The sequence below is a fragment of the Kribbella hippodromi genome, from assembly GCF_039531045.1.
GTDB classification, from domain to species: domain Bacteria; phylum Actinomycetota; class Actinomycetes; order Propionibacteriales; family Kribbellaceae; genus Kribbella; species Kribbella hippodromi.
On the sequence record NZ_BAAAPH010000012.1, the window covers coordinates 1 to 42,889 of the forward strand.

The 42,889-nt window shown below is 67.8% G+C and carries 35 protein-coding genes; 20 read left to right on the forward strand and 15 right to left on the reverse strand.

Going from position 1 to position 42,889, the window contains the following annotated elements:
• The first annotated feature begins 166 nt into the window (after nt 1-166).
• Nucleotides 167-1,150 carry a DNA polymerase III subunit delta gene (gene holA, locus ABD260_RS19165; RefSeq protein ID WP_344234961.1) on the forward strand — a complete coding sequence of 328 codons (984 nt, stop codon included), beginning with the start codon at nt 167-169 and terminating at the stop codon, nt 1,148-1,150.
• 374 nt (nt 1,151-1,524) lie between these two features.
• On the opposite strand, the gene rpsT is transcribed toward holA, so the two are convergent.
• Both rpsT and ABD260_RS19175 read right to left on the reverse strand, forming a co-directional pair.
• Complete coding sequence (gene rpsT, locus ABD260_RS19170; RefSeq protein WP_344234962.1) at nt 1,525-1,785, reverse strand: 30S ribosomal protein S20; 261 nt, start codon at nt 1,783-1,785, stop codon at nt 1,525-1,527.
• A gap of 156 nt (nt 1,786-1,941) precedes the next feature.
• Nucleotides 1,942-2,499, reverse strand: a complete 558-nt coding sequence (locus tag ABD260_RS19175; protein ID WP_344234963.1) for an SRPBCC family protein — start codon at nt 2,497-2,499, stop codon at nt 1,942-1,944.
• A 182-nt stretch (nt 2,500-2,681) separates the two neighbouring features.
• On the opposite strand from ABD260_RS19175, the gene ABD260_RS19180 reads away from it, so the two are divergent.
• A complete protein-coding gene (locus ABD260_RS19180) occupies nt 2,682-5,678 on the forward strand; it encodes a S8 family serine peptidase (RefSeq protein WP_344234964.1) in 2,997 nt (998 codons plus the stop codon).
• 64 nt (nt 5,679-5,742) lie between these two features.
• Here ABD260_RS19180 and ABD260_RS19185 read toward each other — a convergent pair whose 3' ends face one another.
• Genes ABD260_RS19185 through ABD260_RS19195 form a run of 3 tightly spaced genes read right to left on the reverse strand, consistent with a single transcriptional unit; the run spans nt 5,743 to nt 8,392 of the window.
• Nucleotides 5,743-6,915 carry a hypothetical protein gene (locus ABD260_RS19185; protein ID WP_344234965.1) on the reverse strand — a complete coding sequence of 391 codons (1,173 nt, stop codon included), beginning with the start codon at nt 6,913-6,915 and terminating at the stop codon, nt 5,743-5,745.
• Complete coding sequence (locus ABD260_RS19190; RefSeq protein WP_344234966.1) at nt 6,912-7,451, reverse strand: sigma-70 family RNA polymerase sigma factor; 540 nt, start codon at nt 7,449-7,451, stop codon at nt 6,912-6,914. Before ABD260_RS19190 ends, ABD260_RS19185 begins: the two co-directional genes overlap by 4 nt.
• A gap of 41 nt (nt 7,452-7,492) precedes the next feature.
• Nucleotides 7,493-8,392 carry a phosphotransferase family protein gene (locus tag ABD260_RS19195; RefSeq protein WP_344234967.1) on the reverse strand — a complete coding sequence of 300 codons (900 nt, stop codon included), beginning with the start codon at nt 8,390-8,392 and terminating at the stop codon, nt 7,493-7,495.
• Between the two features lie 101 nt (nt 8,393-8,493).
• Here ABD260_RS19195 and lepA point away from each other — a divergent pair, with 101 nt between their 5' ends.
• From lepA to ABD260_RS19210, 3 genes are all read left to right on the forward strand, one after another.
• Nucleotides 8,494-10,383, forward strand: a complete 1,890-nt coding sequence (gene lepA / locus ABD260_RS19200) for a translation elongation factor 4 (protein ID WP_344234968.1) — start codon at nt 8,494-8,496, stop codon at nt 10,381-10,383.
• On the forward strand, nt 10,383-11,294 hold the full coding sequence (locus ABD260_RS19205; protein ID WP_344234969.1) for an aminoglycoside phosphotransferase family protein: 912 nt from the start codon (nt 10,383-10,385) through the stop codon (nt 11,292-11,294). Before lepA ends, ABD260_RS19205 begins: the two co-directional genes overlap by 1 nt.
• Nucleotides 11,295-11,479: 185 nt before the next feature.
• Nucleotides 11,480-12,094 carry a TetR/AcrR family transcriptional regulator gene (locus ABD260_RS19210; protein ID WP_344234970.1) on the forward strand — a complete coding sequence of 205 codons (615 nt, stop codon included), beginning with the start codon at nt 11,480-11,482 and terminating at the stop codon, nt 12,092-12,094.
• 36 nt (nt 12,095-12,130) lie between these two features.
• Here the strand turns inward: ABD260_RS19210 and ABD260_RS19215 are convergent, their stop codons facing one another.
• On the reverse strand, nt 12,131-13,054 hold the full coding sequence (locus ABD260_RS19215) for an SDR family NAD(P)-dependent oxidoreductase (protein ID WP_344234971.1): 924 nt from the start codon (nt 13,052-13,054) through the stop codon (nt 12,131-12,133).
• Between the two features lie 126 nt (nt 13,055-13,180).
• On the opposite strand from ABD260_RS19215, the gene ABD260_RS19220 reads away from it, so the two are divergent.
• The 4 genes from ABD260_RS19220 to ABD260_RS19235 all read left to right on the forward strand — a co-directional run bounded on the left by ABD260_RS19220 (nt 13,181) and on the right by ABD260_RS19235 (nt 17,381).
• The gene (locus ABD260_RS19220) at nt 13,181-13,762 is read left to right on the forward strand and encodes a TetR/AcrR family transcriptional regulator (protein ID WP_344234972.1); all 582 of its coding nucleotides are present in this window, start codon (nt 13,181-13,183) and stop codon (nt 13,760-13,762) included.
• A 76-nt stretch (nt 13,763-13,838) separates the two neighbouring features.
• Nucleotides 13,839-15,284: an MFS transporter gene (locus ABD260_RS19225; RefSeq protein ID WP_344234973.1), complete on the forward strand. Its 1,446-nt coding sequence runs from the start codon at nt 13,839-13,841 to the stop codon at nt 15,282-15,284.
• A gap of 215 nt (nt 15,285-15,499) precedes the next feature.
• Complete coding sequence (locus tag ABD260_RS19230) at nt 15,500-16,126, forward strand: MOSC domain-containing protein (RefSeq protein WP_344234974.1); 627 nt, start codon at nt 15,500-15,502, stop codon at nt 16,124-16,126.
• 49 nt (nt 16,127-16,175) lie between these two features.
• Nucleotides 16,176-17,381 carry an MFS transporter gene (locus ABD260_RS19235; protein WP_344234975.1) on the forward strand — a complete coding sequence of 402 codons (1,206 nt, stop codon included), beginning with the start codon at nt 16,176-16,178 and terminating at the stop codon, nt 17,379-17,381.
• A 10-nt stretch (nt 17,382-17,391) separates the two neighbouring features.
• Here the strand turns inward: ABD260_RS19235 and ABD260_RS19240 are convergent, their stop codons facing one another.
• The 3 genes from ABD260_RS19240 to kduI form a co-directional block, all read right to left on the reverse strand.
• A complete protein-coding gene (locus ABD260_RS19240) occupies nt 17,392-18,147 on the reverse strand; it encodes an IclR family transcriptional regulator (RefSeq protein WP_344234976.1) in 756 nt (251 codons plus the stop codon).
• An 80-nt stretch (nt 18,148-18,227) separates the two neighbouring features.
• Entirely contained in the window at nt 18,228-19,016 is a 789-nt protein-coding gene (locus tag ABD260_RS19245) for an SDR family oxidoreductase (RefSeq protein WP_344234977.1), read from the reverse strand.
• On the reverse strand, nt 19,013-19,837 hold the full coding sequence (kduI, locus tag ABD260_RS19250; protein ID WP_344234978.1) for a 5-dehydro-4-deoxy-D-glucuronate isomerase: 825 nt from the start codon (nt 19,835-19,837) through the stop codon (nt 19,013-19,015). The genes ABD260_RS19245 and kduI overlap by 4 nt, the downstream gene beginning before the upstream one ends.
• 149 nt (nt 19,838-19,986) lie before the next feature.
• Between kduI and ABD260_RS19255 the strand changes: the two genes are divergently transcribed.
• The 4 genes from ABD260_RS19255 to ABD260_RS19270 all read left to right on the forward strand — a co-directional run bounded on the left by ABD260_RS19255 (nt 19,987) and on the right by ABD260_RS19270 (nt 25,021).
• Nucleotides 19,987-21,495, forward strand: a complete 1,509-nt coding sequence (locus tag ABD260_RS19255) for a sodium:solute symporter family protein (RefSeq protein WP_344234979.1) — start codon at nt 19,987-19,989, stop codon at nt 21,493-21,495.
• A gap of 79 nt (nt 21,496-21,574) precedes the next feature.
• Nucleotides 21,575-21,760, forward strand: a complete 186-nt coding sequence (locus ABD260_RS19260) for a tautomerase family protein (protein WP_344234980.1) — start codon at nt 21,575-21,577, stop codon at nt 21,758-21,760.
• Between the two features lie 216 nt (nt 21,761-21,976).
• Complete coding sequence (locus ABD260_RS19265; protein ID WP_425553356.1) at nt 21,977-23,002, forward strand: aspartate-semialdehyde dehydrogenase; 1,026 nt, start codon at nt 21,977-21,979, stop codon at nt 23,000-23,002.
• A gap of 183 nt (nt 23,003-23,185) precedes the next feature.
• Nucleotides 23,186-25,021 carry an AMP-dependent synthetase/ligase gene (locus ABD260_RS19270; protein ID WP_344234982.1) on the forward strand — a complete coding sequence of 612 codons (1,836 nt, stop codon included), beginning with the start codon at nt 23,186-23,188 and terminating at the stop codon, nt 25,019-25,021.
• 9 nt (nt 25,022-25,030) lie between these two features.
• Here ABD260_RS19270 and ABD260_RS19275 read toward each other — a convergent pair whose 3' ends face one another.
• From ABD260_RS19275 to ABD260_RS19285, 3 genes are all read right to left on the reverse strand, one after another.
• Nucleotides 25,031-25,432, reverse strand: a complete 402-nt coding sequence (locus ABD260_RS19275; protein ID WP_344234983.1) for a hypothetical protein — start codon at nt 25,430-25,432, stop codon at nt 25,031-25,033.
• Nucleotides 25,433-25,529: 97 nt separating this feature from the next.
• Entirely contained in the window at nt 25,530-26,405 is an 876-nt protein-coding gene (locus ABD260_RS19280) for an alpha/beta fold hydrolase (protein ID WP_344234984.1), read from the reverse strand.
• A 42-nt stretch (nt 26,406-26,447) separates the two neighbouring features.
• Nucleotides 26,448-28,874 (reverse strand): hypothetical protein, encoded by a 2,427-nt coding sequence (locus ABD260_RS19285; protein ID WP_344234985.1) that lies wholly within the window; start codon nt 28,872-28,874, stop codon nt 26,448-26,450.
• Between the two features lie 169 nt (nt 28,875-29,043).
• Between ABD260_RS19285 and ABD260_RS19290 the strand changes: the two genes are divergently transcribed.
• The 5 genes from ABD260_RS19290 to ABD260_RS19310 all read left to right on the forward strand — a co-directional run bounded on the left by ABD260_RS19290 (nt 29,044) and on the right by ABD260_RS19310 (nt 34,771).
• On the forward strand, nt 29,044-30,111 hold the full coding sequence (locus ABD260_RS19290) for a LacI family DNA-binding transcriptional regulator (protein WP_344234986.1): 1,068 nt from the start codon (nt 29,044-29,046) through the stop codon (nt 30,109-30,111).
• Entirely contained in the window at nt 30,111-31,706 is a 1,596-nt protein-coding gene (locus ABD260_RS19295; RefSeq protein ID WP_344234987.1) for an FAD-dependent oxidoreductase, read from the forward strand. The genes ABD260_RS19290 and ABD260_RS19295 overlap by 1 nt, the downstream gene beginning before the upstream one ends.
• 71 nt (nt 31,707-31,777) lie before the next feature.
• Nucleotides 31,778-33,055, forward strand: coding sequence for an ABC transporter substrate-binding protein (locus ABD260_RS19300; RefSeq protein WP_344234988.1), 1,278 nt, complete (start codon nt 31,778-31,780; stop codon nt 33,053-33,055).
• Nucleotides 33,055-33,942 carry a carbohydrate ABC transporter permease gene (locus ABD260_RS19305; protein ID WP_344235178.1) on the forward strand — a complete coding sequence of 296 codons (888 nt, stop codon included), beginning with the start codon at nt 33,055-33,057 and terminating at the stop codon, nt 33,940-33,942. Before ABD260_RS19300 ends, ABD260_RS19305 begins: the two co-directional genes overlap by 1 nt.
• Nucleotides 33,932-34,771 (forward strand): carbohydrate ABC transporter permease, encoded by an 840-nt coding sequence (locus tag ABD260_RS19310; protein ID WP_344234989.1) that lies wholly within the window; start codon nt 33,932-33,934, stop codon nt 34,769-34,771. The genes ABD260_RS19305 and ABD260_RS19310 overlap by 11 nt, the downstream gene beginning before the upstream one ends.
• A 141-nt stretch (nt 34,772-34,912) precedes the next feature.
• On the opposite strand, the gene ABD260_RS19315 is transcribed toward ABD260_RS19310, so the two are convergent.
• From ABD260_RS19315 to ABD260_RS19325, 3 genes are read right to left on the reverse strand one after another with little or no spacing between them, the layout of a single operon-like run.
• Complete coding sequence (locus ABD260_RS19315) at nt 34,913-35,800, reverse strand: HpcH/HpaI aldolase family protein (protein ID WP_344234990.1); 888 nt, start codon at nt 35,798-35,800, stop codon at nt 34,913-34,915.
• A gap of 11 nt (nt 35,801-35,811) precedes the next feature.
• Complete coding sequence (locus ABD260_RS19320; RefSeq protein WP_344234991.1) at nt 35,812-36,759, reverse strand: aldo/keto reductase; 948 nt, start codon at nt 36,757-36,759, stop codon at nt 35,812-35,814.
• Complete coding sequence (locus ABD260_RS19325) at nt 36,756-38,036, reverse strand: sialidase family protein (RefSeq protein WP_344234992.1); 1,281 nt, start codon at nt 38,034-38,036, stop codon at nt 36,756-36,758. Before ABD260_RS19325 ends, ABD260_RS19320 begins: the two co-directional genes overlap by 4 nt.
• A gap of 115 nt (nt 38,037-38,151) precedes the next feature.
• On the opposite strand from ABD260_RS19325, the gene ABD260_RS19330 reads away from it, so the two are divergent.
• On the forward strand, nt 38,152-39,069 hold the full coding sequence (locus tag ABD260_RS19330; protein WP_344234993.1) for a DeoR/GlpR family DNA-binding transcription regulator: 918 nt from the start codon (nt 38,152-38,154) through the stop codon (nt 39,067-39,069).
• Nucleotides 39,066-42,101 (forward strand): 4-hydroxythreonine-4-phosphate dehydrogenase PdxA, encoded by a 3,036-nt coding sequence (pdxA, locus tag ABD260_RS19335; protein WP_344234994.1) that lies wholly within the window; start codon nt 39,066-39,068, stop codon nt 42,099-42,101. The genes ABD260_RS19330 and pdxA overlap by 4 nt, the downstream gene beginning before the upstream one ends.
• Nucleotides 42,102-42,889: the final 788 nt, after the last annotated feature.

A 42,889-nucleotide genomic window follows, 5' to 3' on the forward strand; every position in this document is an offset into this window, starting at 1 on the left:
TACTGTCCAACCAAGCAAATCCACCCGGTGTTGCAACCACCGCGTGAATCCGCCCAGGGAAAGGCTCCCCCAACACCCCACGCTGCGGCGGGCGGCGGGCGGCGGGCGGCGGGCGGCGGGCGGCGGGGGTGCGGGGAATGTCGGGGTGGCGTGGGATGCTGGGTGGGTGGCTGCTCGTAGGGGTTCTGCGCCGAAGCTTGGTGACGTGTTGCTGGTGACCGGGGCCGAGTCGTTTCTGGCGGATCGGGCCGTCCGGTCGGCGATCGCGGCGGTGTCCAAGGGGACCGACGAGGTCGAGGTGACCGATCTCGACGCGGCGGCGCTGGACGTGGGTGTGTTCGCCGAGCTGACCGGGCCGTCGTTGTTCGCCACCGAGCGCGTACTGGTGGTGCGGGCGCTGGAGAACCTTCCGGCTGAGATGGCGCCGCACCTGATCGAGTACGCGGGCGCGTCGTCGGACGACGTACTGGTCGTGCTCGTGCACTCCGGTGGGCAGAAGGGCAAGGGCGTACTCGACAAGTTGCGGAAGGCATCGGTCAACGAGGTCGTCGCGACCGCGCCGAAGACGTGGGAGCTGCCGCAGTTCGTGGCGGGGGAGATCCGGTTGCACGGCGGTACGGTCGATGAAGGGGCGGCGTCGGCGCTGGTCGACGCGGTCGGGCACGATCTGCGGGCGTTGGCGGGTGCTTGTTCGCAGTTGGTGTCGGATTCGGGCGGTCAGGCTGTGACGACCGCGCTGATCGGGCAGTACTTCGGCGGTCGGGCGGAGGTCACGAGTTTCGCGGTCGCGGACGCGGCGATCGCGGGGCGTACGGAGCCTGCGCTGGAGCAACTGCGCTGGGCGTTGGACTGTGGGGTCGCGCCGGTGCTGGTGACGAGTGCGATGGCGGGTGGATTGCGCGGGTTGGCGAAGTACTCGAGCGCGCCGAGTGGGATGCGGGAGGCGGACCTGGCGCGTGAGGTCGGGGTGCCGCCGTGGAAACTCAAGCAGCTGAAGCAGCAGTCGCGTGGGTGGACGCCCGGTGGGTTGGCTGCCGCCATCAAGGCCGTTGCTCAGGCCGATGCCGACGTCAAAGGCGCCTCCGGCGACGCCGGGTACGCCCTCGAACGCATGCTCCTCAAAGTAACCGCCTCCCACGGCCGCCGCTGACCCACCGCCGCCCACGGGGCACCCCCAACCTCCTCCCCGCCACCGCCCGCGCTCCCGCCACCGTCCGCGCTCCCGTCACCGTCCGCGCTCCGGGCCACCGTCTGCGCTCCGGGCCACCGGCCGCGCTCCCGCCACCGCCCGCGCTCCCGCCACCGTCTGCGCTCCGGGCCACCGGCCGTGTCATTTCAGAGGTGAACCTCTCGGTTTGCCCCTTTGCGGGTCGCATGCGGCGGGTGAACGGGCAACCCGTGAGGTTCACCTCTCAAATGCACCCGGGGGAGCTGAGGGGGTTGGGCAGGCATGCGAAAACGATCGGTCGGTCCTGGGGACCGGCCGATCGTGGGGTTCGCCTGCGGGGCGTGAGCCCCGGTAGGTCAGAGCGAGGCGACCTTCTTGAAGATGGCCGACTTGCGGTTGGCTGCCTGGTTGGCGTGGATTACGCCCTTGCTGACGGCCTTGTCGAGCAGGCGGCCGGCCTTACGGGCGGTGTCCTGGGCCTTGTCGGCCTCGCCGGCCTCGACGGCCTCGTGAAAGCGGCGAACAGCCGTCTTGAGGGTCGACTTCACCGACTTGTTGCGAAGTCGCGCAGCCTCGTTCTGGCGGTTGCGCTTGATCTGGGACTTGATGTTCGCCACGGAGCAGAGCCTCGATCAGGAGTATGCGGTCAATACGGAAGGTGTTGCGGCGCACGGCAAAGCACCATCCGTGGGCGCGCGAAGGACCAGATTACCAACAAGGCGGCCCGAGCTCCAAACTCACTCCAGCTGGGGCGTACGGGCGGTGGGGGCGGGTCAGCGGGTGGCGGGTGTTTCGGCGGTGGATTTGAGCCGGACGAGGGTGGTGTGGATGCCGTCGGCGTTGCGCGGGGTGCGGTTGCCGAAGATCGGGCGGAAGAGCAGCCGGAGTACGCGGGGGCGGTGGTCGGTCCAGGATTCGGTGAGGTGGCAACCGGATTCGGTGTCGGTGAACTCGTAGTCCCAGCGCGAGATCGGGACCGGCCCGAAGGTGATGTCGAACGTGAAGCGCCGCCCCGGCTCCGCGATCACCACCTTGCCGAAGGTGAACCACCGGACCATCCCAACCCGGTTGTGCCCCACGAACCGCATCCCCGGCACCGGACCCGCCCCGGAAGCACCGGCGCCCGCGGACGCCCCGGCCGACCCGGACGCGCCGGCGCCCGCGGACGTGCCGGCCGACCCGGATGCACCGGGCAACCCGGCTGATCCGGATGACCAGGTGACCCTGGTGCATTCGGGGCTCCATTCGTGCATCCGGGGTAGATCGCTGACCAATCGATACAGTGCGTCAGCGGTCGACTGCACTGTGATGGACTCGGTCAGGTCGGGCATCGGGTTTTCCCTTGCTGTCGGCAGTTGCCTGGTCTGCTGAGCGTGACAGCACTGTCGCCCGGACGGCATACTCGGGGCCCCGTGACGCCGGTCACCCGCCGGCGCACTCGAGCGAACCCGAAGCGACCCCAAAAGCGAACCCCAGCTCCACCATCGCTCCGTCCAAGCCCTGGAGGAACTCCGTGTCCCGCAAACGTCAGGCGATCGTCGTCGCCTCCGCGCTGATCGCCGCCATGGCCGGCGTACCGGTGCTGGTGAACGCCGCCAGTGCCAGCCAGACCGCCCCGCCACCGGCGGCCGACCCCGAGGTGAAGCGCTCGGAGACCGGCTCGTACATCGTGCAGCTCGACGACTCCCCGGTGGCGGAGTACGACGGCGACATCGCCGGTCTGGCCGCCACGAAGGTGCTGCCGGGCGGCAAGCTGCTGAAGACCGCCGCGCCGGTCGTCGACTATGTGAAGCACCTCGCCGGTGAGCGCGACCAGGTGCTGACCAAGGTCCCCGGCGTGAAGAAGCTGTACGACTACAGCTACACGTACGCCGGTTTCTCCGCCGAGATGTCGTACGACGACGCGGTGAAGCTGGCGAAGTCCTCCGGGGTGAAGAGCGTCGAGCCGAACGAGATCGAGCACGCCGACACCGTCGACACCCCGCGCTTCCTCGGCCTGTCCGGCAAGGGCGGCGCCTGGCAGCAGGCGGGCGGGACCGACAAGGCCGGTGACGGCGTGATCATCGGCATGATCGATTCCGGGTACGTGCCGGAGCGGCCGAGCTTCGCGCCGATCAAGACCAGTAAGCAGTCCGACGCGCTGGTGGCGAAGAAGTGGAAGGGCACCTGCCAGGCCGGCGAGGAAGCGCCCGTGACCTGCAACAACAAGGTGATCGGCGCGCGGTACTTCGACAAGGGCATCGGCAACCGCCCGATCCCCGAGGAGTTCAAGTCGCCGCGTGACTACGGCGGCCACGGTACGCACACCGCGAGTACGGCGGCCGGCAACTACGGCGTCGACATGACCGTGATGGGTCGCGACTACGGCAAGGGCTCCGGCATGGCGCCGCAGGCCCGGCTGGCGATCTACAAGGCGCTGTGGGCGGTCGACGCGACCGGCGGCGGCAGCGGTACGGACGCAGACATCGTCGCCGCGATCGACGCCGCGGTGTCGGATGGCGTCGACGTCATCAACTACTCGATCTCCGGCAGCGGCTCGACGTACGTGAACGCGACTGGTCTCGCTTTCCTGCGCGCGGCGAAGGCGGGTGTGTTCGTGGCGACCAGCGCCGGTAACACCGGTCCCGGTGACGCGACGGTCGGCAAGACGTACCCGTGGGTGATGTCGGTTGCCAACGGCACCCATGACCGCGACGTGCAGACCACGGTGACGCTGGGCAACGGCAAGTCGTACGTCGGCGCGGGTATCGGTTCCGGTACGCCGCAGACGCCGGTGATCCTCGCGAAGGACGCCGGGCTTTCCGGTGCCGACCCGGCCAACCTGCTGCTCTGCCAGGCGGGCATGCTCGACCCGGCGAAGGTCAAGGGCAAGATCGTGGTCTGCGACCGCGGTGGGAACGCCCGCGTCGACAAGAGCCTGCAGGTGAAGAACGCGGGCGGTGTCGGCATGATCCTGCTGAACATCACGCCCGGCACGCTGGACAGCGACCTGCACTCGGTCCCGACCGTCCACCTCGACGACACCAAGGCGGCGGAGGTCAAGGCGTACGTGGGTGGTACCGCGAACGCGACGGCCACGATCAGCCCGGGTACGCCGGTCCGCGTGACCGCTCCGAAGGTGGCGAGCTCCTCCAGCCGCGGACCGTCCCCGGCCGGCAACGGTGACCTGCTCAAGCCGGACATCATGGCGCCGGGTACGAACGTACTGGCCGCGACGACCGCGTTCAGTGCGGCCGGTGGCGAGTACGCGTTCATGAGCGGTACGTCGATGTCGACGCCGCACATCGCCGGTATCGCGGCCGTACTGAAGAGCAAGCACCCGACCTGGTCACCGATGGCGATCAAGTCCGCGCTGATGACGACCGCGACCGACAAGGACACCAGCGGCAAGCCGATCCAGAACGACTCCGGTTCGCCGGCCACCCCGTTCGGGTACGGCGCGGGTCAGGTCCAGCCGAAGTACGGGATGGACCCGGGCCTCGTGTACGACTCCACGTACACCGACTGGACCAAGTTCGTCTGCGGTTCGGGGCAGGTGCCGAGTACGCATGAGCTGTGCGCCAACGGGAAGATCGACCTGAGTGACCTGAACTACCCGACGATCGCGATCGGGGACCTGGCCGGCAAGCAGACCGTGACCCGGACCGTGACGAACGTCGGCAAGACCCCGGAGGTGTACTTCCCGAAGGTGGAAGGGCTGAAGGGCCTGAAGGTCACCGTGACGCCGAAGCTGATGATCACGATGCCGGGCCACAGCACGACGTACAAGGTGACGTTCGAGAACAACGGCGCTCCGCTGGAGCAGTACTCGTTCGGCCGGCTGGTGTGGAAGTCGGCGAAGCACACCGTGGCCAGCACGCTGGCGATCAAGCCGCTGACGGTGAAGGCGCCGGTCCAGGTCAACGGAACCGGTACGAGTGGCTCGGTGCAGGTACCGGTCACCGCCGGGTACGCCGGTACGCTCAACACCACCGCACTGGGGCTGAACCCGGCAACGGTCGGCGAAGCCGCACTGAAGAACCCGGGCGGCGTCGCGTTCCCGACGGCGAGCCCGAAGGCCAATGACCACGTCGCCAAGTTCACCGTGAACGTCCCGGCCGGTACGACGTACGCGCGGTTCTCCACCTTCGATGCGGACTACCCGGCCGGTACTGACCTGGATGTGTTCGTCTACAAGGCCGGTACGACCACTCTGCTCGGTAGCAGCACCGGCGGCTCCGCTGAGGAAGAGGTGAACCTGCCGCAGCCCGCAGGTGGTCAGGTGGACGTGTACGTCGACCTGTACGCCGGTGCGAACCAGCAGCAGGTCAAACTGAACCACTGGCAGATCCAGAACGCGCAAGGCAACCTGACCGCTACACCGGCCAGCCAGCCGGTACAGGTAGCCGGACAGGTCGCAGTAACCGCCACCTGGTCCGGCCTGACTGCCGGCACCCGCTACCTGGGCCAACTCCACTACACCGACGGCGCCGACGGCTCCGGCTCCACCATCGTCCGAGTCGACAGCTGACCCACCAAGCAACTCAGCCCCCACACCCGATCAGGTGTGGGGGCTGAGCCCTTTATCGGAGCGATCAGGGTTTGACGAGCGCGATGGACTCGTCAGCCTTGCCGACGGCGATCTGCTTGCATTCGCCGGTCACGACGCTGCAGCGGAAGATCTTCTGCGCCGCCTTCGCGTCGTCGACCAGGACCACGTTGTCCGGGTCCTCGAAGACCCCCGCGCCGGCCCAGGTGGACTTGGCCGGGAGCTTCAGCTCGGTGACCTTGCCGCTGGCAACGTCGACGGCGAACCCGGCGCTGCTGACCATGGTGGCGCCATCCGGTGACATCGTCAGGTACGGCGAACGCGAGGTCTTGGGCTGGTAGCAGTACTCGCGCTTCACCTCGAGTCCGTTCGCGCCGAGCGTGGCGGCTTTGGCGCAGAACTTCTTGCCGTCGGCGGTGGTCGACATCGCGATGGTGCCGGTGCCGCGTTCCACGTCCGGCTGCAGCTCGTCGATCTTGACCGTGCGGGTGTCCTTCGAGCCGGGCCGCCAGACGGTCGCCGGACCCGGGTTCAGGCCGTGCTCGTTCATCCAGATGCCGTCCTTGTTCCAGCCGAACAACTCGAGGTTCCGGGTCCGGACGGTGATGCTCGACGTCTCCTTGCCGCTCTTGACGTCGATGACCACGACGCGGCCGGTCGGCTGGCCGTAGGTGGAGAGCGCCACGGCGACCTGCCGGCCGTCGGGCGAGACCCAGCCGGGGCCGGCGCCGAGCGGGCCGATCGGCCGGACCTTGCCGTCCGCCGAGACCACCGCGGCCTGCGACTTCTTCGGGTCGGGGTAGCCGGTGTCGACCAGCCAGCCGCCGTCGACCCGGGCCAGGACCCCGCCCTTCACCCCTGGGTTCCGGACCGTCTTGCCGCCGTCGTGGAGCACGGCCCACCAGGTGTCCAACGGGTTGTTCGGGTTGTTCTCCACGGTCACCGCGTACGGGATGCGCGGCGCCCCGTCCGAAACCGGTCCCATCGCCGGAAGACCGGCCACGGATGGTTCGTCGTGCTTGGTCAGGCTGCTCAGCAACGGCACGGCCATCGTCAGTACTACCGCGATGCCGGCCGCGGCCAGTGCCATCGGCATCCAGCCGCGGCGGGTGGAGGTGCTGGTGCTGTCCAGCTCCAGGCCTGGGCCGTGGGCGGAGTCCGGTACGGTGCCGGCCTTGGTGTGCAGGTAGTCGCGGAGGCGGGTCTCTGTGTCGTTCATCGGTGGTCCTCGAGTTTCTTGGTCAGAGCCGCGAGACCGCGCGACGCGGTCGCCCTGGCGGTGGATGCACTGATGCCGAGGAGGTCGGCGATCTCCTCGAACGGGAGATCGAGGTAGTAGCGCAGTACGAGCACCTCGCGGGACCGGGTGGGCAGTCCCTGTAGCGCCTCGCGTACCTGGAGGCGCTCTTCCCCGAGCACCGCGGTGCTCTCCGCGGAGTCGTGTGGCGCCTGGTGCGGAGGCGTGTAGAGGCGGGCCACTCGGCGGCGCCGGAGCGCGGACCGGCTCGCGTTGAGCACAGTCGTCCGCAGGTACCCGAGCGCTTTTCCGGAGTCCTTCAGCGGCCACCGCCGGTACAGCTGGGCGAACGCCTCTTGGACTATGTCTTCGGCTGTCTGTCTGTCGTCGATCACCAGGACGGCCAGGCGCACGAGACCGCGCCACTCCCGGCCGTAGAGCGCCGAGACGGCATCCCGTGCCTCGTCGGCGGCCTCTACCTGGTGAGGACGCTCGATACTCACCACTAGATTCGTCACACCCTTAGAGACGCCTGTCCGCCGGGAACGCTGCGTTCTGGTCAGGACAGTCTCTCGCGCACCCAGTCCAGGTGAGTCAGAGCGGACTGGCGCTGCCAGGCGCGGATGGTCGGCAGACCGGGCGGCGCGGGCTGCGCGGAGCCCCACCACTGCCCGCCGGCGATAGCTGCGATGAAGCCCGTGATCGCCTTGTCATCCGGTAGCGCAGGCAGCCGTACCGACTCCCGCATGTCCGCGTGCAGGATCACGGTGTCCGTCCAGCGTGCAGCCAGCCCCGGGTGCGCCCAGTCGATGAACACCACCCGGTCGTCGGTCAGGATGATGTTGTCCGCACGCAGGTCGTAGTGCGCAAGCGCTTTGCCCTCCGCCTGCGCCCGGAGCCCCGTACGAGCCAGTGCCGCGAGCTCCTCCACCCGGCCGGCCATCCAGTCGGGTACGTCGAGCTGGTCCGCCAGCACGTTCTCCCACCGGCTCAGGAACTCCCGGCTCCGCACCGCGACTACTGGTGCATCCGGCCAAGGCGAGGGGTCCAGGGCATCGGTCAGCTCCGCCACCGCCTCCAGTACCCGATCAGCCTCGGGCTGTACCCAGGGGTGTACGGGCAGTTGGCCGTCGATGTCCTCATAGAGCATCCCGACCCAGTCGTTGTCGTCGTACACGTCGTACAGCACAGGTACTACCGGCAGCGGCCCCATGCTCTGCATCGCGGTGATCTCGCGCCGGAACAGCTCAGGCGTCTTGGGGTTCAGCGACGTACCTACTGCCTTCACGAAGGCGCGGCGGCCCGTGGCAGTCACCAGGCGGGCGGCGACGCCGGGAGAGAAGCCGCCCTGCTGGGTGGTGGCGGAGATCACGGTGGAGCCGAGTACGCGCTCCACCCACGCCCGTACGGCAGCGGGCAGCTTCTCGTACGGCAACCGGACCCCCGCAGCATGCGCCATGCCAAACCACGCTAGCGGCCCAGCGCCACTGATTTTCGAATCCGCTGGACCCGCATGGGATGATTGACCGGATATCACCCGAGACGAACTGGATCCCCTCCGTGCCCGCTGTTCCCACGAACGTGCCGCAGCCGGGTCGTACCGACCCGTCGCTGATCCGGAACTTCTGCATCATCGCCCACATCGACCACGGCAAGTCGACGCTGGCCGACCGGATGCTGCAGATCACCGGGGTGGTCGACGACCGCTCGATGCGGGCGCAGTACCTGGACCGGATGGACATCGAGCGTGAACGCGGCATCACGATCAAGTCGCAGGCGGTCCGGCTCCCGTTCACGCCCGGACCGGACACTCCGGGCGGCCTGCTCGCCCCGGACGGCACCACGTACATCCTGAACATGATCGACACGCCCGGCCACGTCGACTTCACGTACGAGGTGTCGCGGTCGCTGGAGGCGTGCGAGGGTGCCGTGCTGCTGGTCGACGCCGCGCAGGGGATCGAGGCGCAGACGCTCGCCAACCTGTACCTGGCGCTCAACGCGGACCTGCACATCATCCCGGTGCTGAACAAGATCGACCTGCCGAGCGCGCAGCCGGAGAAGTACTCCGAGGAGCTCGCGAACATCATCGGCTGCGACGCCTCCGACGTACTCCGGGTGTCCGCGAAGACCGGCGAGGGCGTCGAGGAGCTGCTGAGCGAGATCGTCGCGCAGATCGAGCCGCCGAAGGGCGTCAAGGACGCGCCGCCGCGGGCACTGATCTTCGACTCGGTTTACGACACCTACCGGGGCGTGGTCACGTACGTGCGAGTGGTCGACGGCGAGCTGACCCACCGGGACCGGATCAAGATGATGTCGACCGGCGTGGTCCACGAGATGCTCGAGGTCGGCGTGATCTCGCCGGAGCCGAGCAAGACGCCCAGCATCGGCGTCGGCGAGGTCGGCTACCTGATCACCGGGGTGAAGGACGTCCGCCAGTCCCGGGTCGGTGACACGGTCACCTCCAACGTGCACGGCGCGACCGAGGCGCTCGGCGGCTACAAGCACCCGCAGCCGATGGTGTACGCCGGTTTGTACCCGATCGACGGCGACGACTACCCGACGCTGCGCGACGCGCTGGACAAGCTGCAACTGAACGACGCCGCCCTGCAGTACGAGCCGGAGACCTCCGGCGCGCTCGGCTTCGGCTTCCGCTGTGGCTTCCTCGGGCTGCTGCACATGGAGATCGTCCGCGAGCGGCTCGAGCGCGAGTTCAACCTGGACCTGATCTCGACCGCGCCGAACGTGGTGTACCGGCTCGTCATGGAGGACGGCACCGAGCACGTCGTCACCAACCCGAGCGAGTTTCCGGACGGCAAGGTCGACGAGGTGTTCGAGCCGGTCGTGAAGGCGACCATCCTGAGCCCGAGCGACTACATCGGCGCGATCATGGAGCTCTGCCAGACCAAACGCGGTCAGCTGCAGGGCATGGACTACCTGTCCGAGGACCGGGTCGAGCTGCGGTACACGCTGCCGCTGGCCGAGATCGTGTTCGACTTCTTCGACCAGCTCAAGTCGAAGACCAAGGGGTACGCGTCGCTCGACTACGAGCCCACCGGCGAGCAGGCGGCGCAGCTGGTCAAGGTCGACATCCTGCTGCACGGCGAGACGGTGGACGCGTTCTCCGCGATCGTGCACCGCGACAGCGCGTACGGGTACGGGGTCGCGCTGGCCGGCAAGCTGAAGGAACTGATCCCGCGGCAGCAGTTCGAGGTGCCGATCCAGGCCGCGATCGGGTCCCGGGTGATCGCCCGCGAGACCATCCGCGCGATCCGCAAGGACGTCCTCGCCAAGTGCTACGGCGGTGACATCACCCGGAAGCGGAAGCTGCTGGAGAAGCAGAAGGAAGGCAAGAAGCGGATGAAGATGGTCGGCCGGGTGGAGGTCCCGCAGGAAGCCTTCATCGCCGCCCTCCGCACCACGGACAGCGGAGAGAAGGCAGGCAAGAAGTAGTGCCGGTCGAGATTCCGCCCGGTCTGCTCGTTGTCGCGTCGCGCGGGCCGGACTGGGCGGAGTGGATCGAGCGGCTGCCGCGGCTGACGCGCGATCTGCTCGGCGAGTGGGAGTTGCGCACAGACGGCTCCCCGGCGTACGGGAACTGTGCACTTGTTGTGCCGGTGCTGACGAGTGACGGCCAACGCGCCGTACTGAAGGTGCAGTTCCCGCACTGGGAAGCCGAGACCGAACACCTCGCACTGCGGATGTGGGGCGGCAACGGCGCGGTGCACTTGTTGCGTGCGGACCCGCGGCGGTACGCGCTGTTGCTGGAGCGGTTGGAGTCGCGGGACCTGACCACGATCGATGCGCTGGACGCCTGCGAGCTCGTTGGTGCTACCTACAAGCGGCTGCACGTCGAGGCCGGGCCGCAGTTCCGTACGCTGTCGGGGGAACTGCAGCGCTGGGTGGAACGGTTCCGCAAGCTGCCCGCCTCGGCCCCGGTGCCGCACCGGTACGTCGAGCAGGCGATCTCCCTGTCCGAGGACTTCATCGCTGATCCGGCGACCGACGGGCGACTGATCCACACCGACCTGCACTACCAGAACATGCTGGCCGCCGAACGCGAGCCGTGGCTGGTGATCGACCCGAAACCGCTCTCCGGCGACCCGCACTTCGAGGTCGCACCGCTGATCTGGAACCGCTGGGACGAGGTCGCTGGGGCGGACGACCTGCGGTTCGCGATCCGGCAGCGGTTCTGGACCACGATCGACGCGGCGGGGTTCGACGAGGACCGGGCGCGCGCCTGGGTGATCGTCCGGCAGCTGCTGAACGTGCTGTGGACGCTGGAAGACGCCGGCACCGACGAGTCCCTGCCCCAGGACTGGCTGACCCGCAACATCGCCATCGTCAAAGCAATCCAGGACTGAACCCAACCCAGCGCCCGCCGGCGCCGAGTGCCCGGGGTGTGGTGGGTCCGTGGGGTCGTGAGGTGTGTGGGGTGGTGAAGTGCGTGGGGTGGTGAAGTGCGTGGGGTGGTGAAGTGCGTGGGGGGTGAGGTGGGTGCGCGGGATGTGTTGGGGCCGGGGGTTGGGGAGCACCTAGACTCGAGCTCGTGACCGTCGCCAATCGTCGTGCTCGGAGCCCCCGGGGGTCGGGGGAGGACCTGCGTGCTGCTCTGGTGGCGACCACGGCCGAGCTGCTGGAGACGCACGACCTCGACAGCCTGTCGGTGCGTACGGTCACCTCGGCCACCGGCGTCAGCCCGACAGCGCTCTACTTGCACTTCACCGACCTGCCGGAGCTGTTGCGAGCGGTCAAGAAGCGCTTCTTCACCGAGCTACGGGACGCACTGACCGCAGCCGCGGCTGACATTGCGGACCCGTCGGAGCGCGTGCGGGCGTTGGCGCTTGCTTATCTCGCGTACGCACGCGAGCACGTCGGCCAGTACGCGGTGATGTTCCACGCGCACCGCCGTACCGACGCCCCGAGTACACCTGCGCCGGAGCTGGTGGAGATCGGCTGGGCCGCCTTTGAGCCGCTGATAGACGCGGTCGGCGCTGTACTGCCCGCCGCTCCGGCTGACGAGGTGCGCGAGACGTCCGTCGAGCTCTGGCTCGCCCTGCACGGCCGGGCACAGCTCAGCGTCGCCATGCCCTGGTTCGACCTACCGGACGAAACCCGCTACGTAACGCGCCTCGTCCGGCAACTACTGGTCCAACCCACCTGAGCCGTACGGCGATCGCCCCGTCCGGCGACTGCTGATTCAACCTGCGTAAGCGGTCTTGCCTCCGTCGATGACGAGTTGAGAGGCGGTCAGGTACGGGAAGTCGTCGGACGCCAACGCCAGCGCGAACGTTGCGATCTCGTTCGCCGTCGCCATCCGCTGCAGACCGGGAACATGGGTCTTCCCGAAGTTGGCAGCCATCGCGTTCCACACCGGGTCCGGAACATTCATCATCCCGGCCAGTCGGCGGACGAAGTCGGTGTTCGTCGTACCAGGGATCAGGGTATTGATCCGGATGCCCTGCGCGGCGTAGTCATGCGCCGCCGACTGCACCATCCCGACCAGACCGCGTTTGGTCGCCGTGTACGCCGCCTTCTTCTCGGTGGTTGCGATCGCATTCGACGACGACGTGACGACAACTGTTCCACCGCCGCGCTTCAGCAGATGCGGCACCTCGTACTTGAGCGCAAGGAAGTTGCCGCGCAGGTTCGTGTTGGTCACGTCGTCCCACTCAGCCGTCGTGTACTCGTGAAGCGGCCGCTGCACACTGATCCCGGCGTTGTTGAAGCAGACGTCGAGCCCGCCGTACTTCGCCGCCACGCCGTCGACGAACTTCCGTACATCGTCCTCGACGCGAACGTCGGCCCGCAGATACGTAGCCTCTCCGCCGGCCGCCCGGATCTCGGCCTCGACTTTCCGCCCGAGCTCCTCGCGCCGCCCGCAGAACCCGACCTTCCCACCTTCGGCCGCGAACAACAGCGCCGCCGCCCGCCCGATCCCGCTCGTCGCGCCGGTGATCACCACGACCTTGTTCTCGAACCGCCGCCGCGCCGACGCCTCGATCGGTGGTGGCGCATCACCGCCCTGCACAAACGCCACCCCAGCAGCAGCCCCAGCCGCCGCGGCCGCAACCCCCACCGCACCAGTAGTAAGCACCCGACGCCGACTGTAACCCTCGCTCATCCTCACCCTCCTGATCCTGTGTTTACGGTTGTAAATATACACATGTAAATGTGATTCGTGAGACAGGTCTCGCTGCCGTGACTGACTGGCTTGTAGTTAGTAGGTAGTAACTACTAACTTGGAGGCATGGCTTCGGGGCGGATGACTCGGGATGAGCGGCGGGCGCAGGTCCTTGGGATCGCTGAGGAGGAGTTCGCGATCGCGGGGTTGTACGGGGCATCGACGGAGACGATTGCGCGGCGAGCCGGGATCACGCAGGCGTACGTGTTCCGTTTGTTCGGGACGAAGAAGCAGTTGTTTCTTGCGTGCGTGGACGCGGCGTTCGGGCGGATGGCGACGGCGCTGCTGCGGGCGGCCCGCGGGGCGCGGGGGATCGAGGCGCTGGCCGCGATGGGGCAGGAGTACTACGACATGCTGTCCGACCGCACCACGCTGCTGCTTCAGCTCCAGGGCACGGCCGCAGCCGCCGCGGGCGACGGGGAGGTCCGCGACGCGGTCCGCGCCAGCTTCGCCCGGCTGTGGCAGACGGTCGCGCAAACCGCGAACCTCGACCCGGTCACGATCAAGGCGTTCCTCGCCTTCGGCATGCTCCTCAACACCAACGCCGCCCTCGACCTCCCCCAAGTAGACGAACCCTGGTCCCACCAAGCCAGAACCCTCATCAACCCAGGCCTCTTCACCCACATCACCACCAAAACCAACCAATGAACACCCCACCACCCCACCCCACCACCCGCGACCAGCTGGTGGGGATGTTGTCGTCAGCGCATGGCCGGGGTTGGCGATGAGGGGCTTGGGGCGGGGGTTGGTTTGGTTTTTGGTGTTTGTGGGGTTGGCGAGTGCGGTGATCGGGAGTCTGGGGGCGCCGCTGATTACGGCGGTGGCGGAGGCGTATGGGGTGTCGCTCGCGGCTTCGCAGTGGACGTTGACGATCGCCTTGCTGGCTGGATCGGTGGCGACTCCGGTGCTCGGGCGGCTGGGGTCGGGGTCGCGGCGGCGGACTGTTGTGTTGACGGTTCTGGGAGTTGAGGTGGTCGGCAGTCTGTTGACCGTGATTCCATTGCCGTTCGCGTTGCTGTTGCTCGGGCGGGCGGCGCAGGGGTCGGGGCTCGGTCTGGTGGTGCTGATGATGGCGGTTGCCCGCGATCACCTGGACGAACAGCGCGCGGCACGGACGATCGCCCTGCTCTCAGTCGCGTCCACCGCCGGTATCGGCATCGGCTATCCGTTGTCGGGCATCCTCACCGACCAGTTCGGCGTACGCGCCGCCTATGGACTCGGACTTGTAGTCACAGTGGCCGCCTTAGTCGCTGCTGTCTTCATGCTGCCGCACGCGCCGACTCGCCCACCGACTACAACTCGGCCCGACGGCCCCACCCCCGCAAGCACATCCACCAGGTCTGACGTGCGCGGCGCCCCCGCAAGCACATCCACCAGGTTTGACGTACGCGGTGTGGTCTTGCTCGCGATCGCGCTCCCTGCGCTGCTCCTGGTCATCGGCGAGACCCGTCTCTGGCAGCACCACGCTGGGCTGGCTGTAGTCATCTTGGTTGCCGCGCTGCTGGTGCTGTTCGGCTGGGCCGTTCTCGAGGCGCGTACTGAACATCCACTGGTCGACGTACGCCTGCTCCGCCATCCTGCTGTTGCCGCCGCCAACGTGGTGATGCTGGTCGGCGGCGTCGGTATGTATCTGCTCTTCAGCCTGATCACCCGCTACGTGCAGACACCGACGGCGGCCGGGTACGGGTTCGGGCTGAGCACCTTTGAAGCTGGTCTGGTGCTGGTTCCGTTCTCGGTGCTGGGGTTCGTGGCTGGGCGGTTGGTGCCGGGGTGGCGGGAGTGGCTCGGCGCGCGGTTGTTGCTGGGGGCAAGTACTTCGGTGGTGCTGGCGGCGTTCGTGCTGTTCGCTGTCGCCCGGGCGCAGCTGGTACTGCCGATTGTCGCGATCGGCGTCCTCGGTTTCGGGGTGGGTGCGTTTTCGGCGGCGATGCCGGCGGTGATCCTCGCGGTGACGCCGGCCGCGGAGACTGCCAGCGCGATGAGCGTGAACGCGGTCGTCCGGAGCGTCGGCTTCTCGACCGGGAGCGCGCTCGGCGGCCTGATCCTCGCGGCGCACACCACCGGTACGTTCCCCACCGAGTCCGGCTTCACCACCGCCGCATGGATCGGCGCCGCCGCGACCACAGGCACCCTCCTGATCATCACCCTCCTCCCACTCAAACCCCGCTGACCCGGCACCACTAACCGCCCCGGGAGCTGGCCGAGCCGCTCTTCCGCGCCGGGAAGGGGCCGAGCCGCTCCACTGCGCCGGGAGCGGCCCGGGCAGCTCCACCGCGCCGGGCACCGGCGGGTCGGCTCCTCCATGCAGATGGGCTGGCCGGCGCCCGCGATCCATCACCGGGTTAATCGGTGGCTTGGGATCGGACGTTGAGGGAGGATGTTGGTATGCGGTTGCTGACGGTGAACGTGGTCGAGGAGTTGATCCCTGGGCCCAAGGAGACCGGGTTCACCGCGATCGACAAGCGGCCGCAGGCCGGGCGGGTCCGGGTGGGTGAGCTCGGGCTCGAAGGGGACCGGGTGTGCGACACCAAGAACCACGGCGGCCCGGACCTCGCGCTGTACACGTACGCCGAGGAGGACGCCGACTGGTGGGCCGCGCAACTCGGTCGCGACATCCCGACCGGGCTGTTCGGCGAGAACCTCCGGACCCAAGGCCTCGACGTGAACGGCGCGTTGCTCGGTGAGGTGTGGGCGATCGGCGACGAGGTCGAGGTGATGGTTCGGGCGCCGCGCATCCCGTGCATCACGTTCCAGCACCGGATGCAGGAGCCGCGGTGGGTCAAACGATTCCACCAAGCAGGCCGGCCCGGGGCGTACCTGAAGGTGCTTCGTACCGGAACCATCGGTGCCGGCGACTCGATCCGGATCGTCAGCCGGCCGGAGCACGAGGTGACGGTTGCGCACATGTTCGGCGAACAGGACCCGGCCAAGCTGCGGGCGATGCTCGACTCCGGCGTGGACCTGATGGACGAGCTCCGCGAAACCGCAAACCGGGTACTCGCCCGCGGCTGACCCCGCACCACCAGTTGCGACTTAGTCGCAGGTGGCTGATGATTGTGCGGTGCGCAAACTGTTGCCGGCTCCGGGGCCGCTGAGGCCGTTGGCGTTGGCCACCTTGTTGAGCCGGGTCGGCAACGGCCTGCTGATGACGATCAGCGTGCTGTACTTCACCCGCATCGTCGGACTCTCCATCGCACAGGTCGGCCTCGGGCTGACCGTGGCTGGGCTGTTCGGGTTGCTGGCGAGCATTCCGTTCGGGCATCTCGCCGACCGGCGCGGCCCGCGGACGCTGTTCGTCGTACTCAGCCTGCTGCTCTCCTTGCTCGCCCTGCTCTACCTGGTGATCGGATCGTTCTGGCAGTTCGTCCTGGTCGCCTCAGCGGTGACGGTGCTGGATCGCGGTTCGAACGCGGTCCGGTTCGCATTGATCGCCGGTGTCACGCAGGGGTCCGAGCGGGTCGCGGCGCGGGCGTACCTGCGTTCGATGACCAACATCGGCGTCACCGCGGGCGCCGGCCTCGGGGCGGTCGCGCTCTCGTTCGGTACAGCCGCGGCGTACCAAACGATGTTTGTCGTGTACGTCGTGCTCGGTGTGGCCGCTGCACTGGTAGTACTCGCCGTACCGCGAGTAGCCCCGCACCCGCGGACGGACGGACCCGTGTGGATCGCACTGCGCGACCGCGGCTACCTGGCGGTATCGGCGCTCAACGCCGCGATCTCGATCCACTACTCGGTGATCGACGTGGCCATCCCGTTGTGGGTTGTCGAGCACACGGATGCACCGCATTGGGCTGCCGCATTGCCGTTGATAGTGAACGCGGCCGGTGTCGCAGTGCTGCAGGTACGCGCCTCGCGCGGCATCGTCGACACCGTGTCCGCTGCGCGAGCCACCCGGACGGCCGGGCTGCTGTTGTTGGCGTCCATGGTGCTGTTCGCAACAGCGTCTGTCGGCGATGCGGTGGTGGCGGTAGTAGTGCTGGCAGTTGCGGCGCTGGTCCAGACGGCGGGCGAGTTGCTGCAGTCGTCCGGGTCGTTCTTGCTGGGATTCGATTTGGCCGCGGAGCATGCACAGGGGCAGTACCAGGGGGTCTGGAACACGAGTACGTCAGTGAGCTCGATGCTTGCGCCGTCGGTGATGGCACTGTTGCCGCTGGGGCTCGGCGTACCTGGGTGGATCGTGCTAGGCGGCTGGTTCGCGCTGACCGGCGTACTGTTCGTCCCAATCGTCCGCTGGGCAGCAGCACGTCGACCAGTCGTCGCGCACTAACGCCGGTGCATCAGCTGGTCGGCTCGCGGTAGCCCAGTGCGCCAGAGATCTTCCGGGCGGCCTCGATCGCGGCGGGCGCCATCAGCGCGACCTGTGCGATCGACTGCTCCAACGACAACGTGGAGATGCTGACCGCAGCCACCGCGGCACCGGTGTGATCGTGGATCACCGCGGCAACGCACCGGATCCCCGGCTCGTTCTCCTCGTCGTCAAGCGCATAACCACGCCCGCGGATCTGCGCCAGATCCGCCTTCAACGCCGCCGCGCTCGTATGCGTCAGCGGCGTACGCGCCGGCAGCCCCGTCCGGGTGATGTGGACGTCGAGCGTCTCATCGTCCTTCTCCGCCAGCAGCGCCTTGCCGATGCCGGTGCAGTGCAGCCAGATCGCCTTGCCGACCCGCGACGGCATCCGGTACGGCTTGGGCCCGTCCAGCCGTGCGACGTAGATCGCCTCGTCGCCGTTGAGCAGCCCGACATGCACCGTACAGCGAGTCTGCGCAACCAGATCGGCAAGCACCGGGCGCGCCACGGTCGCCAGGTCGACGTTCGTCAGCGCATGCCCGGCCAGCCGGAGCGCCTTCGGGCCCGGGTGGTACGAGCCGTCCTCCGCCTGTGCGACGAACTGGTGCTCGACCAGCGACGCCATGATCCGGTGCACGGTCGACTTGGCCAGGCCGGTCGCGTTCACCACGTCGGTGAACCGCGAATGCTCCAGTACCGCGTCGAGCACCATCAACGTCTTGTCGATGGCCGAGGGCGAGCTCATGTCCGACATCCTGCCACTCCCATCCACACCGCCCGGAGCTACTGTCCCGAGTCGGCGCGCTAGTGCCTCCGGCGCAGGTACTAGCGGGCCAGCCAGCCGCCATCGACCGCGAGTACGTGCCCGTTGACGTAGTCCGCCGCGGGCGACGCCAGGAACACCGCCGCGCCGACCACGTCCTCCGGCCGCCCCCAGCGGCCGGCCGGGATGCGCTCCCGGATCGTTCTCTCCCGATCCGGATCCGCGCGCAGCTCGGCGGTGTTGTCGGTGCTGATGTACCCCGGCGCGATCGCGTTCACCTGGACGCCGGCCGGACCCCACTCGTTGGCCAGCGCCCGGGTGAGCCCTGCCACCGCGTGCTTGCTGGCAGTGTAGGCCGGTACGGTGATCCCGCCCTGGAAGCTGAGCAGCGACGCGATCGTGACGATCTTCCCGCGGCCGCGTTCCGCCATCGCGGCGCCGAGCGGCCGGGTGACTGCCCAGGTGGAATTCAGGTTCACGTCGATCACGTGCTGCCAGTCAGCGGTCGCCGTCGTCGCGGCGGGCGAGCGCCGGATCGTACCGGCGTTGTTGACCACGATGTCGATGGTGTGTTGCTGCGCCAGCTCGACCGCCGTTGCCTCGACCGCGGCGGGATCGGCAAAGTCGGCGAGTACCACGGTCGGGTCGGGGCCGCCGTGCTGTTTGATCGCCTCCAGGGTGTCCTCGATCGCGGCGTCGCGGGTCATCAGGATCAGGTGGGCGCCGGCCGCCGCGTACCCGGCCGCGATCGCCGCGCCGATCCCACGCCGCGCCCCGGTCACCAGCGCCGTCCGCCCGACCAGACTGAACGCCGATGCCGGGCTGGAGGTTGGGGTGGGGCCGATCGTCATCGGAGGTCCCGGACGTCGACGCCGTCCATGTCGCCGAAGGCCTGGTTCTCGCCGGCCATCGCCCAGACGAAGCTGTACGACGACGTGCCGCAGCCGGAGTGAATCGACCAGCTCGGCGAAATGACAGCCTGCCGATCCGCGACGATCAGATGCCGGGTCTGGTCCGGTTCGCCGAGCAGATGCACGATCCGTTCGCTCTCCGGCAGACCGAAGTACAGGTAACACTCGGTCCGCCGGTCATGGGTGTGCGCGGGCATGGTGTTCCACGTACTCCCCGCGTGCAATGTGGTGACCCCAAGCACGATCTGACAACTGCGTACGCCATCAGCATGGATGTATTGGTCGATGGTCCGGCGGTTCGCGGTCTGCTGATCGCCGAGCTCGAGCCGATTGCCCTCGCCGGGGTTCACCTGCCTGGTCGGATACTCGGCATGCGCGGGCGCCGAGAACACGTAGTACGCGGAGTCCGGTCCGTCGAAGACGACGTCACGGGCGCCGCGCCCCACGTACAGACAAGCGCCGGTGCTCAGCTCGTACTTGGTGCCGTCCACGCTCACTGTGCCGGGCGCGCCGACGTTGACGATGCCGGCTTCGCGGCGCTCGAGGAAGAACTCGCTGCGGAGCTCCGGGTAGGTGCCCAGCGTCAGCGGCCTGTCGGTCGGGCGGGCGCCCGCGAGCACGATCCGGTCGTGGTGGCTGAGCACCGCGGTGACGGCGCCCGGGACGAAGAGGTCGTCCACCAGGTAGTGCCGGCGCAGTCCCGCGGTGTCGAGCCCAGGGACTTGGTCGGGATGAGTGGCATGCCTGATCTGCAAATTCACGGAACAAGGTTCTACTCACCGGAACATGCCGTCAAGCGCTGGAGTTTGTGGAACTGCGCTGGCAAATGTTCCAGGTTCCGTGACTTGACACTCGGTTCTGGTCAATGGAACCTGGCAGTCATTCGCCCACCCGCCCCTGGGGGATTGCCATGACTACTTTGGACTGGTCCGTTCTGGTCGGTTACTTCGTACTGATGGTGCTGATCGGTGTCTGGTCGCGTACGAAGATCAAGACCGTTGTCGACTACTTCACCACCGGCGGACGCATTCCGTGGTGGTTGTCCGGGATCTCGCATCACATGTCCGGGTACAGCGCGGTCATGTTCGTCGCGTTCGCGGCGGTCGCGTACTCGTACGGCATCACCGTCTATGTCTGGTGGGCGATGTCGATCGGGATCGGCGTCGGCATCGGTGCGTTCCTGTTCGCGGCGCGGTGGAACCGGCTGCGCGCGAAGCACGGTGTCGTGTCGCCGCTGGAGTACCTCGCCCGCCGGTACAACCTTCCGACCCAGCAGGCGCTCGCGTACTCCGGCGCCGCGCTGAAGGTGGTCGACATCGCGTCGAAATGGGTCGCGATCGCCGTACTGCTGAACGGTTTCACGGGCGTACCGATCCGGTGGGGCATCCTGCTCACGGGCGTGGTGACGATGCTGTACGCGACGCTCGGCGGTCTTTGGGCCGATGTGCTGACGGACTTCGGCCAGTTCGTGATCCAGTTCGGTGCGGGCGTCGCGATGTTCGTCGGCGTACTGCATCACCTGGACGGCGTACCCACCTTGTGGAAGATGTGGGACGAGTTGCCGGCCGGGCACGGGCATGCGCTGAACGGGCCGTACACGCCGGTGTTCCTGATCGCGTTCCTGTTCATCAAGACGTTCGAGTACAACGGCGGCATGTGGAACCTCGCGCAGCGCTACATGGCCGCGCCGTCCGGTACCGCGGCGAAGAAGTCCGCCTTGCTGTCATCAATCCTTTGGCTGGTTTGGCCGCTGATCCTGTTCATCCCGATGTGCGCGGCGCCGCTGCTCGTACACCCTGGTAAGCCCGAGCAGTCGTACGTCGAGCTGGCGCAACTGCTCTTGCCGAGCGGGCTGATCGGGTTGGTGCTGGCCGGGTTCTTCTCGCACACGATGGCGATGGTGGCGTCCGACGCGAACGCGATCTCGTCGGTGATCACGCGGGACCTCGCGCCGGTCCTCGTTCCGCGCGTACGCCGGCTGACCGATGGTGCGACGCTGAAAATGGCGCGGATCGTCACGTTCACGTTCGTCACCGGGAGCATGCTGATCGCGATCGCGACGAACGGTGAGGGCGTCGTACTGAAGATCGTCGTCGACCTGGTCGCGGCGACGATGGGGCCGATCGCGATCCCGTTGATGCTCGGGTTGCTGCCGTGGTTCCGGCGCAGCGGGCCGCGGGCGGCGCTGGTGTCCTGGGCGATCGGCCTGGTCGCTTGGGCGGTTGTGAAATGGGGCGTCGGCTCCACCGACCAGACCCTCGTCGTCGCGTTGCCGCTGGCAACTTCCTTGCTGGTGTACGCCGGGCTCGGCCTGCTACTGCCCGAACCCAAGCCGGCTGTCGACGAACTGCTCGACTCCCTGAACACCGACCCCAACTCACCCGCCGAGACACCCCACCCGGCGCCCACCCACCCCTGAAACACTGTCCCACAACACGGAACTGTCCCAGCGGCAACCGCCCGAGCCACGAACCGCCCGACTCTGAGGAGAATCTCGTATGCCGAACATCACCGTCGAACTGCTCTCCGGCCGCACCCTCGACCAGCGCCGCGAGTTCGTCGCCGCCGTCACCGACTCCGCGATCGCCATCCTCGGCGCCAAACGCGAAGCCGTTCGCATCGTCTTCCAGGAAATCGAAACCACCGACGTAGCCAACGGCGGCACCCTCGTCGCCGACGCCTGACCACCACCCTCCACCACCCGCCCCCCACCACTCACCCTTCCGCACTTTGGGAACCCAACCCCCTGTCCCTTCCCGCTTTGAGAACCCACCACGTACTTTCCGGCCGCCGAAACGCGCGGTGGCTTCCCAAAGCCGGGGCGAGCGGCCGCGGGTGTGGGGGCTCCGGATGGTGGACTTGGGGTGGGTGGGGTGGGGCGTGCGGTTAGGGTGGCGGGTATGCGAGTTGGGGTTTTCGGTGCGACCGGTCAGGTCGGTGGAGTGATGCGTGAGCTGCTGGTGGAGCGTGGCTTCCCGGTGGACGAGGTGCGGTTCTTCGCCTCGGCGCGGTCGGCGGGTACGACGCTGGCGTTCGGTGATCGGGAGGTGACGGTCGAGGATTCGGCCACCGCTGACTTCACCGGGCTCGAGCTCGCGCTGTTCTCCAACGGGAAGACGGCGTCCAAGGAGCTCGCGCCCAAAGTCGCCGCGGCTGGGGCGGTCGTGGTGGACAACTCGTCCGGCTGGCGCATGGACCCGGACGTACCGCTGGTCGTCTCCGAGGTGAACCCCGAGGACCTGAACACCATCCCCAAGGGCATCGTCGCGAACCCGAACTGCACCACGATGGCCGCGATGCCGGTGCTCGCGCCGCTGCACCGCGCCGCCGGTCTGACCCGGCTCGTGGTCTCGACGTACCAGGCGGTCTCCGGTTCCGGTGGCGTCGGCGTGAGCGAGCTGGAAGACCAGGCGCGGGCGCTGTCCGTGGCCGGCGGTGCGCTCGCCCGCGGTACCGACGGGATCGCGCTGCCCGAGCCCAAGGTGTACGCCGCGCCGATCGCCTTCAACGTGCTGCCCTTGGCCGGATCGATCGTTGCCGACGGCACCGGTGAGACCGACGAAGAGCAGAAGCTCCGGAACGAGAGCCGGAAGATCCTGCACCTGCCGGACCTCCCGGTCGCAGGGACCTGCGTGCGGGTGCCGGTCTTCACGGGTCACTCGCTCAGCATCCACGCCGAGTTCGCGGAGCCGATCACGCCGGAACAAGCCACCGAGCTCCTCGGCAAGGCACCGGGCGTCGCCGTCACGGACCTCCCGACTCCGCTGCTCGCAGCCGGCCAGGATCCGTCGTACGTCGGCCGCATCCGCCAGGACCAGTCGGTCCCCGGCAACCGCGGCCTGATCCTCTTCGTGTCGAACGACAACCTCCGCAAGGGCGCCGCCCTGAACGCAGTACAAATAGCAGAACTCCTCGCCAATCGCTGACCCGGTGGAAGCAGCCGGGCAGGCGGATGCACTGCTGCCGGACAGACAGTGAGGCTGGGGCCACCGTTGGTAGCTGTTGCGGAAACGTGATGGAGAAGCTGTACGTGGGCAGGCGAGTGCCATGGCCAGGACCAGCCGTAGCAGTTACCCTCCGGTTTACTTGACCCCCACTGGAGGCCAGTCATGAAACCTGTCGCCGATTCCGGCCAGCTTGCACTGCTCAGCAGCCGTAAGGACACGATGGCCCAGATGTTTCTGGACCGGGTCGCGGCGACCCCGGAACGGGAGGCGTTCCGGTTCCCGCGGGGAGACGAGTGGAAGTCGGTGACCTGGCGGGAGACCGAGGAGCTGACCCGCCGGCGTGCGGCCGGGCTGATCGCGCTTGGGCTGGAGCCGGAGCAGCGGGTCGGGATCGCGTCCAGCACCCGGATCGAGTGGATCGAGTGCTACCTCGCCGCCGTACTGGCTGCCGCCGCGACGACCACGATCTACCCGTCGACAATCTCCGCGGACGTGGCGTTCATCGTCTCGGATGCGGACGTGCAGGTGGTGTTCGCCGAGGACGCGGAGCAGGTGGACAAGCTCCGCAAGCACCGTGCGGAGACACCGTCGCTGCAGAAGGTTGTGCTGCTCGACGGGCAGCCGGCCGAGAGCGACGGCGACTGGGTGATCACGCTGGCCGACCTGGACGCGCTCGGCGCCGAGTACCTGACCGAACATCCGGAGATTGTTGACAATCGACTGGCTGGGATCACGCCGGACCACCTCTGCACGTTGATCTACACCTCCGGCACGACCGGCCGGCCGAAGGGCGTCCGGCTGCCGCACTCGGTCTGGACGTACGAGGGCGCGGCCGTCGAGGGCATGCGCGTACTGAGCCAGGACGATCTGCAGTTCCTGTGGCTGCCGTTGTCGCACGTGTTCGGCCAGGTGCTGGTCGCGGTGCAGTGCCAGATCGGATTCGCGACGGCGGTCGACGGGCGGATCGACAAGATTGTTGACAATGCGGCAATCGTGCAGCCGACGTTCATGGCCGCGGCGCCGCGGATCTTCGAGAAGGCGCACGCGCGGATCCGGACGATGATCGAGTCCGAGGGCGGTGCGAAGGCGAAGCTGTTCGCCTGGGCGTTCGGCATCGGCGCGAAGGTGTCGGTGCTGCGGCAGGCGGGCAAGGAGCCAAAGGGTTTGCTGGGTGCGCAGTACGCGGCGGCCGACAAGCTGGTGCTGTCGAAGATCCGGGACCGGTTCGGCGGACGGATCAGGTTCTTCGTGTCCGGGTCGGCGGCGCTGGACAAGTCGCTGGCCGAGTGGTTCCACGCGGCCGGTTTGCTGATCGTGGAAGGGTACGGGCTGTCCGAGACGGCGGCGGGGTCGACGCTGAACCGGCCGACGCAGTACCGGCTCGGCAGTGTCGGGCCGGCCTTTCCCGGCACGCAGATCAAGATCGCCGAGGACGGCGAGATCCTGATCAAGGGCGACGGCGTGATGAGCGGGTACCACAACCAGCCGGAGCAGACCGCCGAGGTGATCGACGCCGATGGCTGGTTCCACACCGGCGACATCGGTCACTTCGAGGATGAGTTCCTGTTCATCACCGACCGGAAGAAGGACCTGTTCAAGACCTCCGGCGGCAAGTACGTCGCCCCGCAGGTGATCGAGGGCCGGTTCAAGACCATCTGCCCGTACGCGAGCCAGTTCATTGTCCACGGCAACCAGCGCAACTTCGTCTCCGCGCTGGTCACGCTGGACCCGGACGCGATCACCGGCTGGGCAGCGGCGAACGGCCTCGGCGGCAAGCCGTATGCGGAGATCGTCACCTCCGACGCCGCCCGCGCCATGGTCCAGGGCTACGTCGACGAACTCAACGCCACCCTGAACCGCTGGGAAACCATCAAGAAGTTCACCATCCTCGACCGCGACCTCACCGTGGAGTCCGGCGAAATGACCCCCAGCCTCAAACTGAAACGCAAACACGTCGAATCCGAATACGCCGACCTACTCGACAAGATGTACGAGTAGCTACCGCCTTCAGCCGCCGCGGACCAGACCCCCGTCGCGCCACCGGCGAAGGTTCGCCAGGACGCGGGCATCGCCAAGCGCCCGCACCAGGGAGTCATACAGCTCGGCCTCGGCGTTGACGACAACCGATCCGCCCTCGTCGGACAACTCAACGACAACCCGGCTGGCTCGATCCCACACCGTCGCGTCATACGCCCACGGCGCAAAGGCGGCGAAAGCCGCCCAACCGTCGTGGTCACTCCGCATGACCCCCGTCCGCGCGTAGCCCGAGTCCTCTACGCGCCCGGACACACCGGCGAGGTGCCGAAGTACGTCAGCCGCAGCCAGAACGTCAGCCGGCCAGCTTTCATCGGTGACGGGCACGTCGGTCTCGTACTCAGCCGCGAGCTCGCGCACCACTTCCAGGATCACACCGCAAGCGTCCGTGATTTGCTCGCGACTCCATCCGTCGCTCGCCAGCACATAGCTTGAGGCTCGTTGGTCGTGCGTCCGCTTGGTTGTCATCGGGTTATGGGTGGAGGAACTTCTGGATGGTCTGGACGTATTCGAGTGGTTGTTCTTCGTCGATGGAGTGGGCGGCGTGGGGGAAGATTTCCAGGGTGGCGTGGGGGAGGCGGGTGGAGAGGTCGCGGGGGATGTCGAAGCCGACCTGGCGGTCCCAGAGGCCGGCCAGGATCAGAGTGGGCACGTCGAGGGCGGCTAGGTCGTCGGCCAGGTCGGGGCGCTCGTTGCCGACCAGGGCCATCGCCATCTCGCTGTTCCCGGCCGGGGCGTTCACATCGGCGGGCGGGATATTCGTCGGGTCGTGATAGAAGAAGTCGGCCACATCCCCGCTGCCGGCGAGCACGGTGATGGCGGTGACGGTGCGTTCGATCGGGTCGGTGAGTGGGGCGAGCTGGGTACGGAGCTCGGTGCGCTCGGCGTCGGTCAGGAACGGATCAACCGCACTTGGCCGCATTGTCCACAATCCTGGATGCAGTGGGCTCACGATCGGTGGTGCGTGCAGGATCAGCCGGTCGACCTGGTTGCGGTGGGCAACGGCGTACTCGGCGGCCAGTAGACAACCGAAGGACACACCCCATGGCACGATCCGATCGAGCCCGAGTGTCGTACGCAGTTCCTCCAGGTCCGCGACCAGTTGGTTCATCGTGTACGTCGACGGGTCGGCTGGACGCGCCGTACGGCCGCATCCGCGCTGGTCGTAGAACACCACCGGCGCTACCTTCGCGAGTTCGTCGCCGACCGACCGTTCGACGCCGTACGCGCTCTCCCCGGGCCCACCGTGCAGCAGCACCAACGGCACGCCACCGCTCGCCGCCCCGGCGACCCGCACCCAGTGCTCGACCCCACCCACCACAACAGTCCGCTCGCCGTCACTCAGCATGACGGCGAGCATACGCGCCAACGGCTCAGCCCGACCGCAGATTCACCTGCGGCGGGCTGGGCGGGTGCCGGCGAGGGTGTGGGAGGTCTTGCCAGAGGGGTGGGGGATCAGGCCGTAGTAGATGCGGGGTGCGCCGTCGAGTTTCAGGGTTACGTTGCCGTTGGCAACAGGTAGGGTGCGGGACTGCCCGATCGCGTCGACTTCGCGCACAGTCGCGCCGGCCGCGACCGAGAGCGTGGTCTTGGTCGGCCAAGGATCGACCCACACCTCAGGCGCCGGGAAGTGCCAGTCCGTCCGTTGGCCGGCGGTGTTGAGGATGTACCCATCGGCCCGATTCCACAGCACAACAGCCGGCCCGGAGGGTGTGTCGAACCACAACCCGAAGGTCTTCGGGTCGGCGAACGTCAGCCGTCCGCGGAAGACTGCCTGGTCGAAAGTGCGGGCCGCGTTCGCGTACGCCAGCAGCGACGGCTTCGGGCTCAGATCGCGGTTCATCAACCCGTAGTGGTACTCGACGTTGTCCGGATCGGCGACCTGCGGCATCCCCAGCACACTGTCGTGGAACTGATACCAGCAAACGCACTTGATCCCTTCCGCCTTTGCCAGCGCCAACGTCAGCAGCACGTTCTCAGCCGCATGCCGGTACGTGTCGTGCCACCAACTGTTCGGCTTGGTCGGGGCGTACGCCTCGGTCAGCCAGATCTCCTTCTCGCCATGCACCGCCATCAACGCCTTGAGCTGCTGCAGTCCGCCGTAGAAGTTCCAGTACGTGCCCGCTGCGCCGGTATCCCAATCGTCACCCGGCGGTACGTAATCAGGTGTGAAGTTGCCACGCCCCGGGTGGTACGCGAACGCGTCGATCAGGTCCCACCCGCCGGCCGCGATGAACTTCTCGACCCACGGTTTGTCCATCCCGGCCAGGCCGTTGTTCATCAGTTTGATGGTGCTGCCAATGGCTGCCCGGCGTTGGTATACCGGACGCAGCGCCTTGTCCAGGTACGCCTGCGCGGCGGTGCCGGTGTTGAACGGCCGGTTCAGTTCGTTGCCGACCTCGAAGTACCCGGCGCCCGCGCCGACCGCGACTGCCAGCTTGTCGGCGGCCCAGGTGGCGGCCGCCTCGTCGGTGACGTCGAGCGACGGCTGCAGCTCGATGTTGTGCCGCATCCCGCGCGCGTCGAACGCCGACGGCGGCAATCCGGGCCCGCCGTCGTACGCGATCCGGACCAGATCGATCCCCACCTTCTGCCACAGATCCAGTACGGCCGTCGCGTTCGGCTTCTGCAACCACGGATAGTTCGCAATGCCGAACATCCCGCCGGCCTGATACGTGTACGCCGGCAGCACCGCCAGGTTCGTCCGCGCGAACGCCGAATCCGCGCCGGACCGAACCACCACCTCGGCCAGCGCGATCCCACTCGCCGGAGCAGTCAGATTGAACGTGTACTGCCACGTCCCCGCCGCGCCGACATTCCCGCTGACGGTGGAGGCAGCGAGCTGTACGCCATCGAAACTGCGCATCGACAACTCAAGCTGCACCGACTTCGCCGCACCGCCGTTCGCCACCAGTGCGGTCAGCTGCATCGCCTCGCCCGCCGACGCGTACACATTGAAATCGCGATTGGTGGTCAGCTCCAGGCCGAGCTCCTTGCCACGCCCGATCGTGGCGGTGGCCGACGGCCGGGTTTCGGAGAAGAAGAAGTCGGCTTGGCTCGTCCAGCCACCGGCCGGATCGACCACGCCGGGCGCGTGCACCCAGGTCGCGTTCGTCCACGCCTGCCGCGATCGCTCCAGCAGGAACAGCCCGTGCATGCTGCCCCACGTGGAGGTGTGCGCGACGCCGATGGTGTCCTCGTACGGAATGCCGCCGCCCGCGTCGCGCACCCACTCAGTCACCGGAATGTAGTCGTCGGGCGCAGTCGGCGCCTGAATCGCACGGCTGAACAAGAACCCATCCGGTACGAGAGTGCTCGCGCCGGTGATCCGCCACTCGAGGTGAGCGTGGTTCGTGCTGACGCTGAACCAGCCGGTGACAGTACTCGAACCAGCGGCAGCGTCGAAGGTGTAGTCCATCCGGATCGCGGGCGTACCGTCCGGGAGCGCGCTCAGCGTCGGCGTACCGCCGGTCGACGACTGAATGCCGGTGACGCTGTCCTTGATCTGGAACTTCGACCCGGCGGACCGCGTGACGCCACCAGCGTCACGGATCGCGAGCCGGCCGCCCGGGCTGGCCAGCAGGCTGATCCCACCGGCTGTCAGCGTCACGTCGCCGGCCGCGGCGAACGCCCGCACCGGGGTTGCCTCGGCGACCAGTACGACCCCCGCGGCCAGCGCGGCACCGAGAAATCCACGCCGGCCAAACTGCCCCGGCTGCCCCGGCTGCCCCGGCTGCCCCGGCTGCCCCGGCTGCCCCGGCTGCCGTGATGGCGCTACCTGCCCCGGCCGCCCGTCGTGGTGCTGCGGATCGGTCATGCTCAGCTCCTCTGATAATGCCTATCTTCAACCTGAGTGACCGGAACGCTGTCAGACCACTCCGCCTGCGTCAAGAGGTCATTGCGCAAACGGAAGAGCTGTACTAGGGTCTCGCGCAATCGCTGCAGATAGGCATTATCAGTACGAGCACGATCACCACGGAGGAACGATGGCACCGAAACCTCGCCGGGTCACCCAGCGCGAGATCGCCGAGCTGGCCGGCGTCAGCCAGACCACGGTGTCGGTGGTGCTGAACGACCGCGACGGCAGCAACGTGCGGATCCCGGACGCGACCCGCGCCCGGGTCAAGGACGCCATCGAGAAGCTCACGTACGTCGCCGATCCGGCCGCCCGCCGGCTGGCCGGTCTGGACAACCAGATCATCGGCGTTTTCACGTACGAGGCCGCGTTGTCGCCGGAGAGCATGGACTTCTACGGCCCGCTGCTGAACGGTCTTGAGCGCGCGGCCGAGCGGATCGGCTGGGACCTGCTGTTCTTCACCTCTTCACCGGTCGAGAACGGGACGCGCAGTCTGTTCCACCGCAAGACGCGGCTCCGGCTGACGGACGGCTGTGTCCTGCTCGGGCAGCAGATGGTCGCGTCGGAGCTGGAGCGGCTGGTCGCCGAGCAGTTCCCGTTCGTCGCGATCGGGCGCCGGGACGAGACGGCTGCCGCGGTGCCGTACGTTGCCATCGACTACGTGACGCCGACGGCGGCGCTGATCGACCAGGCGGCGGCCGCGGGGCATCAGCAGGCGCTGTACGTCCATCGCGGCCGCGACACCCCGACCGCGCGCGACCGGCGCGGCGCCGTCGAGGCGGCTTCGGCCGAGGGCCGGCTGGCGTTCCTGCTGGTCGGCGAGGAGCGTATCGGTGACTTGCCGCGGCTCGCCCGGGCGACCGGCGCGACCTTGATCATCGCCGAGGACGCCTTCCTGATCGAGGATGTCGTGCACGCGCTGTCGGCCGCCGGCGTTTCCGTACCGGACGAGGTTTCGGTCGCCGCGCTCGGTGAGGTACGCGGTCATCGCATCGAAGGACGCCGGCTGGCCGGATTCCATGTACCGCGCGAACAGCTCGCGGCGGAGGCCCTTGACCTCTTGCAACTACTGATCGGCACTGAGCCGGGGGAGTGGACTGATTTGGACACCCAACGGTTCCTGGTCGCCGGCGTCGAGCCGGGCGAGACGATCATCGTGCGGACCCCGGAGAGCCCGGCGCCGGGGGAGGAAGCGTGATGACGAAGCTCAGCACCGAGGTGGCGATCATCGGCGGCGGACTCGGGTCCGTGGCGGCCGCGCTGGCGTTGCTGCAGCGGGGCCGGCGGGTAGTGATGACCGAGGAGTACGCGTGGCTCGGCGGGCAACTGACCTCGCAGGCGGTGCCGCCGGATGAGCACATCTGGGTCGAGCAGTTCGGCATCACAGCCCGGTACCGTGCGCTCCGTGACGGGATTCGTCAGTACTACCGCGACCACTATCCGCTGACCAGCGCCGCACGCGCGGATCGGGAGCTCAATCCGGGGCGTGGACGTGTCAGTCGGCTGTGCCATGAGCCGCGGGTGGCCGACGCGGTCATCACCGCGATGCTCGCGCCGTACCGGTCGAGCGGTCGGCTGACCGTACTGCAGCCTCGCGTTCCGATCGCCGCAGACGTACGCGATGGGGTCGTACGCAGCGTGACCGTCGCGGACCCACGTACTGGCGAAGAGACCGAGATTGCCGCGGAGTTTGTTGTCGACGGCACCGAAACCGGCGACCTGCTGCCGTTGACGGGTACGGAGTACGTGGTGGGCGCGGAGGCACGCGCTGATACCGATGAACCGAGCGCGGCCGAGATCGCCGATCCGACCAACGTGCAGTCGATCGCCTGGTGCTTCGTCTTCGACCATGTCGCGGGCGACCACACGATTCCGCGACCGGACGACTACGACTTTTGGCGCTCGTTCGAGCTGCCGTTCTGGGGCGCGCCGATGCTCTCCTTCACGGCGCCGAACCCACGCACCCTGGTGCCGGAAGAGCGGACCATGAACGTCAACCCGGCCGCCGACGTCACCGGCGACCCGCGGTTCGACGCGGGCGATCGGGATCTGTGGCAGTTCCGCCGGATCACCGCCCGGCAGAACTTCGCGCCCGGTGCGTACGACAGCGACATCGTGCTGGCGAACTGGCCGCAGCTCGACTACGTCAGCGGCTCGATCATCGACACGGACGATCGCGAAGTACATCTGCGGGCCGCGAAGGCGCAGTCCCGCGCGTACGTGCACTGGTTGCAGACCGAGGCACCCCGCCCGGACGGCGGTCATGGTTGGCCGGGCCTACGGTTGCGCGGGGATATTGTTGGTACGACCGACGGTTTCGCGCAGGCGCCGTACATCCGGGAGTCGCGGCGGATCAAGGCGTTGACCACGATCCGCGAGCAGGACGTCTCGATCAAGGCGCGGGGGTACGACGGTCCGGCCCGGTTCGACGGGTCAGTCGGCGTGGGCATGTACCGGATCGACCTGCATCCGTCGACCGGCGGCGACAACTACATCGACGTCGAGTGCGCACCGTTCGAGATCCCGCTCGGCGCGCTCGTCCCGGTGGCCACCCAGAACCTGGTTCCGGCCGCCAAGAACATTGGTACCACCCACATCACCAACGGCGCCTACCGGCTGCATCCGGTGGAGTGGAACATCGGCGAATCGGCCGGCGAACTGATCGCCTTCTGTCTGGACCGCGGCCTCGCGCCGCGGCAGATCGCGACCGGCGACGCCCTGGTCGAGCAGCTCCAGGGCCGGCTGACCGAGGCCGGCGTCGAACTGCACTGGCCCGAGATCGCCGGCTACTAGGTCGTGCCTGGTCATCCAGCGCAACCTAATCCCGAGGCGCCTGACGCGCCGTGAGTACGAAGGACCATCTGATGATCACAGCAAGGAAGCTGCTCGGCGCGCTGGCGCTGACCACGGCCGTGACGCTGACCGCCGCATGCGGCGCGTCCGGCAGCTCCGGCAGCGGCGCGGCGGCGGGCAGTACCGACGTGAAACTGCGGATGACGGTCTGGACCTCGAACGAGGATCAGCTCAAACTCTTCAACAGCATCGGCGACGCGTACAAGGCCGAGCACCCGGAAGTCACCTCGATCACCTTCGAGAGCCTGCCGTTCGCGGACTACAACACCACGCTCACCACCCAGATCGCCGGCGGCAACGCACCCGACCTGGCCTGGATGGGCGACCTGTCCAAGGACCTGATCGGCTCGGACGCACTTGTTGGCCTGACCGACAAGTTGAAGGCGACGAACGGCTGGAACTACGACGACCTGGAGGACAGTGCGACCAAGGAGTTCAGCCGCGACGGCAAGCTGTACGCCTATCCGTTCTCGAACTCGCCGTTCGCGCTCTACGTGAACAACGATCTGCTCGCCAAGGCGGGCCAGAAGATCGACCCGAAGACGCTCACCTGGGACCAGGTCGCCGCGGCCGGTGCCGCCGTACACGCCAAGACCGGCAAGGCCGGCTTCGTCGTCCGCGACTTCGACTACACCGCGTGGAACATGCTGGCGACGGTCTGGACCGGCTTCGGTGCTTCGGCCTGGAGTGCGGACGGGAAGACCTGCGAGTTCGGTAGCCCGCAGATGCAGCAGGCGTTCACGTTCCTGCACGATGCGGCGTTCAAGACGAAGGCGATGCCTGGTCCGGGTACGAAGGCGGACTTCTTCGCCGGTGACGCCGCGTTCACGGTGGCTCAGGTGTCGCGGGCGTCGCTGCTGAAGGGCTCGTTCAAGTTCGGTTTGTATCCGCTGCCGGCCGGTCCGGCGGGCAAGTACTCGGTGCTCGGTCAGGCCGGGGTCGGTGTACTTGCCGGCAGCAAGTATCCGGACCAGGCCACGGACTTCCTTGCGTACCTGACGAATCCCACGAACGCCGAGAAGTTGGCGCAGTTCTTCCCGCCGCCGCGCAAGTCGCTGCTCACGGGTGAGAAGCTTGCCGCCAACAACAAGGTGCTGTCCGCGGCGCAGCTGCAGGAGGTCGTGGTCGACCAGCTCCCGAAGGCGGTCACGCTGCCGAACCACACGCAGCCGGCCGAGATCGCCCAGAAGGGCAAGACCGCCCTGGACGCGCTCTGGAAGCCGGATGCCGACATCCCGGCCGTACTGAAGTCGGTCTGCACCGCGATCGATCCGATCCTGGCGAAGTGATGGCGTACTGGACCACCCGCCGCCGGGACGTCCTGACCGGGTACGTCTTCATCGCACCGCAATTGCTCGGGGTGCTGGTCTTCGTGCTCGTGCCGGTCGGGATGGCGATCTGGTACAGCCTGAACAAGTGGAACGTCTTCACCGGTCGGCAGACGTTCGTCGGCGGTGACAACTGGGCGGCGCTGGCCTCCGATCCGCAGTTGTCATCGGTGCTGCTGGCAACGGTTCTGTTCTCCGGTGGCGTCGTGGTCCTGAACATCGGTCTCGGTCTGCTGATCGCGGTCCTGCTGAACCGGAGATTTCGCGGCGCGACCTTCTTCCGTACGCTGTTCTTCTCGCCGGTCGTGGTGTCGGTGGTCGCCTGGACGCTGGTCTGGGGGTTCCTGCTGCAGGACAACGGCGGGATCAACGGCCTGCTCGGCGCGGTCGGTATCGAAGGGCCGAACTGGTTGCAGCACGGTGACACCGCGATGGTGTCGGTCGTCATCAGCCAGGTGGTGCGCAGTGTCGGCGTGAACATGGTGCTTTTCCTGGCGGCGTTGCAGGGCGTGCCGTCGGAGCTGTACGAGGCCGCGCGGATCGACGGTGCGCGCCCTCGGTCGATCTTTGCCCGGATCACGTTGCCGTTGATCTCACCGACAGTGTTGCTGACGGCAATCATCACGGTCGTGGGCGCGCTGCAGTCGTTCGCGCAGATCGCGGTGCTGACCGGTGGTGGACCGGAGCTGAGTACGACCGTGCTCGTGTACTACGTCTTCCAGCAGGCCTTCGAATTCAACAACATCGGGTACGGGTCGACGCTCGCTTTGATGCTGCTGAGCTTCGTGATGGTGCTGACCTTGCTGCAATGGCAGCTGCGCAAGAGATGGGTGTTCCATGAACAGTAGACGTTCGTTGATCCGGCGGGCGCTTCTGGTGGCAGCACTGGCCGTACTGGCGATACCGTTCGTCGTACCGACGGTTTGGATGATTGCCGCGTCGGTGAAACCGTTACCGGAGATCTTCAAGTCACCGCCGTCATTGTTGACGGAGCATCCGACCTTGGCGGCGTACGGGGAGGCGTTCAGCTTTCAGCCGTTCGCGCGGCAGTACGTGAACAGTTTGTACATTGCTGTGCTGGTCACGTTGATCACGTTGCTGGTGTCGAGCCTGGCCGGGTACGCGTTCGCGCGGATCAAATTTCCTGGTGCGAATGCGCTGTTCCTGGTGGTGCTGACCGGGTTGCTGGTGCCGAGTGAAGTGACGATCGTTCCGTTGTTTCAGCTGTTCAAGCAGGCTGGGATGATCAATACGCATTGGCCGTTGATTCTCGTGACTTCGCTGGCGGCGCCTTGTGTGCTGGCGACGTTCATCATGCGGCAGTTCTTCATCGCATTGCCCGCTGAATTGGAAGAAGCCGGTCTGCTGGATGGGCTCGGTCGGCCCGGGATCTGGTGGCGGATTTGTTTGCCGTTGGCTCGGCCGGCGTTGTCCGCGGTGGCGATCCTGACCTTTCTTGCCTCGTGGAACTTGTATCTGGAGCCGACGGTTTATCTGACGTCACCGGAACTGTTCACGTTGCCGCAGGCGCTGACACGGTTCACGGACGCGTACGGCGGCGAGATGTGGAACACCCAACTCGCCGCCGCCACGATGACCGTACTCCCGGTGCTGATCGTCTTCGTCGTAGCCCAACGCCACTTCGTCGAAGGCCTTGCACATTCGGGGCTGAAATGACGTGTGCGCGCGGGCGTCGACGTTGGTCCTCGAGCAAGATCAGGTGCTGACGCGGCTCGCTGATCCACCCCAAACCGGTTTGGGGTGGATTGCCTGTCCGAGGCGGGCATCTCGACGCCCCAAACCGGTTTGGGCGGGCCGCTAGCTGGACGAGCGGGCGTTGTTCAGGTGGGTGGTGGCGATTGCTTCGAGGTGGGTGAGGTCGGAGGCGACGGTCGCGTACGTGTAGCCGGCGGCGAGGCGGCGTTGGGCAGTTTCGCCGTCGGGGGTGTGGATGCCGGCTGCGACTCCAGCGGCGCGGGCGGTCTTCGCGATCAGCTCCAGGGCGGCGTCGAACTCTTCCGCGACGTCTGGGTCGCCGGGGTAGCGCCCGCCAACCGCCAAGCACAGATCAGATGGGCCGACGTAGATCCCGTCCAATCCAGGCGTCGCGCAAATCTCCGCGACGTTCGCCAAACCCTGCGGCGTCTCGATCATCGCCAGCACGACAGTCGCCGCGTCAGCCTCCGCCGGCACCGGCCCGATCCGCAACCCAGACCGCATCGGCCCATAAGACCGCACCCCACCACCAGGAGCCCTCAAGACACCACCGGCGGAAGCACCTGCACTACCCGCGTTGGCGGCGGCGGGAGCGCCCGCGCCGCTTGCGGCTCGGGCTGATGGATAGCGGGCGGCGGCGACAGCGCGGGCTGCGTCGGCTGCGGTGTCGACCAGGGGCACGATGACACCCGCCGCGCCGGCGTCCAGTGCCCGGCCGATGGGCGTCGGGTTGTTGGCCTCGACCCGCACCAACCCGACTGTGCCGGTCCCCGCACCACCCGGCGTACGCAACGAAGCCCCGGCATCGATCGCCATCAAGTTGGTCAGCAATCCCTGGTACCCGAGCAACCCGTGCTGCCCGTCGAGCGCCATATAGTCGTAGCCGATCCGGGCGATTCGTTCCGTCGCGACCGGTGCGTCCAGGACCACCCAGTACCCGATCAGCTGTTCCCGCGACCGCAGCCGCTCGGCGAAGTTTCCGGCGTTCAAAGCACTCTCCTTCATCGGTTGTACGACGGCATCGGGCCACGCAGCCGGCGCCCGACCGCGTCGCACGCCTCCAGTACGGCAGGCGGCAGCGCCCCGGCGCGCAATGCGGTGATGTTGCCACGCAGATGTTCGGTCCGCGACCCACCGATCAGGACCGAGTCGACGCCGGGCCGGTGCGCGACCCAGCGCAGCGACAGCTCGGCAAGGGTGATTCCTTCGGTCTCGGCGAGCTTGGCCAGTTCGTCGACCGCCTCGAAAAGGTCGGCATTCCAGTACCGGTCCGCGTACATCGCCGCCAGCCGCGAATCCCCGAACCGCCCGTGCTCCGGCCGTTCCTCGTACCGGTGCCGCCCGGTCAGCAACCCACCGCCGAGCGGATTGTAAACAATAGACCGCAACCCGGAGGCAAGCGCCGACTCGACGTACTCCTCCTCGATCCGCCGCGCCAGCAGGTTGTACAGCTGCTGCGCGACCACCGGGTGCGGTACCCCGGCCGCATCGGCGACGCGGCGCAGTTCGACGATCTGCCAGGCGGCGAAGTTGGACACGCCCCAGGCAAGGATCTTGCCCTCGGCAAGCAGTTCGCCGATCACGCCGACGGTTTCCGCGAGCGGTGTCGAACGGTCCGGTTGATGCAGGTAGAACAGCTCGACCCGATCCGTACGCAGTCGACGCAGGCTCGCCTCGACACATCGCCGGACGCCGTCCCGCGACAAGGGGGCCGCACCAGCAGCATCCGGATTTGGTATACCAGCCTTGGTGGCCAGCACGACCTCGTCGCGCCGGGTCCGCAGCAGTTCGCCGAGCATCGACTCGCTGGCACCACCGGCGTACCCGTTGGCGGTGTCGATCGCGTTCACGCCGAACTCCAGCGCGATACCGATCATCTCCGCCGCGACCCGCTCGTCCACGGTGTCGCCGAACGTCATCGTGCCGAGCACGATCGGTGGCAGCGTCATGCGAACTTCCCCCGCGGCACGTGCACGTACTTGATCGCGTCCCGGTAGTACGAGTACGAGATATGCGCGTCGCCCGCTTGGTCAACCACCACGGTCGGGTACGACATCTCCGCCCCACTGCGCTTGCGCGGGAGATCCTTCTCCGGGCCGAGCGTGCTCTCGTTCTCCAGATCGAGTACGCGCGTCCAGGTCAGGCCGGCGTCCCGCGAGCTGAACAAGGTCAGCGGCAGTCGCGCCTGCCCCCAGACCGCGTGCCGCTCCAGCGGTTCCGGCTCGCCCGGTGCGGTGATCTTGTGCTTCTCGCTGTGCATCGGCCCGTCGCCGAGCGGCGCGTCGGCGGGCGCGGCGACCGGGTTCGCGACCATCAGCAGTACGCCGTCGCCGGCGTTCGCGACCTGGATCGACGAGTTGTTGTTCGGTACGTCGAGCGGCGCCGGTACTGTCCACGTCTTGCCGTCGTCGCTGGAAGTGGAACGGTATACCGCGTCCGCCCACCGGCTCCGGAAAAACCCAGCCAGCTCCCGCCCGCCATCGCGGCCCTCGCCGTTGCCTTCCCTGTCCCCGTCGCCACCGTCGCCACCGTCGCCACCGTCGCCACCGTCGCCACCGTCGCCACCGTCGCCAGCGTTGGCGTCGGCGGCGTTGTCCAGGGCAACGATGCACATGTGAACGGCGCCCGTGCTGTCCGGCACCTCGACCTCGGACCAGGACGCGCCACCGTTCTCGGTGATCGCCACCGCGCTGGTGTCCGCATCGCCCCGCCACTGCCGGCCGGGCAGCTGATGACAGTGGAAGATCGGCAGCAGCCAATGCTTGTCGCTCAACTGCACCACACCCTGCCGGACAAACGTGCCCGCGGTCCCGAACAGAGTCTCCGGCTCGCTCCAGGTCGCGCCGAGATCGGTCGACCGCTGCTGCACCACGATCGCGGTGTCCTGCGCGCCGTACTCCTGTGACGTGTACGCGATCCAGAGCTCACCGGTCGGCAAAGTGGCCAGCACCGGGTTCTGCTCGGAGCGGCTGTCGTCGCGCGAAACGCGCACCGGCGCGGTCCAGCTGTCAGTACCAGCCGGGCGCCGGGAGAAGTAGATGTATATGTCCGGCTGACCCTCGGTGGAGCCGCCGAACCATGCGCAGCCAAGCGAGCCATCGGGCAGCCAGGCGAGGAAGGATGCGTGATTCTCGGCGCAAGGCGTCGGGATCAGGGCTTCGGACAGGTCGGGATCGGCGGCATTCGGCCGGACGGTGCCATCGGCCCGGACACTCGGAGTACTCATGTCAGCTCCACGAATCGGCGGAAAGCGTTCACTGCGCTCTTCGCGCAACTCTAGCAGCGTCTTTCGCGCAAGTCTTTGGTACGCTGGGCCCCCGACCGGAGGAGAGGAGTTCACCGTGGCGGGCACCGATACGGGCACTGCGACCGGCCGTCAGACGGGCAGTCAGTCAGACAGCCAGATCAGCAGTCAGACCGGCCCCGAGGCCAGTACAGCGTCCGGCGCGACGACCGGCCCACAGGCCGGCCTCGACCGGCCGCTGCGCTCCCGGGAGCGGCGGGAGGAGATACTCCGGCTGGCGACCGAGAGCGGGCTGGCCAGTGTCGAACAGCTTGCCGAGTGGTTCGGTGTGACCGCGTCCACGATTCGCCGCGACCTCGCGCGGTTGAGCGAAAGCGGCCGGCTCGCGCGGACGTACGGTGGCGCGATCGCCGTACCGAGCTGGACCGAGCTGTCCTTGTCACAACGTGACACCGAGGCGCACGGCGCGAAACGCGCAATCGCCCGTTGGGCCGCGGCTCAGATCGAACCGGGTAGTTCGGTTCTGCTCGACGCCGGTACGACCGTCGCCCTGGTCGCCCGCGAACTGCCCACGGCCGCGAATCTGACCGTCACCACGGCAAGCATTCCCGTCCTGGGCCATGTACAAGGTCGCGACGACATCACCACGCACTGCCTCGGCGGCCGGCTGCGCGCGATGAGCGACGCGTTCGTCGGCCCACTGACCGAAGCCGCGCTGGACCGGATGAGCTTCGACGCCGCGTTCCTCGGCGCCGACGGCGTGACCAGCGACGGCGGCCTCTGCGAAGCCGAGCTGGAACAGACCAGGCTGAAGGAACTGATGGCCCGGCGCGCCAACACCGTGTACGTCCTGGTGCATGCGGCGAAGCTGAACCACCGCCCGTTCCGGTCCTGGGCACGGCTGGACGGTCCGTTCACGATCGTCACGGACGACGAGGCGCCGACCGACGTGGTGGAGGAGTTCCGCAAGGCCGGTCGCGATTTGGTAGTCGTTCCGCGTGAGCCCTCACGATGACGCACCGACCAGCCCGGAGCACACGACCGCCAATCACACCCGCCGACGACCCGACCGCCGCACTTCGCGGTACGCCGCTGCCGACCACTCACGCCGACGACCTGACCGGGTCAGTGCGGGGTGCGGGGCTGCCGATCGCTCATGGCGATGACTTGACCGGGTCAGTGCGGGGTGCGGGGCTGCCGATCGCTCATGGCGATGACTTGACCGGGTCAGTGCGGGGTGCGGGGCTGCCGATCGCTCATGGCGATGACCTGACCGGGTCGGTTCGGGGTACGCGGGGGCTGACGATTCACGCGGATGATCTGACCGGCGCGGCCGAAACCGCATCCGTCTTCCGGCACCTCACGCCGTACGCCCCGACGCTGCAACTGGGGCTCACCGCGCCGGGGTTGACGCCCACCGCGTCGACGGACCGCATCGGACCGGACTCGACGTCGGACGATGCAGGCGTGATGGTGATCGATCTCGATACAAGGCAGTTGTCGGCCGGTGAGGCTGAGCGTTGTGCTCGTACCGCGCTGGCGACCACCGGCGCGCCGCTGTTCACGAAGCTCGACTCGATGCTGCGGGGCAACTACGCCGCCCACCTGCGCGCGCTCGACCCCGCCCACTACCCGGTCGTGCTGACTCCCGCCCTCCCCACCACCGGCCGCACCGTCGTAGACGGCACTCTCCAAATCCCCGGCCGCACTCCGATCAACCTGCACGATGCGCTCTCGGAATTCCCAACGCAAAGCATCACCCCCGCGACCTGGCAAGCCGAGGCGGCGGTTCCGTGGCCAATGGAACCTGGTCGCATCGCGATCGCGGACGCCACTACCGACGAGGACCTGGACCGTCTGGTCGCCGCCACCTGGCACCTCCCCGGCATCCGCTACGTAGGCGCCGGCGGCCTGGCCGCCGCCATCGCCCGCCACCTGACGACTTCTACGCCCCAACCGGAAGGTCCACGCCAACCGGGTGATCCCCGCCAACCGGGTGATCCCCGCCAACCGGATGATCCCCGCCGACCAGAAGGGTCGCGGCACCCGGAAGGGCTGCGCCACCCGCGCGCTCGGGACCGGGCAGTCACGACGACCGCTGCCACCGGAGTTGTGTACGTGGTGGGCACTGCCGAGCCGGTCGTACGCGCGCAACTCGATGCCCTGCAGGAGATTGCCACCGTTGAGTGCGTGACTGTCACCCTCGACGAACTGCTTCCGATGGACAAGCTGGCACAAACTCTCGACTCCGGCGGCACCGTCGTCCTGCAGGCGCCCGTGACACCGGCAGACCCGGCGATCATCACCAACGCCCTCGCCGCCGCGACCTTCGAACTCCTTGCGCAAAGCAACGTTCAACCCGCTCTCGTGCTGACCGGCGGACACACCGCCCGTACGGTCCTGACCGCTCTAGGCATCAACCGCCTGACCGTCACCGACGAGATCCACCACGGCGCCGTACTCCTGCACACACCCGACGGCCGCCCAGTAGTAACCCGGCCCGGCAGCTTCGGCACCCACACCTCCTTCGCCACCATCCACACCACCCTCACCACCACCGACCTCACCACGACAAAAACCACCGCCAACCACACCGCCGACAGCAGCACCGCCGGCCCTACCACCGCCAATCGTGCTGCCGACAGCGCTGCTGGTCGTACGACCGCTGATCGTGCTGCCGACAGCACTGCCGGCTGTACGACCGCTGATCGTGTTGCCGACAGCGCTGCTGGCCGTGCCACCGCTGATCGTGGTGCGGACAGTGCTGCTGGCCGTGCGACCGCTGATCGTGGTGCGGGCAGCGCTGCTGGCCGTGCGACCGCTGATCGTGGTGCGGGCAGCGCTGCTGGCCGTGCGACCGCTGATCGTGCTGCGGACAGCGCTGCTGGCTGTACGAGCGCTGATCGTGCTGCCGACAGAACCGCCGGCCGTACTGCCGCTGATCGTGCTGCCGACGGGACCGTCGGCGGGCGCGTGCACCGACCCTCCTCCCGCCCGGAAGGCGATGACATTGTGACTACTTCAGCTCGTCCGGAACTGCCCTGGATTGCCGTCACCATGGGGGACGGTGCTGGTGTCGGTCCGGAGGTGTGTGTGGGCGCACTGCTCGCCCCCGGGGTTGCCGAGCTGTGCCGGCCGGTGGTGATCGGGGACGCGGAACGGCTTCGGCAGGCGGCCGTGATTCTCGGGGTTGAAGCAGACGTGGTCGCGGTGAAGCAGGTCGACGACGCGGTGTTCACACCCGGCCGGATCAATGTCATCGATCTCGGGTTGCTGCCGGCTGATCTGCCGTGGGGTGCGATCAGCCCGGTCGCGGGCGATGCGGCGTACCAGTACGTACGCGTCGCCGCCGAGCTCGCCCAACGAGGTGATGTTGCGGCGATCTGTACGGCCCCGTTGAACAAGGAGGCCCTGCACGCCGGCGGACATCTGTACCCGGGGCACACCGAAATGCTCGCCGAGCTGACCGGTACGGAAGAGGTGTCGATGATGCTGTCGACGCCGACGGTCAAGGTGATTCACGTGACCACGCACATCGGGTTGATCGACGCGGTTGCGCGGATCGAGCCGGGGCTGGTGGAGCGGACGGTTCGCCGTGGGTACGCGGCGATGCGCAGCGCGGGGATCGCCGAGCCGAGGATCGGGGTCTGTGCGATCAACCCGCATGCGGGCGAGAACGGGCTGTTCGGGTACGGCGAGGAGGCCGAGAAGATCGAGCCCGCGATCACCGCCGTACGCGCCGACGGGATCGATGCCCGCGGCCCCCTTCCGGCCGACACCGCGTTCTTCCTTGCTGGGCGGGGGGATTACGACCTGATTGTTGCCATGTACCACGATCAGGGCCACGGGCCGGTGAAGGTACTGGGCATCGACACCGGGGTGAACATCACCGTCGGCCTGCCGGTGATCCGCACCTCGGTGGACCACGGCACCGCCTTCGACATCGCAGGCAAGGGCACCGTCGCCATCGACAGCATGATAGAAGCCCTCCGCCAAGCCGCCGACCTCTCCAAATCAACCACCCCATCCACCACCCCAACCACCTGATCCACCACGCAGAGCCGGCTGGTCTACGGAGGCGCGACGCGCGAGGTTCACCTCTCGCGTGGCGCCTCCACCCGCCGTATGCAAGGCGTGAAGCCACAACCCAAGAGGTGAACCTGCCCGGGCGCGGGCGCGAATACGGGCCGGTGCCGGATACGGGCTGATGCCGGATGCGGATGCGCGTGCGGGCGCCGGTGCCGGATGCGGACGCGAATGCGGACCGGTGCCGGATGCGGGTGCGGATGTGGGTGCGGTTGCGGGACGCGGTTGCGGTTGCGGTTGTGGGATGCGGATGCGCGTGCGGGCGCCGGTGCCGGATGCGGATGCGGGCGCGGGGTGCGCGATGCGGATGCGGGGTGTGGGTGCGGATGCCGCCGGAGCGGACGTTCGTGCCGGAGCGGATGGAGGTTCGGAACATCAGCCAGTCATCAGGAGCCCACCTCACGGGCGGGACGCACCCTGCGTAACACCGCTGCCGCGCAGTACGCACCCAGCGGCGTCACTCGGCCTAGCGGCTGGCGGGATATGTGCCTGCTGGCGGACTGCAACACGCCAGCCGTGAAACAACCCGGCAGTGGTGAGACAACCCGCCAGCGGTGAGACGCAACCCGCTCGCCAGCCACCCGCCCAACCGCCGCCATCCGCCGCACTCCGCCACGCCACGCCCCTCGGCGCCCCTCCGTGCCGCGCCCTTCCGTGCCGCGCCCCTCCGCGCCCCTCCGCGTCCCGCCGTGCCGTGCCGCGCCCTTCCGTGCCGCGCCCCTCCGCGCCCCTCCGCGTCCCGCCGTGCC

Excerpts from the sequence above, each read along its gene's own strand:
- ABD260_RS19175 (WP_344234963.1), bottom strand. The coding sequence starts at position 2,499 with ATGCCCGACCTGACCGAGTCCATCACAGTGCAGTCGACCGCTGACGCA.
- ABD260_RS19185 (WP_344234965.1), bottom strand. The coding sequence starts at position 6,915 with ATGAACGACACAGAGACCCGCCTCCGCGACTACCTGCACACCAAGGCC.
- ABD260_RS19195 (WP_344234967.1), bottom strand. The coding sequence starts at position 8,392 with ATGGCGCATGCTGCGGGGGTCCGGTTGCCGTACGAGAAGCTGCCCGCT.
- ABD260_RS19215 (WP_344234971.1), bottom strand. The coding sequence starts at position 13,054 with ATGAGCGAGGGTTACAGTCGGCGTCGGGTGCTTACTACTGGTGCGGTG.
- ABD260_RS19220 (WP_344234972.1), top strand. The coding sequence starts at position 13,181 with ATGGCTTCGGGGCGGATGACTCGGGATGAGCGGCGGGCGCAGGTCCTT.
- ABD260_RS19225 (WP_344234973.1), top strand. The coding sequence starts at position 13,839 with ATGAGGGGCTTGGGGCGGGGGTTGGTTTGGTTTTTGGTGTTTGTGGGG.
- ABD260_RS19230 (WP_344234974.1), top strand. The coding sequence starts at position 15,500 with ATGCGGTTGCTGACGGTGAACGTGGTCGAGGAGTTGATCCCTGGGCCC.
- ABD260_RS19240 (WP_344234976.1), bottom strand. The coding sequence starts at position 18,147 with ATGAGCTCGCCCTCGGCCATCGACAAGACGTTGATGGTGCTCGACGCG.
- ABD260_RS19245 (WP_344234977.1), bottom strand. The coding sequence starts at position 19,016 with ATGACGATCGGCCCCACCCCAACCTCCAGCCCGGCATCGGCGTTCAGT.
- ABD260_RS19255 (WP_344234979.1), top strand. The coding sequence starts at position 19,987 with ATGACTACTTTGGACTGGTCCGTTCTGGTCGGTTACTTCGTACTGATG.
- ABD260_RS19260 (WP_344234980.1), top strand. The coding sequence starts at position 21,575 with ATGCCGAACATCACCGTCGAACTGCTCTCCGGCCGCACCCTCGACCAG.
- ABD260_RS19265 (WP_425553356.1), top strand. The coding sequence starts at position 21,977 with ATGCGAGTTGGGGTTTTCGGTGCGACCGGTCAGGTCGGTGGAGTGATG.
- ABD260_RS19270 (WP_344234982.1), top strand. The coding sequence starts at position 23,186 with ATGAAACCTGTCGCCGATTCCGGCCAGCTTGCACTGCTCAGCAGCCGT.
- ABD260_RS19280 (WP_344234984.1), bottom strand. The coding sequence starts at position 26,405 with ATGCTGAGTGACGGCGAGCGGACTGTTGTGGTGGGTGGGGTCGAGCAC.
- ABD260_RS19285 (WP_344234985.1), bottom strand. The coding sequence starts at position 28,874 with ATGACCGATCCGCAGCACCACGACGGGCGGCCGGGGCAGGTAGCGCCA.
- ABD260_RS19290 (WP_344234986.1), top strand. The coding sequence starts at position 29,044 with ATGGCACCGAAACCTCGCCGGGTCACCCAGCGCGAGATCGCCGAGCTG.
- ABD260_RS19295 (WP_344234987.1), top strand. The coding sequence starts at position 30,111 with ATGACGAAGCTCAGCACCGAGGTGGCGATCATCGGCGGCGGACTCGGG.
- ABD260_RS19300 (WP_344234988.1), top strand. The coding sequence starts at position 31,778 with ATGATCACAGCAAGGAAGCTGCTCGGCGCGCTGGCGCTGACCACGGCC.
- ABD260_RS19305 (WP_344235178.1), top strand. The coding sequence starts at position 33,055 with ATGGCGTACTGGACCACCCGCCGCCGGGACGTCCTGACCGGGTACGTC.
- ABD260_RS19310 (WP_344234989.1), top strand. The coding sequence starts at position 33,932 with ATGAACAGTAGACGTTCGTTGATCCGGCGGGCGCTTCTGGTGGCAGCA.
- ABD260_RS19320 (WP_344234991.1), bottom strand. The coding sequence starts at position 36,759 with ATGACGCTGCCACCGATCGTGCTCGGCACGATGACGTTCGGCGACACC.
- ABD260_RS19325 (WP_344234992.1), bottom strand. The coding sequence starts at position 38,036 with ATGAGTACTCCGAGTGTCCGGGCCGATGGCACCGTCCGGCCGAATGCC.
- pdxA (WP_344234994.1), top strand. The coding sequence starts at position 39,066 with ATGACGCACCGACCAGCCCGGAGCACACGACCGCCAATCACACCCGCC.